53 protein-coding genes (1 of these 53 cut by a window edge) are annotated in these 55,378 nt (G+C 62.4%); 21 read left to right on the top strand and 32 right to left on the bottom strand.

Annotated features, from left to right (window positions below; genetic code table 11):
- A protein-coding gene (gene cyoE, locus MFF34_RS01665; RefSeq protein WP_027591988.1) for a heme o synthase crosses the window boundary here: on the top strand, nucleotides 1-428 show its 3' portion. It extends 466 nt beyond the left edge of the window; the window shows 428 of its 894 coding nt (coding positions 467-894); the start codon falls outside the window, past its left edge; the stop codon is at nucleotides 426-428.
- A complete protein-coding gene (locus MFF34_RS01660; RefSeq protein ID WP_027591987.1) occupies nucleotides 425-1,057 on the top strand; it encodes an SCO family protein in 633 nt (210 codons plus the stop codon). Before cyoE ends, MFF34_RS01660 begins: the two co-directional genes overlap by 4 nt.
- 121 nt (nucleotides 1,058-1,178) lie before the next feature.
- On the opposite strand, the gene MFF34_RS01655 is transcribed toward MFF34_RS01660, so the two are convergent.
- The 3 genes from MFF34_RS01655 to MFF34_RS01645 form a co-directional block, all read right to left on the bottom strand.
- Nucleotides 1,179-1,949, bottom strand: coding sequence for a MetQ/NlpA family ABC transporter substrate-binding protein (locus tag MFF34_RS01655; protein ID WP_238209813.1), 771 nt, complete (start codon nucleotides 1,947-1,949; stop codon nucleotides 1,179-1,181).
- 64 nt (nucleotides 1,950-2,013) lie between these two features.
- Nucleotides 2,014-2,685, bottom strand: coding sequence for a methionine ABC transporter permease (locus tag MFF34_RS01650; RefSeq protein ID WP_027591985.1), 672 nt, complete (start codon nucleotides 2,683-2,685; stop codon nucleotides 2,014-2,016).
- Entirely contained in the window at nucleotides 2,685-3,692 is a 1,008-nt protein-coding gene (locus tag MFF34_RS01645; protein WP_085272112.1) for a methionine ABC transporter ATP-binding protein, read from the bottom strand. The genes MFF34_RS01650 and MFF34_RS01645 overlap by 1 nt, the downstream gene beginning before the upstream one ends.
- A 226-nt stretch (nucleotides 3,693-3,918) precedes the next feature.
- On the opposite strand from MFF34_RS01645, the gene katE reads away from it, so the two are divergent.
- A complete protein-coding gene (gene katE, locus MFF34_RS01640; protein ID WP_099452551.1) occupies nucleotides 3,919-6,063 on the top strand; it encodes a catalase HPII in 2,145 nt (714 codons plus the stop codon).
- A 109-nt stretch (nucleotides 6,064-6,172) separates the two neighbouring features.
- Here katE and MFF34_RS01635 read toward each other — a convergent pair whose 3' ends face one another.
- The 4 genes from MFF34_RS01635 to zur all read right to left on the bottom strand — a co-directional run bounded on the left by MFF34_RS01635 (nucleotide 6,173) and on the right by zur (nucleotide 9,038).
- Entirely contained in the window at nucleotides 6,173-6,880 is a 708-nt protein-coding gene (locus MFF34_RS01635; protein ID WP_085272111.1) for a PA5502 family lipoprotein, read from the bottom strand.
- A 127-nt stretch (nucleotides 6,881-7,007) separates the two neighbouring features.
- Nucleotides 7,008-7,790: a zinc ABC transporter permease subunit ZnuB gene (znuB, locus tag MFF34_RS01630; RefSeq protein ID WP_027591981.1), complete on the bottom strand. Its 783-nt coding sequence runs from the start codon at nucleotides 7,788-7,790 to the stop codon at nucleotides 7,008-7,010.
- Complete coding sequence (gene znuC, locus MFF34_RS01625; RefSeq protein WP_027591980.1) at nucleotides 7,783-8,556, bottom strand: zinc ABC transporter ATP-binding protein ZnuC; 774 nt, start codon at nucleotides 8,554-8,556, stop codon at nucleotides 7,783-7,785. Before znuC ends, znuB begins: the two co-directional genes overlap by 8 nt.
- Entirely contained in the window at nucleotides 8,553-9,038 is a 486-nt protein-coding gene (gene zur / locus MFF34_RS01620) for a zinc uptake transcriptional repressor Zur (RefSeq protein ID WP_027591979.1), read from the bottom strand. The genes znuC and zur overlap by 4 nt, the downstream gene beginning before the upstream one ends.
- An 18-nt stretch (nucleotides 9,039-9,056) precedes the next feature.
- Between zur and MFF34_RS01615 the strand changes: the two genes are divergently transcribed.
- The gene (locus MFF34_RS01615; protein WP_050580704.1) at nucleotides 9,057-10,013 is read left to right on the top strand and encodes a zinc ABC transporter substrate-binding protein; all 957 of its coding nucleotides are present in this window, start codon (nucleotides 9,057-9,059) and stop codon (nucleotides 10,011-10,013) included.
- 169 nt (nucleotides 10,014-10,182) lie between these two features.
- Here MFF34_RS01615 and MFF34_RS01610 read toward each other — a convergent pair whose 3' ends face one another.
- On the bottom strand, nucleotides 10,183-11,133 hold the full coding sequence (locus tag MFF34_RS01610; protein ID WP_099452553.1) for a homoserine kinase: 951 nt from the start codon (nucleotides 11,131-11,133) through the stop codon (nucleotides 10,183-10,185).
- 68 nt (nucleotides 11,134-11,201) lie between these two features.
- Nucleotides 11,202-11,489, bottom strand: a complete 288-nt coding sequence (locus MFF34_RS01605; protein ID WP_010951520.1) for a DUF2782 domain-containing protein — start codon at nucleotides 11,487-11,489, stop codon at nucleotides 11,202-11,204.
- Between the two features lie 74 nt (nucleotides 11,490-11,563).
- On the opposite strand from MFF34_RS01605, the gene polA reads away from it, so the two are divergent.
- Nucleotides 11,564-14,317 carry a DNA polymerase I gene (gene polA / locus MFF34_RS01600; protein ID WP_238209811.1) on the top strand — a complete coding sequence of 918 codons (2,754 nt, stop codon included), beginning with the start codon at nucleotides 11,564-11,566 and terminating at the stop codon, nucleotides 14,315-14,317.
- Between the two features lie 427 nt (nucleotides 14,318-14,744).
- Here the strand turns inward: polA and yihA are convergent, their stop codons facing one another.
- On the bottom strand, nucleotides 14,745-15,377 hold the full coding sequence (gene yihA, locus MFF34_RS01595) for a ribosome biogenesis GTP-binding protein YihA/YsxC (protein WP_238209809.1): 633 nt from the start codon (nucleotides 15,375-15,377) through the stop codon (nucleotides 14,745-14,747).
- A 201-nt stretch (nucleotides 15,378-15,578) separates the two neighbouring features.
- On the opposite strand from yihA, the gene MFF34_RS01590 reads away from it, so the two are divergent.
- The 7 genes from MFF34_RS01590 (at nucleotide 15,579) to MFF34_RS01560 (ending at nucleotide 22,798) form a co-directional block, all read left to right on the top strand.
- Complete coding sequence (locus tag MFF34_RS01590; protein WP_186655332.1) at nucleotides 15,579-15,881, top strand: cytochrome c5 family protein; 303 nt, start codon at nucleotides 15,579-15,581, stop codon at nucleotides 15,879-15,881.
- 31 nt (nucleotides 15,882-15,912) lie between these two features.
- Complete coding sequence (locus MFF34_RS01585) at nucleotides 15,913-16,530, top strand: cytochrome c (RefSeq protein WP_099452557.1); 618 nt, start codon at nucleotides 15,913-15,915, stop codon at nucleotides 16,528-16,530.
- Between the two features lie 203 nt (nucleotides 16,531-16,733).
- Nucleotides 16,734-17,366 (top strand): thiol:disulfide interchange protein DsbA, encoded by a 633-nt coding sequence (dsbA, locus tag MFF34_RS01580; protein WP_085272105.1) that lies wholly within the window; start codon nucleotides 16,734-16,736, stop codon nucleotides 17,364-17,366.
- 11 nt (nucleotides 17,367-17,377) lie between these two features.
- Nucleotides 17,378-18,232, top strand: a complete 855-nt coding sequence (locus MFF34_RS01575; RefSeq protein ID WP_027591971.1) for an endonuclease/exonuclease/phosphatase family protein — start codon at nucleotides 17,378-17,380, stop codon at nucleotides 18,230-18,232.
- Nucleotides 18,233-18,259: 27 nt separating this feature from the next.
- Nucleotides 18,260-20,203 carry a diguanylate cyclase gene (locus MFF34_RS01570; protein ID WP_238209806.1) on the top strand — a complete coding sequence of 648 codons (1,944 nt, stop codon included), beginning with the start codon at nucleotides 18,260-18,262 and terminating at the stop codon, nucleotides 20,201-20,203.
- Nucleotides 20,204-20,282: 79 nt separating this feature from the next.
- Nucleotides 20,283-21,071: an N-acetylmuramoyl-L-alanine amidase gene (locus MFF34_RS01565; protein WP_027591969.1), complete on the top strand. Its 789-nt coding sequence runs from the start codon at nucleotides 20,283-20,285 to the stop codon at nucleotides 21,069-21,071.
- A 107-nt stretch (nucleotides 21,072-21,178) separates the two neighbouring features.
- Nucleotides 21,179-22,798, top strand: a complete 1,620-nt coding sequence (locus MFF34_RS01560) for an EAL domain-containing protein (protein WP_238209799.1) — start codon at nucleotides 21,179-21,181, stop codon at nucleotides 22,796-22,798.
- A gap of 15 nt (nucleotides 22,799-22,813) precedes the next feature.
- Here MFF34_RS01560 and MFF34_RS01555 read toward each other — a convergent pair whose 3' ends face one another.
- Both MFF34_RS01555 and algB read right to left on the bottom strand, forming a co-directional pair.
- Nucleotides 22,814-24,592: a KinB sensor domain-containing domain gene (locus MFF34_RS01555; RefSeq protein WP_238209797.1), complete on the bottom strand. Its 1,779-nt coding sequence runs from the start codon at nucleotides 24,590-24,592 to the stop codon at nucleotides 22,814-22,816.
- Nucleotides 24,589-25,935 carry a sigma-54-dependent response regulator transcription factor AlgB gene (gene algB, locus MFF34_RS01550; RefSeq protein ID WP_027591966.1) on the bottom strand — a complete coding sequence of 449 codons (1,347 nt, stop codon included), beginning with the start codon at nucleotides 25,933-25,935 and terminating at the stop codon, nucleotides 24,589-24,591. Before algB ends, MFF34_RS01555 begins: the two co-directional genes overlap by 4 nt.
- A 209-nt stretch (nucleotides 25,936-26,144) precedes the next feature.
- Between algB and MFF34_RS01545 the strand changes: the two genes are divergently transcribed.
- The 4 genes from MFF34_RS01545 to MFF34_RS01530 all read left to right on the top strand — a co-directional run bounded on the left by MFF34_RS01545 (nucleotide 26,145) and on the right by MFF34_RS01530 (nucleotide 28,121).
- A complete protein-coding gene (locus MFF34_RS01545) occupies nucleotides 26,145-26,966 on the top strand; it encodes a BON domain-containing protein (RefSeq protein ID WP_186679095.1) in 822 nt (273 codons plus the stop codon).
- A gap of 174 nt (nucleotides 26,967-27,140) precedes the next feature.
- Nucleotides 27,141-27,431: a hypothetical protein gene (locus tag MFF34_RS01540; protein WP_085272104.1), complete on the top strand. Its 291-nt coding sequence runs from the start codon at nucleotides 27,141-27,143 to the stop codon at nucleotides 27,429-27,431.
- Between the two features lie 55 nt (nucleotides 27,432-27,486).
- Nucleotides 27,487-27,648, top strand: coding sequence for a DUF1328 domain-containing protein (locus tag MFF34_RS01535; protein WP_003252966.1), 162 nt, complete (start codon nucleotides 27,487-27,489; stop codon nucleotides 27,646-27,648).
- A gap of 2 nt (nucleotides 27,649-27,650) precedes the next feature.
- Entirely contained in the window at nucleotides 27,651-28,121 is a 471-nt protein-coding gene (locus MFF34_RS01530; protein WP_027591963.1) for an inhibitor of vertebrate lysozyme family protein, read from the top strand.
- Between the two features lie 228 nt (nucleotides 28,122-28,349).
- Here the strand turns inward: MFF34_RS01530 and MFF34_RS01525 are convergent, their stop codons facing one another.
- Entirely contained in the window at nucleotides 28,350-28,547 is a 198-nt protein-coding gene (locus MFF34_RS01525; RefSeq protein ID WP_238209795.1) for a hypothetical protein, read from the bottom strand.
- 337 nt (nucleotides 28,548-28,884) lie between these two features.
- Here MFF34_RS01525 and gltP point away from each other — a divergent pair, with 337 nt between their 5' ends.
- Both gltP and MFF34_RS01515 read left to right on the top strand, forming a co-directional pair.
- Nucleotides 28,885-30,213, top strand: coding sequence for a glutamate/aspartate:proton symporter GltP (gene gltP, locus MFF34_RS01520; RefSeq protein ID WP_027591962.1), 1,329 nt, complete (start codon nucleotides 28,885-28,887; stop codon nucleotides 30,211-30,213).
- Between the two features lie 242 nt (nucleotides 30,214-30,455).
- On the top strand, nucleotides 30,456-31,685 hold the full coding sequence (locus tag MFF34_RS01515) for a nucleoside recognition domain-containing protein (protein ID WP_238209792.1): 1,230 nt from the start codon (nucleotides 30,456-30,458) through the stop codon (nucleotides 31,683-31,685).
- Here the strand turns inward: MFF34_RS01515 and MFF34_RS01510 are convergent.
- The 9 genes from MFF34_RS01510 to MFF34_RS01470 form a co-directional block, all read right to left on the bottom strand.
- Nucleotides 31,667-32,290 (bottom strand): ABC-type transport auxiliary lipoprotein family protein, encoded by a 624-nt coding sequence (locus tag MFF34_RS01510; protein ID WP_238209790.1) that lies wholly within the window; start codon nucleotides 32,288-32,290, stop codon nucleotides 31,667-31,669. The genes MFF34_RS01515 and MFF34_RS01510 overlap by 19 nt on opposite strands.
- Entirely contained in the window at nucleotides 32,287-33,225 is a 939-nt protein-coding gene (locus MFF34_RS01505; protein ID WP_027591959.1) for an MlaD family protein, read from the bottom strand. The genes MFF34_RS01510 and MFF34_RS01505 overlap by 4 nt, the downstream gene beginning before the upstream one ends.
- A 3-nt stretch (nucleotides 33,226-33,228) precedes the next feature.
- A complete protein-coding gene (locus MFF34_RS01500) occupies nucleotides 33,229-34,020 on the bottom strand; it encodes an ABC transporter ATP-binding protein (RefSeq protein WP_027591958.1) in 792 nt (263 codons plus the stop codon).
- Entirely contained in the window at nucleotides 34,017-35,150 is a 1,134-nt protein-coding gene (locus MFF34_RS01495) for an ABC transporter permease (protein ID WP_027591957.1), read from the bottom strand. Before MFF34_RS01495 ends, MFF34_RS01500 begins: the two co-directional genes overlap by 4 nt.
- 143 nt (nucleotides 35,151-35,293) lie before the next feature.
- A complete protein-coding gene (locus MFF34_RS01490) occupies nucleotides 35,294-36,316 on the bottom strand; it encodes a DUF5924 family protein (RefSeq protein ID WP_238209788.1) in 1,023 nt (340 codons plus the stop codon).
- A gap of 133 nt (nucleotides 36,317-36,449) precedes the next feature.
- A complete protein-coding gene (locus MFF34_RS01485) occupies nucleotides 36,450-37,856 on the bottom strand; it encodes a pitrilysin family protein (RefSeq protein WP_238209786.1) in 1,407 nt (468 codons plus the stop codon).
- Between the two features lie 30 nt (nucleotides 37,857-37,886).
- Entirely contained in the window at nucleotides 37,887-39,545 is a 1,659-nt protein-coding gene (locus MFF34_RS01480; RefSeq protein WP_099428020.1) for a Na/Pi cotransporter family protein, read from the bottom strand.
- Nucleotides 39,546-39,868: 323 nt separating this feature from the next.
- The gene (locus tag MFF34_RS01475; protein WP_027591953.1) at nucleotides 39,869-40,639 is read right to left on the bottom strand and encodes a TerC family protein; all 771 of its coding nucleotides are present in this window, start codon (nucleotides 40,637-40,639) and stop codon (nucleotides 39,869-39,871) included.
- A gap of 73 nt (nucleotides 40,640-40,712) precedes the next feature.
- Nucleotides 40,713-42,020, bottom strand: a complete 1,308-nt coding sequence (locus MFF34_RS01470; protein ID WP_085272100.1) for a CitMHS family transporter — start codon at nucleotides 42,018-42,020, stop codon at nucleotides 40,713-40,715.
- A 267-nt stretch (nucleotides 42,021-42,287) separates the two neighbouring features.
- Here MFF34_RS01470 and MFF34_RS01465 point away from each other — a divergent pair, with 267 nt between their 5' ends.
- Nucleotides 42,288-42,689 carry a GFA family protein gene (locus MFF34_RS01465; protein ID WP_238209784.1) on the top strand — a complete coding sequence of 134 codons (402 nt, stop codon included), beginning with the start codon at nucleotides 42,288-42,290 and terminating at the stop codon, nucleotides 42,687-42,689.
- A gap of 62 nt (nucleotides 42,690-42,751) precedes the next feature.
- Here MFF34_RS01465 and MFF34_RS01460 read toward each other — a convergent pair whose 3' ends face one another.
- The 10 genes from MFF34_RS01460 to MFF34_RS01415 form a co-directional block, all read right to left on the bottom strand.
- The gene (locus MFF34_RS01460) at nucleotides 42,752-44,707 is read right to left on the bottom strand and encodes a DUF4105 domain-containing protein (RefSeq protein ID WP_238209776.1); all 1,956 of its coding nucleotides are present in this window, start codon (nucleotides 44,705-44,707) and stop codon (nucleotides 42,752-42,754) included.
- A complete protein-coding gene (locus MFF34_RS01455) occupies nucleotides 44,704-45,024 on the bottom strand; it encodes a DUF2388 domain-containing protein (RefSeq protein ID WP_027591949.1) in 321 nt (106 codons plus the stop codon). Before MFF34_RS01455 ends, MFF34_RS01460 begins: the two co-directional genes overlap by 4 nt.
- 36 nt (nucleotides 45,025-45,060) lie before the next feature.
- Nucleotides 45,061-45,366 (bottom strand): DUF2388 domain-containing protein, encoded by a 306-nt coding sequence (locus MFF34_RS01450; protein WP_238209774.1) that lies wholly within the window; start codon nucleotides 45,364-45,366, stop codon nucleotides 45,061-45,063.
- An 85-nt stretch (nucleotides 45,367-45,451) separates the two neighbouring features.
- Entirely contained in the window at nucleotides 45,452-45,769 is a 318-nt protein-coding gene (locus tag MFF34_RS01445) for a DUF2388 domain-containing protein (protein ID WP_027591947.1), read from the bottom strand.
- A gap of 296 nt (nucleotides 45,770-46,065) precedes the next feature.
- Nucleotides 46,066-46,281 (bottom strand): DUF1127 domain-containing protein, encoded by a 216-nt coding sequence (locus tag MFF34_RS01440; protein ID WP_012269957.1) that lies wholly within the window; start codon nucleotides 46,279-46,281, stop codon nucleotides 46,066-46,068.
- 408 nt (nucleotides 46,282-46,689) lie between these two features.
- On the bottom strand, nucleotides 46,690-48,183 hold the full coding sequence (locus MFF34_RS01435) for an acetyl-CoA hydrolase/transferase family protein (protein WP_027591946.1): 1,494 nt from the start codon (nucleotides 48,181-48,183) through the stop codon (nucleotides 46,690-46,692).
- Between the two features lie 187 nt (nucleotides 48,184-48,370).
- A complete protein-coding gene (locus tag MFF34_RS01430; RefSeq protein ID WP_027591945.1) occupies nucleotides 48,371-49,807 on the bottom strand; it encodes an NAD(P)(+) transhydrogenase (Re/Si-specific) subunit beta in 1,437 nt (478 codons plus the stop codon).
- Between the two features lie 2 nt (nucleotides 49,808-49,809).
- The gene (locus MFF34_RS01425; protein WP_027591944.1) at nucleotides 49,810-50,124 is read right to left on the bottom strand and encodes an NAD(P) transhydrogenase subunit alpha; all 315 of its coding nucleotides are present in this window, start codon (nucleotides 50,122-50,124) and stop codon (nucleotides 49,810-49,812) included.
- A gap of 12 nt (nucleotides 50,125-50,136) precedes the next feature.
- The gene (locus tag MFF34_RS01420; RefSeq protein WP_027591943.1) at nucleotides 50,137-51,258 is read right to left on the bottom strand and encodes a Re/Si-specific NAD(P)(+) transhydrogenase subunit alpha; all 1,122 of its coding nucleotides are present in this window, start codon (nucleotides 51,256-51,258) and stop codon (nucleotides 50,137-50,139) included.
- A gap of 428 nt (nucleotides 51,259-51,686) precedes the next feature.
- Nucleotides 51,687-52,589, bottom strand: coding sequence for a LysR family transcriptional regulator (locus MFF34_RS01415; protein ID WP_238209772.1), 903 nt, complete (start codon nucleotides 52,587-52,589; stop codon nucleotides 51,687-51,689).
- Between the two features lie 162 nt (nucleotides 52,590-52,751).
- Between MFF34_RS01415 and MFF34_RS01410 the strand changes: the two genes are divergently transcribed.
- Nucleotides 52,752-53,933 (top strand): acyl-CoA dehydrogenase, encoded by a 1,182-nt coding sequence (locus MFF34_RS01410; protein ID WP_027591941.1) that lies wholly within the window; start codon nucleotides 52,752-52,754, stop codon nucleotides 53,931-53,933.
- 14 nt (nucleotides 53,934-53,947) lie between these two features.
- Nucleotides 53,948-55,168 (top strand): CaiB/BaiF CoA-transferase family protein, encoded by a 1,221-nt coding sequence (locus MFF34_RS01405; RefSeq protein WP_238209770.1) that lies wholly within the window; start codon nucleotides 53,948-53,950, stop codon nucleotides 55,166-55,168.
- The last annotated feature ends 210 nt before the right edge of the window (nucleotides 55,169-55,378 follow it).

The raw sequence follows: 55,378 nt of genomic DNA, 5'->3' as shown, positions 1-55,378 counted from the left end.
CACTGCTTGGCTGGGTGGCGGTCAGCGGCCATGTCAGTGCCGAGCCGCTGTTGCTGGTGCTGATCATCTTCGCCTGGACCCCGCCGCACTTCTGGGCCTTGGCCATCCACCGCAAAGCGGAGTACGCCAAGGCCGATATCCCGATGCTGCCGGTGACCCATGGCGAGCGCTACACCACGCTGCATATCCTGCTCTACACCCTGATTTTGCTGGCGGTGAGCCTGCTGCCCTATGCCATCCACATGAGCGGCCCGTTGTACCTCGCTTGTGCCCTTGCCTTGGGCCTGCGCTTCCTGCAGTGGGCCTGGGTGTTGTACCGTGGCAGCCGGCCGCACGCGGCGATTGGCACCTTCAAGTACTCTATCGGCTACTTGTTCGCGCTGTTCATCGCGTTGCTTATTGACCACTACCTGTTGTTGAACCTATGACCCGAACCCAGAAAACCGTCTTCATCCTCGTCGCCCTGGTCGCGTTGATCCTGGGCCTGACCGTCAACAAGGTGCTCAATGGCCGCGATCAGCCGAACCCCACCGAGCTGATCGACGCCGGCATCATCCTCTTGCCGCAGAGCCGTACGGTGGCGGACGTGACCATGACCAACCAGGATGGCCAGCCCGTGCAGCTGGATGACCTCAAGGGGAAATGGTCGCTGCTGTTCTTCGGCTACACCTACTGCCCAGACATCTGCCCCACCACCCTGGCCCAGTTGCGCCAGGTGAAGAGCGAATTGCCCAAGGAAGCCGTGGACCGGTTGCAGGTGGTGCTGGTGAGCGTGGACCCGAACCGCGACACGCCGAACCAGCTCAAGCAGTACCTGGGCTACTTCGACAAAGATTTTGTCGGGGTGGCGGGGTCGATCGAAGACACCCAGAAGCTGGCGAATGCCTTGAGCATTCCGTTTATTCCGGCTGATACCAGTAAGCCTGGGTATACCGTGGATCACAGCGGCAACCTGGCGATCGTCGGGCCGGATGGGCGTCAGCGCGGGTTCATTCGTGCGCCGTTCAACAACCAGAAGCTGGTGGCGCAGTTGCCGGGGCTGGTCAAGCGGGACTAAACAGGCTTTAAAAGCTTCGCGGGGCAAGCCCGCTCCCACAGCATTATCCCAAAGCCTGAGGCTAGCGATGTACCTGTGGGAGCGGGCTTGCCCCGCGAAGAATCCAGCGTGATCTAGAGGCTTAGAACGCTGGAACTACAGCGCCCTTGTACTTCTCGTTGATGAACTGCTTCACCTCTGGCGAGTGCAGCGCGGCCGCCAGTTTCTTCATGTCTTCGGAGTCTTTGTTGTCCGGGCGGGCAACCAGGATGTTCACGTAAGGCGAGTCGCTGCCTTCGATGGCCAGCGCGTCTTTCTCAGGGTTCAGCTTGGCTTCCAGCGCATAGTTGGTGTTGATCAGGGCCGCATCGACCTGGGTCAGCACGCGCGGGATGGTGGCCGCTTCCAGCTCACGGAACTTCACGTTTTTCGGGTTTTGTGCAACATCCTTAACGGTCGACAGGATGTTCTTGTTGTCCTTGAGCTTGATCACGCCGGCCTTGTCCAGCAGCAGCAGCGCGCGGCCGCCGTTGGTGGCGTCGTTGGGGATGACCACGGTAGCGCCGGAGGGCAGCTCGTCGAGCTTCTTGATCTTGGTCGAGTAAACGCCCAGCGGCTCGATGTGCACGCCGGTCACGCTGACCAGGTCGGTGCCCTTGGCCTTGTTGAACTCATCCAGGTACGGCTGGTGCTGGAAGAAGTTGGCGTCCAGGCGCTTCTCGGCCACCTGCACGTTCGGCTGGATGTAGTCGGTGAATTCCTTGACCTTCAGCTCCACGCCTTCTTTCGCCAGTTGCGGTTTGACGAAGTTGAGGATCTCGGCGTGCGGCACCGGGGTGGCGGCGACGGTGAGGGTATCGGCGTGGGCCGAGAAGGCCGCGACAGCGGCAGCAACAGCAAGCAGCTTCTTCATTGATCACTCCTTGTGAGGGCCGCGACGGCCCCCGAACGGGTCGGCCAGGCCGACCCCATTGGGGTTACTTACGGGAAAAATGCACGACCAGTTTGTCGCCCACGCTCTGCAGTACTTGAACCAGCACCAGCAACAGCACCACGGTCACGACCATGACATCGGTCTGGAAGCGCTGGTAGCCGAAGCGGATGGCCAGGTCGCCCAGGCCGCCCGCGCCGACCACACCGGCCATGGCGGTGTACGACACCAGGGTAATGGCGGTCACGGTGATGGCCGCGAAGATGCCGGGACGGGCTTCGGGCAGCAGCGCGCTGGTGATGATCTGGCGCGTTGTGGCGCCCATCGACTGGGTGGCTTCGATGATGCCGCGGTCCACTTCACGCAGGGCGGTTTCGACCAGGCGCGCGAAGAACGGCGTAGCCCCGACCACCAGTGGCGGAATGGCGCCGGCGACGCCCAGCGAGGTGCCGGTGATCAGCACGGTGATCGGGATCATTACAATCAGCAAAATGATGAACGGCAGCGAACGCAGGATATTGACGACCAGCGACAGCAGCGCGTACACGCCTTTTTGCTCGAACATCTGGCGCGGCCCGCAAAGGAACAGCAGCACGCCCAACGGCAGGCCCAGCAGCACGGTGAAGAACAGCGAGCCGAACAGCATGATCATGGTGTCGATGGTGGCCAGCCAGATTTCGGCCCAGTCGACGTTGGCAAAGAAATTCAGGGCGTCCATCAACGCAGTACCTCCATATGTACGTCAGCTGCCTTGAAGCGGTCGAACGCCGCTTCCATGTCGCCGCCGGTGACGGCCAGGGTCAGCTGCCCATAGGGGACATCCTTGATGCGGTCGATACGCCCGGCCAGGATGCTGTAGTCAACGCCCGTCTCGCGGGCGACGGTGCCCAGCAGCGGTGCGTACGTGGCCTCGCCCTGGAAGGTCAGGCGCACGATGCGGCCGGGTACGTGGGCGAAGTCATCACGCTGCTCGCCTTCATCGACCTGCTCGTCCTCCTGGACGAAACGCTTGGTAGTCGCGTGCTGCGGGTGCAGGAACACATCGGCCACCGGCCCTTGTTCGACGATCTGCCCGGCGTCCATCACGGCCACGCGGTCGCAGACCCGGCGGATCACGTCCATTTCGTGGGTGATCAGGACGATGGTCAGCTTCAGCTCACGGTTGATCTCGGCCAGCAGTTGCAGCACCGACGCAGTGGTCTGCGGGTCAAGCGCGCTGGTGGCTTCGTCGCACAGCAGGATCTTCGGGTTGGTAGACAGGGCGCGGGCGATGCCGACGCGCTGCTTCTGGCCGCCCGACAACTGCGCGGGGTACTTCTTGGCGTGGTCTTGCAAGCCGACGCGGGCCAGCAGCTCGGTGACGCGCTTGTCGATTTCGCTGCGCGACAGCTCGCCGGCCAGGGTCAATGGCAGGGCCACGTTGTCGGCCACGGTCTTGGAGGCCAGCAGGTTGAAGTGTTGGAAAATCATCCCGACCTGCTGGCGGAAGCCGCGCAGTTGGTTGGCGTTGAACGCGGTGACGTCCTCGCCATCGACGATGATCTTGCCGCCCGAAGGCTCTTCGAGGCGGTTGATCAGGCGCAGCAGGGTGCTTTTGCCAGCGCCGGAGTGGCCGATCAGGCCGAACACCTGGCCATCTTCGATGGTCAGGCTGGTCGGGTTGAGGGCGGGGATTTCCCTACCGGCGACGCGGTAGGTCTTGTGCACATGTTGGAACTCGATCACGTAGCGAACCTTGTGGGGCGCATGGAATTTGGGGCAGCGGTTAGCTGGGGTGGCGCATTTTAGCCTTTTCCCATAGCTGTTCTTAGCATTTATTTCGTAATGCACCAACCCGGCGGGCATAACGCGACAACCGGTAAAGCTTATTGAACGTAGCCAATCGGGCTCCAGTCACTAATAGAACAAGCCCTCACGGGCAATGCCTGATGACTGATGAGGAACGCCGACCATGCCCAGCAAGAAAGTTGATGCACCCAAAGAAAGCCAGGCCGCCGGGGTCAACAGCCCTGATCATGCCAATACCAATACCAAGCTGCAGAGCCTTGAAGGCGTGCGCAGCGATGCCACAGGCCAGGCCCTGCGCACCAATCAGGGCGTGAAGATCGCCGACAACCAGAACACCCTCAAGGCCGGGCCACGTGGGCCGTCGCTGCTCGAAGACTTCATCATGCGTGAGAAGATCACCCACTTCGATCATGAGCGCATCCCTGAACGCATCGTCCATGCCCGAGGCACCGGCGCCCATGGTTACTTCCAGAGCTACGGCAACCACGCCGAGCTGACCAAGGCCGGTTTCCTGCAGGACCCAGAGAAGATCACCCCGGTGTTCGTGCGCTTTTCCACCGTGCAGGGCCCACGTGGGTCGGGTGACACCGTGCGCGACGTGCGTGGTTTTGCTGTCAAGTTCTACACCGATGAAGGCAATTTCGACCTGGTTGGCAACAACATGCCGGTGTTCTTCATCCAGGATGCGATCAAGTTCCCCGACTTTGTGCATGCGGTGAAGCCTGAGCCGCACAACGAGATGCCCACCGGCGGTTCGGCCCATGACACGTTCTGGGACTTCGTTTCGCTGGTGCCGGAGTCGGCGCACATGGTCATGTGGGCCATGTCTGACCGCGCCATTCCGCGCAGCCTGCGGATGATGGAGGGCTTTGGCATCCACACCTTCCGCCTGATCAATGCCGAAGGCGTGGCCAGCTTCGTCAAGTTCCACTGGAAGCCGCGCCAAGGCGTGCACTCCGTGCTGTGGGACGAAGCGCAAAAGCTTGCGGGCAAGGACACCGACTTTCACCGTCGCGACCTGAGCGAGGCCATCGAGACCGGTGACTACCCTGAGTGGGAGCTGGGCGTGCAGATCGTGCCGGAAGCCGATGAGCACAAATTCGAATTCGACCTGCTCGACCCCACCAAGATCATCCCCGAAGAACTGGTGCCGGTTACACCGTTGGGCAAGATGGTGCTCAACCGTAACCCCGACAATTTCTTTGCCGAAGTGGAGCAGGTCGCGTTCTGCCCTGGGCATATCGTGCCGGGCATCGACTTTTCCAATGACCCCCTGCTGCAAGGCCGGTTGTTCTCCTATACCGACACGCAACTGAGCCGGCTGGGTGGGCCGAACTTCCATGAAATCCCGATCAACCGCCCGGTCGCGCCGAACCATAACAACCAGCGTGACGCGCTGCACCGGCAGACTATCCACAAGGGCCGTGCGTCCTACGAGCCCAACTCGATTGACGGCGGCTGGCCGAAAGAAACCCCTGCCGCGGCCCAGGATGGCGGCTTTGAGAGCTATCAGGAACGCATCGACGCGGTGAAGATTCGCCAGCGCAGCGAGTCGTTCGGCGATCACTTCTCGCAGGCGCGTCTGTTCTTCCACAGCATGAGCCCCAATGAGCAGCAGCACATCATCAAGGCGTACAGCTTCGAGCTGGGCAAGGTGGAGCGCGAGCATATCCGGGTGCGTGAGGTGAACGAGATTCTGGCCAACATCGACCTGAAGCTGGCAGCAGCGGTGGCGGCCAACCTGGGCTTGCCTGCGCCCAAGGCTGGCACGGTGCAAGTCAAAGGCAGCAAGTTGGCGCAATCACCGGCCTTGAGCCAGATGAATCACCCGGGCAGTGTCGGTATCAAAGGCCGCAAGATCGCCGTGCTGGTGGCCGATGGGGTGGATGGGGCGAGTGTCGATCAGTTGGTCAAGGCGCTGGAGGCGCACAGTGCGCGCATTCTGGTGCTGGGGCCGAGTTCGGCGCCGGTTAAAACCGCCCAAGGCAAGCCGCTGCCGGTGGATGCGTCGATGGAGGGAATGCCTTCGATCATGTTCGACGGCATTCTGGTGCCGGCTGGCAAGGCGTCGCTGGATGCGTTGGGCGCCAGTGGCCTGGCCAAGCACTTCCTGCTGGAAGGCTACAAGCACCTGAAGGCGATCGCGTTGGCCAAGGAAGGCAAGGCATTGCTGGGCAGCTTGGGGCTCAAGGAGGACAAGGGCTTGCTGCTGGGGGATGACCAGAAAACCGTGGATGCCTTTGTGAAAGCGGTAGAGGGGCATCGGGTTTGGGAGCGGGAGGCGGCTGCTGAGGCGGTGCCTGCCTGAGGGGGGCTGCTTTGCAGCCCATCGCGGGGCAAGCCAGCTCCTACAAGTGCACCACAGTTCCCGAAGGTAGTGGTGGCCTTGTGGGAGCGGGCTTGCCCCGCGAAGCTGTTCAGCGCTGATGCGGGACCAGTACCACCTGGGCGGGCAGCTTGCGCTGAATTTCGTGCTTCTGGTTTAGCTTGAACCCGCTGTCAATCTTGTGCACTCGCTTTTCCAGCAGCGTCTTCAACCAAGGTGCATCCTCGGTGCGCGGCACCTGGAACACCACGTCGCACTGGTAACTCACCACATCGGCAGCAATCTCATCGAGCTGACGGCGCATGGCGGCAATGTCCGTGGTCTTCAGCGCAATCACCGTGCTCGGTGCAGTTGGGTCGATCACTCGCGCCTGGGGCTTGGCCTCGGCCGCCTTCAGCGCAGCCTCGGCCTTTTCCAGCTCGGCCTTGCGGGCCTGGCTGACGGCATCGCCACCGGTGACCGCCGGGGCCTGGGGCATCAGCGCGCGGGCACGTGCCAAGGCGGTGGCTGCAGCGTTGACGTCGCCCTTCTGCAGGACGATCTGGCTACGCTGCAGGTACGCTTCGGCCAGCTGCCGCTGGTACTGCTCCAGGCGCGGGTCAACGGGTGACTGGGCCTGCAAGGCAGCCAACTGGTCTTCGGCGGTAGCCAGCTCATTGCTGGCGATGTTCTGTTGCAACTGCTGCCAGGCATCGGCTTGGGCAGGTGCGTCGGCCTGTTCGACCGGGGCACTGGAACAGGCAGCCAGGAACAGGGAAAACGCGGCAACAAGCAGATAACGGGAGGCGAACGGCTTCATTCCTGCGACTCTCTATTTGCGCAAAAAGCGAGCAAGTCTACACCCAGGTGCGCACGCTCGAAAACAAGTCTTACAGACCTTTTACCCGCGAAAAGGTTGCAGGGTGCGCTGTTGCGCACCCCGGTTTTCAGCGTTTTGGCAGGGCCAGGCTCAGCAAGAATAGCACTGCCGCGCAGACCACGATGGAAGGGCCGGCCGGGGTGTCCTTGAACCAGGACATGGCCAAGCCGCCACACACCGCCGTCACCCCCAGCAGGCTGGCGCCCAACGCCATCTGCTCGGGCGAGCGGGCGTGGCGTTGCGCGGCGGCGGCGGGGATGATCAGCAGCGAAGTGATCAACAGCACGCCGACGATCTTCATCGCCACGGCGATCACCACGGCAATCAACAGCATCAAGGCCAGGCGCAGGCCCGCCACTGGCAGGCCCTCGACCATGGCCAATTCTTCATGCACGGTCACGGCCAGCAACGGCCGCCATAGCGCGGCGAGCAGCAGCAATACCAGCACGCTGCCGCCGAGGATCCAGGCAAGGTCAGTGGTGCTGATGGCCAGCAGGTCGCCGAACAGGTAGGCCATCAGGTCGATGCGTACATCGTGCATGAAGCTCAGGACCACCAGGCCCAGGGACAGCGTGCTGGGGGCGAGGATGCCAAGCAGGGTGTCGGAGGCCAGCGGTTGGCGTTGCTGCAAGGTCACCAGCAGCAACGCCAGCAGCAGGCAGCCCACGGTTACCGCCAGTGCTGGGCTCACGTCCAGGGCAAAACCCAGGGCTACCCCGAGCAGGGCGGCGTGGGACAGGGTATCGCCGAAATAGGCCATGCGCCGCCACACCACGAACGACCCCAGAGGGCCGGCCACCAACGCCAGGGACAGACCGGCAAGCAGGGCATAAAGAAGAAAATCAGCCATGCTTGCAGTGCTCTCCGTGAACATGGGTGCCAGGGGCGACCACCGAGCCGTGCAGGTCGTGGCTGTGGTCGTGATGGTGGTGATAGATCGCCAGGCTTGGCGCGTTCTGGCCGAACAGCTCGACGAAGGCCGGGTCGTTGCTGACCTGCTCGGGGTGGCCGGAGCAGCACACATGCCGGTTGAGGCAGACCACCTGGTCGGTGGCGCTCATCACCAGGTGCAGGTCGTGGGAAACCATCAGCACGCCGCAACCGTGGCGGTCGCGCAGGCGGGTGATGAGGTTGTACAGCTCGGTCTGGCCGACCACGTCGACCCCTTGCACCGGCTCATCGAGCACCAGCAGTTGCGGCTCGCGCAGCAGCGCCCGGGCCAGCAGCACGCGCTGCATCTCGCCGCCGGAAATGGTCTGGATCGGGTTGTCGATGACCTGCTCGGCCCCCACTTCCTGCAGCGCCGACAAGGCAGCTGCGCGGTCTACGCCGGGTACCAGGCGCAAAAAGCGCAGCACCGACAGCGGGAGCGTGGCATCCACCTGGATTTTTTGCGGCATGTAGCCAATGCGCAGCTTCGGCTTGCGCCAGACTTTGCCCCGGTGCGGCTTGAGCAGCCCCAGCACGGCGCGTACCAAGGTGGTCTTGCCTGCCCCGTTGGGGCCGATCAGGGTCACGATCTGGCCCGGTGCCACTGACAGGTCGATGCTGTCGAGCACCGCCTCGCCGGCGAAGGTGACACCGACCTGCTCCAGGCGGATCAGTGCGTCGCTCATGCCGCGCTCCGGCAGTTGCTGCACAGGCCGACCACTTCCACGGTCTGGGTTTCGACGCTGAAGCCGACGCCCTTGGCGCTGCTGATGATGGCGTCGCTGATGCTGTCCTGCTCCAACTCGATGGCAACATGGCAGGCGCGGCAGATCAGGAACTGGCCCTGGTGCACATGCTCTGGGTGGCTGCAGCCGATGAACGCGTTGAGCGAGGCGATGCGGTGCACCAGGCCGTTGTCGAGGAGAAAATCCAGAGCGCGGTACACGGTCGGCGGCGCGGCGCGGCGGCCGTCCTGCTCGCTGAGCACGGCGAGGATGTCGTAGGCCCCCAGCGGCTTGTGGCTTTGCCAGACCAGCTCCAGCACACGGCGGCGCAGTGCGGTCAGGCGCAACCCCTGGCGGGTGCACAAGGCATCGGCTTCGGCCAGTGCGCTGTGTACGCAATGGGAGTGATCGTGGGGGCGGTTGGCCAGCGGCGTGATGGACATGGGCAGCGACGGTTCTGGATGGAGACGTTATTATGTTACCTGTTTCTGTCGAGCCGAGTATTCACCGTGTCCCGATTCCTAGCCCTTTTTGTCGCTTTCATCGCATTTTCAGCCCAGGCCGACGTGCGTGTGCTGACCAGTATCAAACCGCTGCAGCAGATTGCCGCCGCCGTTCAGGACGGGGTTGGCAGCCCGGATGTGCTGTTGCCGCCTGGCGCTTCACCGCACCATTACGCCCTGCGCCCCTCCGACGTACGGCGCGTCGCGGATGCCGACCTGCTGTACTGGATCGGGCCGGACATGGAGAACTTTCTGCCGCGCGTGCTGAAAGGGCGGGACAAGGCCACCGTTGCGGTTCAGTCGCTGACTGGCATGCAGTTGCGCCATTTTGGCGAAGACAGCCACTCGCATGATGAAGACGACCACGACGACCATGACCACGATCACCGCCCTGGCAGCCTCGACGCGCACTTGTGGCTGTCGTCGGTCAATGCCCGGGTGATCGCAGCGAAGATGGCGGCGGACCTGGCCGAGGTCGACCCGGCCAATGCCCCGCGTTACCAGGCCAACCTGAAGGCCTTCGTCGAGCGTCTGGATGCCCTGGATGGGCGTATCAAGGCGCGGGTGGCGGGTATCGCCGACAAGCCGTACTTCGTGTTTCACGAGGCGTTCGATTACTTCGAGGCCAATTATGGTCTGAAGCACACCGGGGTATTCAGTGTGGCTTCCGAGGTGCAGCCGGGCGCGCAGCATGTGGCCGCCATGCGCAAGCGCCTGCAGGAAGTGGGCAAGACCTGCGTGTTCAGCGAGCCGCCGCTGCGGCCGCGCCTGGCGGAGACGCTGACGGCGGGGTTGCCGGTGCGGTTGGCCGAGCTGGATGCTTTGGGTGGCACGGACCCGGTAGATGCCAAGGGCTATGAGCGCCTGCTGGAGAAGCTGGGTAGCGACCTGGCGGGGTGCCTGGAACAGCTCTAAGGCGCGCGGCTTTTTGGCGGGGTTGCGCCCGGCCTGCGGCCATGCGCGCTTCTGGTAGGAGCAGCCTTGTGCTGCGAAGAGGCCGGTAAAAACAGCAAAGATCCTCTGTGTGTTTACCGGCCTCTTCGCAGCGCAAGGCTGCTCAGGTTCATCATCGCCCTTGGTGGGTTCAGAGGGCGAACGGCAGGTGTAATGCCACCTGCTGGCGCTGCGCCAGGCGCACCTCGAACTCGCTCGGGTCATGGATCATCACATCCATCCCGGCAAACGATTCCGCCGCAATCAGGCGCGACAGCCAGAAACGCACACACCCGACCCGCAACATCTCGGGCCACAGCTCGGCCTCGGCAGCGGTGAACGGGCGCAGCGCCGCGTAGGCCGCCAGCAGCGCCTGGGCGCGTGGCACATCGAGGGCCCCGTGCTCATCGATACACCAGTCGTTCACGGTGATGGCGATGTCATACAGCATCGGCCCCGAGCAGGCGTTGTAGAAGTCGATCACACCGGTCAGGTGGGTGCCTTCGAACATCACGTTGTCGCGGAACAGGTCGGCGTGCAGGTTGGCCCGTGGCAAGGCCAGGATCTGCGCCTTGTGTGCATTGATTTCGTCCAGCGCCGGCTGCAGCAGCGCAACCTGTTCGGCACTCAGGCGCGGCATCAGCTCGGCGCCAGACGCCAGCATCCAGTCCAGGCCACGGTCGGTCTTGCGCTCGATGACGTGGTTGCGGGTGGCCAGGTGGATGTGCGCGAGCAACTCGCCAACCTGGGCGCAGTGCTGGTTGTTGGGTACCTTGATGTGCTTGCCCGACAGCCGCGGCTGCAGCAACGCAGGCTTGCCACACAGTTCGCGCAGGCCATTGCCATCACGGTCACGCAGGGCGTACGGCACGGGCATGTCGGCGTCATGCAGCACGTCGAGCAGCTCGATGAAGAACGGCATGTCTTCGCTCGGGCCGCGCTCGATCAGCGTCAGGACGAACTCACCCTGTTCCAGGCTGACGAAGAAGTTGCTGTTTTCGGTACCGGCGGCGATGCCCTGGAAGTCGAGCAGACGGCCCAGCTGGTACGGCGCCAGAAAGGTTTCCAGCTCAGGCCGGGTCACGGGGGTGAAAACTGACATGATGAAAAATGCCCATACGGGCACTTCCGCCGGGAAGTGCCAGGTTAATGTGAACGATACGCGTCAGCTTACCACTCGAAGATCTTCCAGGACGGAATCAGCATGTCCGGCTGGTCGGAACGAATGAAATTGGCATCAGTGCCGTCGGCGCGTACCAGGAAATAAGGCTTGCCGTTTTTTGGCGTGATCTTGATCGCATACAGGAAGCCGTTCTGACGGTATTCCTGGATGGTTTTATCGCCTTCCGTGCGAATGGTCACCTCGGGATCGGCCGAGGGGGCGTCGTCCGCCGCCAGGGTGACGACTGGCATGGTTGCCAACAGACCGAGCAGTAACAGGCGATTGAGTGTACGCATGATAACCTTGTCCCTTTGTCGTCATTGATCCGGCTATTCTAGCTCCGGACCCGCCGAAAAGGTTGATTCTGCTCATGAGCCAAGCGCCCCTCGTCCTGGTGGACGGTTCCTCCTACCTCTACCGCGCTTTCCACGCATTGCCGCCGCTGACCACCTCCAAAGGCATGCCTACCGGCGCGGTCAAGGGTGTGCTGAACATGCTCAAGAGCCTGCGCAAGCAATACCCTGACAGCCTGTTTGCAGTGGTGTTCGACGCCAAGGGCGGTACCTTCCGCGATGCGATGTTCGCCGAGTACAAGGCCAACCGCCCAAGCATGCCCGATGACCTGCGGGTGCAGATCGAACCCCTGCATGCCAGCGTCAAGGCCTTGGGCTACCCCTTGCTGTGCGTCGAAGGCGTGGAGGCCGACGATGTGATCGGCACCCTGGCGCGCAGCAGCGCGGCGCAAGGCCGGCCGGTGATCATTTCGACGGGTGACAAGGACATGGCGCAGTTGGTGGACGGCCATGTCACCCTGGTTAACACCATGACCGGTAGCGTGATGGATGTTGCCGGCGTGCACGAAAAGTTCGGCGTCGGCCCCGAGCACATCATCGATTTCCTGGCCCTGATGGGCGACAAGGTCGACAACATCCCGGGCGTGCCGGGTGTGGGCGAGAAGACCGCTGCCGGCCTGCTGACCGGTATCGGTGGCGGCCTGCGTGATGTCTACGACAACCTCGACAAGGTTCCGAGCCTGAGCATCCGTGGCGCCAAGACCTTGCCGGCCAAGCTTGAGGAACACCGTGAGGCGGCGTTCCTGTCCTATGAGCTGGCCACCATCAAGATCGATGTACCGCTGGATATCGAAGTCGAGGCGCTGGTCTGCGGCGAGCCAGACCGCGATGCGCTGCTGGCGTTGTACACCGAGATGGAGTTCAAGAGCTGGGTCGCCGACGTTCAGCGTGAAGCTGCCAGGGCCGGGGCAACCGTGGCCGTGCCTGAAGAATCGGCACCGGCGGCCAAGGTCGAACCGAAGTACGAGACGGTCCTCGACCAGGCCCGTTTCGACGCCTGGCTGGACAAACTGCGCCAGGCCCCGCTGTTTGCGTTCGACACCGAAACCACCGGCCTGGACGCGCAGCAGGCGCAACTGGTCGGCCTGTCGTTCGCGGTCGAGCCGTTCGAAGCCGCCTATGTGCCGCTGACCCATGACTACGAAGGCGCGCCGGTTCAGCTGGACCGCGAGGCTGTGCTGCTGGCGCTCAAGCCCCTGCTCGAAGACGCAGCCAAAGCCAAGGTCGGGCAAAACGCCAAGTACGATATCAACATCCTGGCCAATGGCGCCCCGGCTATCCACATGCGCGGCGTGGCCTACGACACCATGCTCGAGTCCTATGTGCTGGACTCCACGGCCACCCGCCACGACATGGACAGCCTGGCGCAGAAGTACCTCGACCACACCACCATCACCTTCGAGCAGATTGCCGGCAAGGGCGCGAAACAGCTGACCTTCAACCAGATCCCGCTGGACAAGGCCGGCCCGTACGCCGCCGAGGACGCCGACATCACCCTGCGCCTGCACCAGGCGCTGCAGGCGCGCCTGGCCAAAACCCCAAGCGTGCAGCCGGTGCTGATGGACATCGAGATGCCGCTGGTGCCGGTGCTGGCCAAGATCGAGCGCCAGGGTGCGCTGGTGGATGCCGAGCTGCTGCACGTGCAAAGCGGCGAACTGGGCGTGAAGATGGCCGAACTGGAGCGCCGCGCCTACGAACTGGCTGGCGAGACCTTCAACCTGGGTTCGCCCAAGCAGCTGGGTGCGATCCTCTACGACAAACTGGGCATGCCGGTGCTGAGCAAGACCGCCAAGGGCCAGCCGTCTACTGCCGAGGCGGTACTCGACGAACTGGCCGAGCAAGGCTACCCGCTGCCTGAGGTACTGATGCAGTACCGCAGCCTGAGCAAGCTCAAGAGCACCTACACCGACAAACTGCCAGGGCAGATCAACCCACGCACCGGGCGCATTCACACCTCTTACCAACAGGCGGTGGCGGCCACCGGGCGCCTGTCGTCGAGCGACCCGAACCTGCAGAACATCCCGATCCGCACCGCCGAAGGGCGGCGTATCCGCCAGGCCTTCGTGGCCAGCCCTGGCTACAAGCTGCTGGCGGCGGACTATTCGCAGATCGAGCTGCGCATCATGGCTCACCTGGCCAAGGACGAAGGTTTGCTGCATGCCTTCCGCAACAACCTCGACGTGCACCGCGCCACTGCGGCTGAAGTGTTCGGCGTGCCGCTTGAGGCTGTTACCACCGACCAGCGCCGCAGCGCCAAGGCCATCAACTTCGGCCTGATCTACGGCATGAGCGCCTTTGGCCTGGCCAAGCAGATCGGCGTCGACCGCAAGCAGTCCCAGGACTACATCGACCGCTACTTCGCCCGCTACCCGGGCGTGCTGGCCTACATGGAGCGCACCCGCGCCCAGGCCGCCGAGCAAGGCTTCGTCGAAACGCTCTTTGGCCGTCGCCTGTACCTGCCAGACATCAACGCCAAGAACCCGGCCCTGCGCAAAGGCGCTGAGCGGACGGCGATCAACGCACCGATGCAGGGTACGGCTGCCGATATCATCAAGCGGGCGATGGTCAATGTGGACAACTGGCTGACCGAGAGCGGCCTCGATGCCCGCGTGATCCTGCAGGTGCACGATGAATTGGTGCTGGAGGTGCGTGAGGAGCTGGTCGAGCAGGTAAAAGATGAAATTCGTCTGCACATGAGCCGCGCCGCGCAACTGGATGTACCGTTGCTGGTGGAGGCAGGAATTGGCGCGAATTGGGACGAAGCTCACTGATTGAGCCGGCAAAGCTGTGTAGGATCTGCGACGTGGTGATGCGGATCCTGGCATGGCTAGATGCCATTAGTGCTGGAGTTTCATGAAACTATCGCAAATAGTTTTCAGGGCTTCGGAACTAAACCGGTGAAGCGGAACTCAGAGTAACTGAATGGCTGGTGAAGCCCTTCGATGCTCCTATGTTGTGTTAAGTGTTGGCAGATATCTGGACCCCGCCCTAGCGGTCCGGACTTGGACCCCGAACTTCCCCCTCCCCATACGAAGTCCGGGGTTTTTTTTGCCTGCGATTTGCCTGACAGGCGCTGCTGCTCCCCACTGTAGGAGCAGCCTTGTGCTGCGAAAGGGCCAATATGGGCAACAGATATCTACAGCCTGACATGGCCTCTTCGCAGCACAAGGCTGCTCCTACTGGAGCCTATGCAGGCTTTCAGGCCACGGGCTTGTCTTCCAGCTCCATCCAGTCCGCCAGTACGCGGTAGGCCTCTTCCAGCCCCAGGCGCTTCGGTGCCGAGAACAGTTGGATGGTCACTGCGTCGCCCCAGCCCTTGCGGATCTCCGACTGCACCTTGAGCAAGGTGTTCTTGCCGGCGCCGTGGGTGAGTTTGTCGGCCTTGGTCAGCAGGATGTGCATCGGCATGCCGCTGGCCTTGGCCCAGTCGAGCATCATCTTGTCGAAGTCGGTCATCGGATGGCGCACGTCCATCATCAGGATCACACCACGCAGGCACTCACGGCTGCCCAGGTAGGCTTCCAGGTGGCGCTGCCAGTGCTGCTTGAGTGGAATCGGTACTTTTGCATAACCGTAGCCCGGCAGGTCGACCAAACGCCGTTCATCGTCCAGACTGAAGAAATTCAACAGCTGGGTGCGCCCCGGGGTTTTCGAGGTACGCGCCAGGCTGGCATGAGTCAGGGTATTGAGGGCGCTGGATTTGCCGGCGTTGGAACGGCCGGCGAAAGCCACCTCGTAACCCTGGTCGTCCGGGCATTGTTCGACCTTGGCTGCGCTGAGGGCGAATGTGGCTTTCTGGCAGAGGCCGAGGATGGGGTTCTTGACTTGCATGGGATATCCGATGTGGGTGTTGCCTGACTCTGAAGGCTCGAGCCTGGCAAGCGGTGTCGTTTCCGTTTGGATGGCGGAAGTATATAATGCCCCAGTTTTTGTGTGCTCATTCTCCCAGCGAAGGAGAGCGAGCATGGGGTGTCGAACAATAGCTCGCGCATCAGAACGCAGCGCGGCCCCCAACCCTGAAGGTCGTTCCGCATGGCGAAATGGCTGCTTGCTGTCGGTATGTTCCTGCCGTTTTTCAGCGCACAGGCTACACAGGATCCCGAGGTGTTGTACAACCGCACGTGTGCGGCCTGTCACGCCGGTCAGTTGCCACAGGCCCCCCAGCGGGGTGACCGGGCAGCATGGGAGCCAAGGCTGGCGCAAGGTGTGGATGTACTCGTGAGGCATGTGACCCAGGGTTTCAAGGCTATGCCGCCGCGTGGATTGTGCATGGACTGCAGTGCCGAGGACTACCGTTTGGTCATCCTTTGGATGAGCGGCAGTCCCGATACATAACATTTCACCCTTAGCCGTGTTGGATTAGCTGATGAACAAACTAGTCGTGAGTCTGCTGTTGACCATGGGTGTCGCAGGTGCGGCCATTGCTGCGGAACCTATCAAAGGCGATGCCGCCGCCGGCCAGGCCAAGACGGCCGTCTGTGGTGCCTGCCACAACCCCGACGGCAATAGCCTGGCACCGAACTTCCCGAAACTGGCAGGCCAGGGCCAGCGTTACCTCGAAAAACAACTGCACGATATCAAGTCCGGCAAGCGCACCGTGCTGGAGATGACCGGCATGCTGGCTGCCTTCAGTGACCAGGACCTGGCCGATATCGCGGCGTACTTCGCCAGCCAAAAAGGCAGCGTCGGGGCGGCCGACCCCAAGCTCGTCGAACGCGGCCGCGCCTTGTTCAATGGCGGCGACCTTGAAAAAGGCATGCCCGCCTGTACCGGCTGCCACTCACCGAACGGCGCAGGTATCGCCCTGGCCGGCTTCCCGCACCTGGGCGGGCAGCACTCGCAGTACGTGACCAAGCAACTGACCGAGTTCCGTGAAGGCGTGCGTACCAACGATGGCGATGCCATGACCATGCGTACCATCGCGGGCAAGCTGAGCAACCACGATATCGAAGCGTTGGCCAGCTACATCCAGGGCCTGCACTGAGGTAAATGGCGAGTTCTTCGCGGGCAAACCCGCGAAGAAGCTGGCGTATTAACATTCGGTTAATGTTGTAAGCCAAAGATGAAAGGGCGGCCGGACCGCCCTTTTTTACGTCCGCAGCCGTTACACTACAGAACTCGGGCCTGGCCCGGCCTGTCTTAACACAGGTCGCGTCGAGGCGACCCATGAATGCTCAGGAGTAAAGCATGCGTAAACTGATTCTCAGCGCTGCGCTGGTCGCCGCCAGCGTATTCGGTATGACCGCCGTACAGGCCGCCGAGCCTGTTGCCGGTAAGGAATATCTCGAGCTGAGCAACCCTGTTCCGGTTTCCGTGCCTGGCAAGATCGAAGTGGTCGAGCTGTTCTGGTACGGCTGCCCTCACTGCTACCACTTCGAGCCGGTAATCAACCCGTGGGCTGAAAAACTGCCGAAAGACGTTAACTTCAAGCGCGTACCGGCCATGTTCGGTGGCCCGTGGGACGCTCACGGCCAGATGTTCCTGACCCTCGAAGCCATGGGCGTCGAGCACAAGGTGCATGCCGCTGTCTTCGACGCCATCCAGAACCAGAAAAAGCGCCTGACCGACCCTCAGGACATGGCCGACTTCCTCGCCACTCAAGGCGTGGACAAGGACAAATTCCTCGCCACCTTCAACTCCTTCGCCATCAAAGGCCAGGTCAACCAGGCCAAGGAACTGGCGAAGAAGTACGAAATCACCGGCGTACCGAGCATGGTCGTCAACGGCAAGTACCGCTTCGACCTGGGCACCGCAGGCGGGCCAGAGGGCGTGCTGAATGTTGCCGACCAGCTGATCGCCAAGGAGCGCGCCGCTAAGTAAGCGGCGTACCCATGCCCCGCTTCCGAAGCACGCGTGGCATTGGCCTGCACCAGCCGCAGGTCAACGAACATCACCTGCAGGCGCCCGGCCTGCCAGAGGATGGGCGCCTGCGGCTGCTCAGTTTCAATATTCAGGTCGGCATCAGCACTGAGCGCTACCGGCATTACCTGACCCGCAGCTGGCAGCACCTGCTGCCGCACACCGGGCGTGCCAGCAACCTGCAAAAAATCGGCAAGCTGCTCAGTGACTTCGACCTGGTGGCCTTGCAGGAAGCCGATGGCGGCAGCCTGCGTTCGGGCTACATCAACCAGGTCGAACACCTGGCCCAACTGGGTGCCTTCCCTTACTGGTACCAGCAGCTCAACCGTAACCTCGGGCGCTTCGCCCAGCACAGCAACGGCGTGCTCAGCCGCCTCAAGCCGCAACACCTCGAAGACCACCCCTTGCCCGGCCCGGCCGGTCGCGGTGCCATTCTGGTGCGCTTCGGCGAGGGTGAAGATGCGCTGATCGTGGTGATGATGCACCTGGCGCTCGGCGCCAAAACCCGGGCCCTGCAGCTTGGCTACATTCGCGAGCTGATTGGCGGCTACCGCCATCAGGTGTTGATGGGTGACATGAACACCCATGCCACCGACCTGCTGGAGCATTCCCCCCTGCGCGACCTGGGCCTGGTCGCCCCGCAAGTCGAGGCCACCTTCCCCAGTTGGCGACCGCAGCGTTGCCTGGACCATATCCTGCTCAGCCCAAGCCTCACCCTTGAGCGCGTTGAGGTGCTGGCGCAGCCAATTTCCGATCACCTTCCCGTTGCCGTCGAGATTCGATTGCCTGATGCATTGACTGTGGATACGCTGCCGGTTTTGAGCTAATTGCCATCACCGTTTGCGGGCCCGGGCATGACTGACGACGCTGAGCGCTGGAAAGAGAAATACCTTAAGAGCATCGAGCAGCAAGAGAAGCTTGAACGCCGTTGGGACGCACGTCTCGACCTGTTGCGTCGTGGGCTGGTGCGCAGCACTCTGGCTGCCGAAGGCAGTGACAAGGTGGTGGACCAGTGCATGAAGGAAATGCGTGAGGTCATCCGCAGCGACAACATGGACGCAGGCCTTGCCGGGCTGATTCCGCGCCTGGAAAAAGCCGTGCTGGATTCCGAGCAACGCCGGGAAACCCGCATGAACCAGGTCAGCGATGCGCTGACGGCGCTAGTCACTCAGCTGCAAGGCTTGCCGCTGCCAAGCGACATTTCGCGGCCGCTGAAAAAACTGGCGAAGAAACTCGACGGCGGGGTTGCCCAGTCGCGTGAGTTGCCCCCGTTGCTGGGCGAGCTGAGCGGCCTGCAAGGTCGCGCGCTGGATGCGTTGGGCAAGCCTGAAGAAGAGCGGCCAGGCTTTTTGCAGCGCTTGTTTGGTGGTCGTGACAGCGAGCAGCCCGACGAAGCAGAGGTTGCACTGGCGGCAGCGCCTGTTGTGGCAATGGCTGAGGCCGTGGCGCCGCCCGTTGCCGCCCCCGTTCAGCACGTTGCCGAAGACCCGCAGCCCGAGGATGTAGACGCACTGCTGCCCTTGGCACCCCCAGCACTGGCTGAGCCAGCCTTGGTAGCGGAGCTGGAAGGGCCGGCGCTGATCGAAACCGCAGACGTGCCGAGCGCGCCACAACCCGAACCTGTGCCGGATGAGCCCCCAGCGCCGGAGCCAGTCCTCAGCCAAACCGCGGCAGAGGCCGCACCGCCGCAGACGCTGGAAGAAACCTTCGGTGAAGATGGCCCTTATGCCCTGCCCTACGCGGTAGAGCCGCCCTACAGCCAAGTGGCCGCCCATATCGAGCAGACCCTGATCGGCCTGCTCGACGACCTCAGCCTGCCCGAGCGGCACAAGGCCCAGGCCCTGGAAATGCGCGAGCGGGTGGCGCGGGGGCTGAACTGGTACGAACTGATCCCGGTGCTCGACGACTTGGCGGTGCTGATGCTGGCGATCACCGACAGCGGCCAGCACGAATTCGAGACCTACCTGCAACAGCTCAACGAGCGCCTGGAAAGCTTCCAGAGCCACCTGCACGAAGCCAGTGCCGGGCATGCCGACAACAGCACCGCCGCCGAGGCGCTGGACACCCAGCTGCGCCAGCAGGTCGATGGGCTGCAGAGCAGTGTGAAAGGCGCCGCCGACGTGGACAGCCTCAAGCACATCCTGGAAAACCGGCTCGAAGGCTTGCTGGTGACCATGGACGAGCACAAGCACGAGCGTGATCGCCGCGAGCAGGAACTTGCCGGTCGCCTGCAGGGCCTGTCCGAGCGCGTGGCGAACATGGAGCACGAGGCGCTTGGCTATCGCGAGCACCTTGAAGAGCAGCGGCAAAAGGCCTTGCTCGACCCGCTGACCGGCCTGCCCAATCGCGCGGCCTGGAGCGAGCACCTGGAACGCGAGATGCTCGACTGGCATGAAAACGGCGGCCACTTGGCCATGGCGATTCTCGACCTGGACCACTTCAAGCGCATCAACGACAACTATGGGCACCTGGCAGGTGACAAGGTGCTGAAGATCGTCGCCGACCAGCTGCGCAAGCGCCTGCGCGGGCGCGACTTCATCGCCCGCTTCGGCGGTGAGGAGTTCGTGCTGTTGTTCCCGCAGACTTCACCCGCTGCGGCCGCGCAGATGGCTGAGCTACTGCGTGCGACCATCGAAGCCTGCCCGTTCCATTTCAAAGGCGAGCGCGTGGTGATCACCGCGTCCATTGGCTTGGGTGCATTCCGCTCCGGCGAGCGCGGTGACCAGGTGCTCAAGCGCGCCGACACCGCGCTGTACCGTGCCAAGGACTTGGGGCGCAACCGTGTCGAGCAGGGGTAAGGGGCGGCGCTGACTCACGGCGAGCACAGGCCATTCAGAGCACGTTATACTGTAGCGCTTACACGCTGAGGCCGCCGACGTGCTTTCCACCGTTAAAAAAACACTGCTCACCTGCTTGCTGGTTGCTGTTGCGGGTTGCTCGACGGGCCTGCGCATCGACCGCAGCCACCCGTCGGCCAACCAGGACGAGCGTATCCAGTTTGTCGTCCTGCACTACACCAATGCCTCGCTCGAGCGCTCATTGGCGCTACTGACCCATGGCGAGGTCAGCAGCCACTACCTGATCGGCGATGGCCCGGCCACGGTGTATCAGTTGGTGGATGAAAGCCGCCGCGCCTGGCACGCCGGTGACAGCCAATGGCAAGGGCGCACCTGGTTGAATTCGACCTCGATCGGGATCGAAATCGTCAACCCAGGGTTCACCGATACGCCGAATGGCCGAGTCTGGCACCCCTACAGCGAAGCCCAGGTTCAGGCCTTGATCGCGCTGCTCAAGGACATCGTCAAACGCAACAACATCGACCCTCGGCATATCGTTGGCCACAGCGATATCGCGCCGTTGCGCAAGCTCGACCCAGGCCCGTTGTTCCCGTGGAAGCGCCTGGCCGACGCGGGTATCGGTATCTGGCCGGAGCCTAACGCAGTGGCGCGGCAACAAGCCTTCTTCAGCGTCAACCCGCCGAGCGTGAGCTGGTACCAGCAGGAGTTGGCACGGTTCGGCTATGCCATCGCGCAAACTGGCGAACTGGACGTTGCCACCCGGCATGTGATCGCGGCGTTCCAGATGCGCTTCCGCCCACAGCGCTTCGATGGCATGCCCGATGCCCAGACGGCCGCGATGCTGCAAGTGCTCAACCGCATGCGTTGATGCAGGAAGAATGGGCTGCGCAGCAGCCCTTGACCCGTTAATCGCCCAACGGCGAGGATGATTCTCGATTCAGTTGCTATACCTTGGTAATCAACTGGATGCCCTTGATGTCAGCCCTCATTACGACGCTGCGCCAAATTTTTTACCGTCCCTGGATGCTGGCCTCATTGGCAGCACTGGCCAGCGCCGCACTGTTGCTCAGCGCCAGCATCGGTATTGCCCTGCAGCAGATGAAACAAAGCGAGAGCGAACAGATGAATGCGCAGGGCGAGCGCTTTCTCGATCGCCTCGAGCAGGTATTTGGCCAGCTTCGTGAAGGGGTCGACACCCTGCAGGCGCAGCCTTTGCGCGGCTGCAGCCCAGAGATGCTGGCGGCATTGCAGCAGGTGGGCCTGAGTTCGCGCTTCATTTATGAAGCCGCGTACGTCGATGCCCATGTCGCCTGCTCCAACCGGGGGGATGAACGGGCCTTCGAGCCACTGCGCGCGCCCGACATCAAGGGGCCGACCTACAGCTACTGGTTGAACACCACGATCGAGCCCGACGAAAATCTGGCGGCCCTGATGCTGGGGCGTGGCAATTTCGTGGTGTCCACGTCGCGCGGGCACCTGACCGATGTTGTCGACCTGCCGCCCGGTGGCAGCCTGGTGGTGGTGCTGGACAACGGTACCCGGGCCATCCCGGTACTAGGCCCGCCGCAGGTGTGGCCACCGCCCTCAGCCTGGTCGGCCAGCCACAAGTCGCTGCTCGAATTGAGCGACCGCCTCATCTACCGCATGCCGACCAAATCGCCGGATTACCAACTGGTGCTGATTGCGCCACGCGCCAGCCTGCCCTTGCGCATGAACGGCATGCTCTGGCTGCTGTTCCCTGGCAGCGTGCTGGCCGCCTGCTGCATTGGCTGGCTGGTGTTGCAGCTGATTCTGCAGCGCCGCTCGATGAGCTCGGAGCTGCAGAACGCACTGCGCCGGGGCGAACTGCAGGTGCTTTACCAGCCGATCATCGAGCTCGACACACGGCGTTGTGTCGGTGCCGAGGCCCTGGTGCGCTGGCGCCGCCCGGACGGCACTTTGACCAGCCCGGACTTGTTCATTCCGTTGGCCGAAAATACCGGGCAGATCCGCCAGATCACTGACTTTGTCTTGCAGCGGGTGCTTGAGCAGTTGGGCCAGTTGCTGCGGTCGCACCGCAACCTGTACATCTCGGTAAACCTTGCGGCGTGTGATGTGATGGTCCCGCGTATTGGCCGGGTGGCGGCGCGGCTGCTGGCCTTGCACCGGGTGGCGGCCAGCCAGATCGCCTTCGAGGTGACCGAACGCGGCCTGATCGACGTGGTGGTAGCGCGCGACAACCTGCAGGCCCTGCGTGCGGTGGGCCACCAAGTGTTGATCGACGATTTTGGCACGGGTTACTGCAGCCTCGCCTACCTGCAGACGCTGCCCGTGGACTGCCTGAAGATCGACAAGGCCTTCATTGACGCCTTGGGGCACGACGCCGCCAGCAGCGGTGTGGCCCCGCACATCATCCGCATGGCCCACGACCTGCACCTGCGGGTGATTGCCGAAGGCATCGAATGCGAAGACCAGGCGGTGTTGCTCAACAGTGAAGGGGTCAATTACGGCCAGGGCTGGTTGTTCGCCCGGCCGTTGAACGCCCGTCAATTTGCCGAGCTGGTGACCCGCGGGTGGCGGGCGGTGCCGGCGCGGCGGGGTACCGATGAGTCTTGAGGGCAAACCCAGTCGTCAGACCGGCAGTGCCATGTAGAACTGAGTACCCTGCCCCGGCCGGGAAAACACGCCCATTCTGCCGCCGTGCAGTTGCACGATTTCTTTGCACAACGCCAGGCCAAGCCCCGCGCCACCTTTTTTGCGCCCTACCTGCACAAAGGGCTCGAAGATGCGCCCTTGCTGCCCATAGGCGATGCCTTCGCCGTTGTCTTCGACACTGATGATCACCCGCTCCGCATGCCGCCTGGCGTGAAGCCGTATACGGCCACCACTGGGGGTATGGCGGACGGCGTTGTGCAGCAGGTTGTCCAGCACCCGGTCGAGCTGGGCGATGTCGGCCTGAATACGTGGCAGCGGCAGTTCCAGCTCCTTGATCAACTCGATCTGTTTGTGCGCGGCCTGCTCGGTAAAACGCAGCTGCGCGCGCTCCAGCAGTTCATCGATGGCGCATGGGGCGAGGTCGAGCTTCTGCAGGCCGCTCTGGTAGCGGGAGAAATTGAGCAGGTCGTTGATCAGTTGGGTCAGCCGCTGCATTTCCTCGCCGATGGTCTCGAGCAGGTCGTACTCGCGCGCCTCGGGCGGGAACTTCACCCGCTCACGCAGCAGGCCGAACGCCATGTGCATGCCCGTGACCGGGGTGCGCAGCTCGTGCGAGGCACGCAGCACGAACTCGCTGCGTACGCGCTCGAAGGCCCGTTGCTCGGTGACATCGTGCAGCACCATCACCGCACCCAGGATCGGCCCCTGGGGGTGGCTGACCGGTGTCAGGCTGTAGGTCAGCAGGCGGGTTTCTTCATCGACGTCAATATTCAGGTCGTCGGGTGGGCGCTCTAGGCTGCCACCGCGCAGCACCTGGCGTAGCTGTTGCTCCAGCTCCGGGCGTTGCAAGGCTTCGGCCAGGGTGTTGCCCAGGCGGCTGTCGCTCCAGCCCAGCTGGCGCTGCGCCACAGGGTTGAGGTGTTCCAGGCGGCCTTGGCGGTCAATGATCAGCAGGCCATCGTCGATGCTGTCTAGCACCGCTTGCAGGCGTTGCTGGCCGGCCAGCAGTTCATCGACGTTGGTTGCCTGGTGCTTGCGCAAGGCGTCGGCCATGAGCCCGAAGCGTCGGGTCAGTTGGTTCAGCTCGATGGCTTGGGTGACTGGCAGCGTCACATCGAAGTCGCCCTTGCCGAGTTGGTCGGCCGCCTTGGCCAAGGCTTCGATCGGTTGGCCGAAGCGTCGCGCGATGTTGTGCGCCGTGATGAAACCCAGCACCAGGATCACCAAGCCCATCAGGCCAAGGACGCCGCTGACCATCAAGGCGCGATCGCGGGTATGTTCCTCGCTGCGGGTAATGTGATCCAGCGCTTGCTTGTGGGCGTCGATGAGGTCGGTGCGCACTTGGTTGAAGGCAGCCCCCAGGGGCTGGTCCATACCCATGCTGCGCGCCGGTGCGGGGCTGTCGCGGTAGGCCTCGAGGAAGGTCTGGTAGTTGCTGCTGGCCTTGCTGAAGCCGGTGCGTTCGCCGCCTTGTTCAAGCCCTTGGTTGAGCAGGGACTGGAAGTTGTCTTGCAGCACTTGCAGGCTTTGCGGCGCGGTGTCTTCGTCGAGGATCAGGGTCAGCTGTTCGCCGAGGTTCTGCCGCAATTTAAGCCCCACTTCCAAGACGTGGGTGGTGTCTCGCACGAGCTGCTGTTGCACCGAGGCCATCTGCAGCACGCTCACCAGGCCCAGCATCAGGCCGAGCAAGGCCACCGTGACCAGCGCCGAAATGCTGAGGAAAAGCCGCGTGCGCAGCTTCATCTGCCACTTCATAGGTTGTACTGCTTACGTTTGCGATACAGGGTCGAGGCATCGATGCCCAGGGTTTTGGCGGCCTGGTCAAGGGTATCGCTGGCAGCCAGCACCGCGCCGATGTGGGCGCGCTCCAGTTCATCCAGGCTCAAGGCTGCGCCAACCCGTGGTGCGTTGCCGGCGGGTTGTTCGCCCATGCCCAGGTGGCTGATCTCGACGCGCTCCTGCGGGCAGATGATGCTGGCGCGTTCGACCACGTTGCGCAGTTCACGGATGTTGCCAGGCCAGCGGTAGTTGAGCAGGGCTGCACGGGCTTCGTCGCTGAAGCCGCGGGCGGGCCGGGAGTATTCCTTGACGAAGCGGGCCAGAAAACGATCGGCCAGGGTCAGGATGTCTTCGCTGCGCTCGCGCAGGGGCGGCAGGTGCAAGGTGATCACGTTCAGGCGGTACAGCAGGTCTTCGCGGAAGCGGCTTTCGCGCACCATCTCCTCGAGGTTGAGGTTGGTGGCGGCCAGAATGCGCACATCGGCGCGTCGGGTGACCGGGTCACCCACGCGCTCGTACTCCTTGTCCTGGATAAAGCGCAGCAGCTTAGGCTGCAAGGTCAGTGGGAAATCGCCGATTTCATCCAGGAACAACGTGCCTCCGTCGGCCTGGCTGACCCGGCCAAGGGTACTCTCGCTGGCACCGGTGAAGGCGCCGCGGGTATGGCCGAACAGCTCGCTTTCCATGAGCTCGGCATTCAGCGAGGGGCAGTTGATGGTGACGCAGGCTTTGCGCGCACGCTTGCTCCAGCCATGAATGGCGCGGGCCAGCTCGCCCTTACCGGTGCCGGACTCGCCCAGGATGAGGATGTTGGCATCGGTGGTTGCGACCTGACGCGCCGTTTCCAGCACCACCATCATGGCCGGGCTGTGCGAGTCGAGGCCGTCCTTGGGTTTGCGCACCTCGCCTTCGAGGGCTTCGAGGCGTGCCGACAGTTGGCGCACTTCCAGCTGTTTGGCGGTGGCCAGGCGCAGCTGGTCTGGGCTGCAGGGCTTGACCAGGTAATCGGCCGCCCCTGCCTGGATGGCATCCACCGCGGTGTCGATCGCCGAATGCGCGGTCACGATCACCACCCGCATCCAGGGGGCCTGGATGCGCATCTGCGCCAGCACGTCGAGGCCGTTGTCCTCGCCCAGGCGCAGGTCGAGGAAGCACAGGTCGAACACCTGGCGTTGCAACAAGGTTTCGGCCTGGGCGGCACTGTTGGCGGTGGCCACGCTATAGCCTTCGTCTTCGAGGCAGTAGCGGAAGGTGCGCAGGATCGCGGACTCGTCATCCACCAGCAGAATGCGGCCTTGGTTGTCCTGGGCTGATTCCATTTCCTGCGCTCCTTAGGATAGATCTTCAATTAGTGTGGGAAAAATCGGGCAAGTTGCATGGTCAATTCTGAAGGATTCTGTCCTTTGCATGCTAGCCAATGGCCAAAGTAAGCCCGAAAACCGCGATATCTCGATGATTTGCTTAGAGCTACGCGCTGGCACATTGGTTGCGACTATTTTCTGTTTTTGCCAACAAAGGAGGCACAGCCATGCCCTTTTCCCCACGACTGGCCGTGTTGGCGGCCACCTTGCTGCCGGTATTGACCCCGGCATTCGCTGACCCTGTGCAGGACGCCCGCCTGGAGGGCTCGCTGCAAACCGCGTTATCGCTCAACAGGATGCTCAACCCGTTTCGCATCGATGTCGAGGTGGACGGCCAGCAGGCGCGGCTGACCGGTGAGGTCGAGAACGATGTCGAGCGCCAGTTGGCCGAGCATGTTGCCCTGGCTACCCGCGGGATCGAACAGGTCGACAACCAGTTGAAGGTCAATGCCCAGCTGGTGGAGCGCCCGCTGGAACTGCGGGCTTATGCACAGCGGCTGGAAGATGCAACGTTGGCTGCCGTGATCAGGGCACGGCTGCTGTGGAGCCGCACGACCGAGAAAGCGCCTATCGAGGTGCAAAGCAGCGATGGCGTGGTGACGCTTCGCGGCAGGGTCGACAGCGCAGAGGCCAAGGAGCTGGCCGGGGTGGTGGCGCGAACCACCGACGGCGTGCACCTGGTCAACAACCTGGTCAGCCTGGATACCGCCGCCATGGCCAAGGCTCGCGAGAACCCGGTGGGTGCCCCGACCGGGCCGCAACCCAGCGATAGCTGGATCGTCGACAAGATCCAGAACAGCTTCCGTTTCAGCCGCAACCTCGATGGCCTGAACCTCAAGGTGGCCAGCCAAGAGGGCCTGGTGCGGCTGTCGGGAGAGGTGGTCAGCAGCGAGCAGAAAACCATCGCCGTGGAGATCGCCCGGCAGATTATCGGCGTGCGCGGTGTGGACGCCGACCTGCTCAAGGTCGCGACCAAGGTCGAGGGCTGATCGTGCAATTCGCACGACGCCAAGGACGGCATCGTGCAGGATACGTCCTTCGGTGCCATGGGTTATTATCTTAAGTATCTGATTTTAAAGGAGTTTTATTGAATTCAAAGGCTGGCATGCAGGCTGCAATTACCTGTTCAGGTTTGAACAACAATTACAGCAGGAGGAGCCGGCATGAACCGCCAATCCGTCAACCGCTCGCAGAACGCCGCACTGCCTTTGCGCCAGTTCCTGTTTCTCGGCATGGCGCTGCTGATGACTTTGGCCGCCGGCCTCTTCTACTACAGCTGGCAGACCGCGCGTCTGGCGGATCAAGTGGCGGCGCAGACCGCGCTGTTGACGCAGATTCAGGCAACCCGTGCCAGCACCCTGGTCAGGGCGGCTGACCCGCTGCCTTCGCCTAAGGCCAATGCCTCGCCGGCCACCGTAGAAACTGTCGTACCCCAGGATCGCTGGGTGTTCTGAGCCTGTCCTGGACGCCTAGGGCCGGATTGATTTCAAAAAAGAAAGGAGAACCACCATGCTGAGTTGGGCTATCACTTTCCTCATCATCGCCATTGTCGCCGCCGTACTGGGCTTCGGTGGTATCGCTGGCGCCGCCACGGGTATCGCGAAGATCCTGTTCATCGTCTTCCTGGTCCTGTTCGTAGCCTCCTTCTTCTTTGGACGTGGTCGAGGTTGACGATGAGCAGGAAGCTTTGCACTGCCCTGGCTGCCGCCTTGTTGCTGGGCGGCAGTGCAGGGGCGATGGCGGCCAATGACGGCCAGGTCCGGGTCGATCAGTTGCTCGGCTCGGACCCTGAATACCGGGAAGCCTGGGAGGACACGATCAAGGGCGAGGAACGGCTGCCCGATTGGGTAGTCAACCTCACCGGCAGTGCCCAGGAGCAGATGTCGGCAGTCACCGAGGACGGCGACCAGTACCTGGTCGGCCCCCTGTGCGAAACGGCGGACAACTGCACCTACAAACGCCTGATCGTGGCGTTCAGTTGGGACAAGGACGATGCCTACGGGATGCTCGTGGAGGTACCCGAAGGCTTGCCGAGCGACAAGTCGCCTACCCGTCATGCGCAGTACCGCTGGCTTGGCAAGCCGGATGACGGCATGAAGGCGATGTTGCGCGAGCAACTCAAGCGTGACCCGAAATGGTACTGAGCTTTTTGCCAGCGCTGATGAACGGTAACGCACTGTCACGTAATAGAAGCTGAACCTTTTTATAGTTCAGGCTTCTATGATGCGCCGCCCCGAGGAGGGGCAGCACATGACCATGGGGCCGGGCTGTTCTGATTGTTGCAAGATCGGAGTGGCCTAGGGGTACAGGGAGTGCCTCCAGTATTGGGCCGGGTCAGGAAAGGCGGAATCGGAAGCCTCAGGTCGGGGGTGTCATCGGGGACACCGCACCGACCTGACTTCCGAGGAGCCATCAGCCATTTCATCAATGCCATCGTCCAATGGCCCCTCTTGCGTGTTTTTCGCTTCGGGACACATTTTGTCTCGACCGTACATCACATTTTTTTTGCGTTCGATGCCGCCGCCGCAAGTGTCATTTCGGCCATTCGGATTGTCGAACAAGCCATTCATCCCCCTCCATACGCACTGCCATATCGGCCCAAAAATGGCGCTTTGGTCTTGTTCGGGTTTCCGAACGTTATAAATCAAGCACTTGCGACATGCCATTTTCAGCGCAAACCGTTATGCAGTATCGGCATGGGTTATGCGTTTCCGGCATTAGATTTCCCCCTTCCCCATCGCAATAGTTGCCGCCTTTTCGCTGGCCCGAGCGCCCTGTCGCTCGCTCGCGGTGTCCTTACATGAGGTCGCCGGACGGAAGCTTTTTCGCTCACCGTGACGTTGCCAACGGCTCTGTTACGCGCGTTTTCGTTCGACGCCCATGACCACTAGAACAAAGGGTAAAGACATGAAGAAGGCAAAACTGAGCCTCGCCTGGCAGATCGTTATCGGTCTGGTCCTGGGCGTTGCAATCGGCGCGCTACTGAATCATTTCAGTGCGGAAAAGGCATGGTGGATCAGCAACGTCCTCCAGCCCGCTGGTGACATCTTCATTCGCCTGATCAAGATGATCGTCGTCCCGATCGTGATTTCGTCGCTGATCGTGGGCATCGCCGGAGTTGGCGACGCGAAGAAACTGGGCAGCATCGGCCTCAAGACCATCATCTACTTCGAAGTGGTGACCACCATCGCCATCGTCGTCGGTCTGGTGTTGGCCAACCTGTTCCACCCGGGCGCTGGCATCGACATGAGCACCCTGGGTACCGTGGACATCTCCAAGTACCAGGCCACCGCGGCCGAAGTGCAGCATGAGCACGCGTTCATCGAAACCCTGCTGAACCTGATCCCGTCGAACATCTTCGCAGCGCTGATGCGTGGCGAAATGCTGCCGATCATCTTCTTCTCGGTAATGTTCGGCCTGGGCCTGTCGAGCCTGCAGGCAGAACTGCGCGACCCACTGGTGCGTACCTTCCAGGCTGTGTCGGAGACCATGTTCAAGGTCACCCACATGATCATGAACTACGCCCCGATCGGCGTATTCGCCCTGATCGCCGTGACCGTCGCCAACTTCGGCTTCAGCTCGCTGCTGCCGCTGGCCAAGCTGGTGTTGCTGGTGTACTTCGCCATCGCCTTCTTCGCCTTCATGGTGCTGGGCCTGGTGGCGCGCGTGTTCGGCTTCTCGGTGATCAAGATCATGCGCATCATGAAAGATGAGCTGATCCTGGCCTACTCCACCTCCAGCTCCGAAACCGTGCTGCCACGGGTGATCGAGAAGATGGAGAAGTACGGTGCGCCGAAGTCGATCTGCTCGTTCGTGGTGCCGACTGGCTACTCGTTCAACCTCGATGGTTCGACCCTGTACCAGAGCATCGCGGCAATCTTCATTGCCCAGCTGTACGGCATCGACCTGTCGTGGAGCCAGCAGCTGCTGCTGGTCCTGACCCTGATGGTCACTTCCAAAGGCATTGCCGGTGTACCGGGCGTATCCTTCGTGGTACTGCTGGCGACCCTGGGCAGCGTGGGCATCCCGCTGGAAGGCCTGGCCTTCATCGCTGGTGTCGACCGCATCATGGACATGGCCCGTACCGCACTGAACGTGGTAGGCAACGCCCTGGCCGCGCTGGTTATCGCACGCTGGGAAGGCATGTACGACGCTGCCAAGGGCGAGCAGTACTACGCCTCGCTGATGGCCGACAAGCAGGAAGCTGCAGTGGTTGGCCAGACCGCCAAACGCTGAAGCTAAAGCGTTGAACAAAAAGCCCCGACTTGTCGGGGCTTTTTGCTATCTGTTGTAAAGCACACCGGCCTGTGGGAGCAGCCTTGTGCTGCGAAGAGGCCGGGGCAGGCGCTGAGAACAGAACAGTTGTCACCGGCCTCTTCGCAGCACAAGGCTGCTCCTACAGGGGGGTGGGCTACGTTTGGCGCTAATGAACAGCTCGATACGCTATCATTCGGGCATTTTTCAGGGGGAATACACGGATGCTCAACGGCCTTTGGCTCGGCTTTTTCCTGGTGGCGGCCGTGTCCGCCCTGGCCCAATGGCTGATCGGCGGTAACGCCGGCATCTTCGCGGCGATGGTCGAGAGCATCTTTGCCATGGCCAAGCTGTCGGTGGAGGTGATGGTCCTGCTGTTCGGCACCCTGACCCTGTGGCTGGGCTTTCTGAAAATCGCCGAGAAGGCCGGTATCGTCGAGTGGTTGGCCAAGGTGCTTGGCCCGCTGTTCGCCAGGCTGATGCCAGAGGTACCCAAGGGCCACCCTGCGCTGGGCCTGATCACCATGAACTTCGCCGCCAACGGCCTGGGCCTGGACAACGCGGCCACGCCGATCGGCCTGAAGGCCATGCGGGCGCTGCAGGAGTTGAACCCCAGCAGCACCACCGCGAGCAACGCGCAGATTCTGTTCCTGGTACTCAACGCCTCGTCGCTGACCCTGTTGCCGGTGACCATCTTCATGTACCGCGCGCAACAAGGCGCGGCCGACCCGACGATGGTGTTCCTGCCGATCCTGCTGGCCACCAGCGTGTCAACCGTGGTCGGCCTGCTGTCGGTGGCCGTCATGCAGCGCCTGCGTTTGTGGGACCCGGTGGTACTGGCGTATCTGATCCCCGGCGCGCTGCTGTTGGGCTGCTTCATGGCCTTTCTCGGCACCTTGTCGGCGGCCGCGCTGTCGAGCCTGTCGTCGCTCCTGGGCAACCTCACGCTGTTTGGCGTGATCATGCTGTTTCTAGTGATCGGCGCGCTGAAGCGGGTCAAGGTATACGAAGCCTTTGTCGAAGGGGCCAAGGAAGGCTTCGACGTGGCCAAGAACCTGCTGCCTTACCTTGTGGCCATGCTGGTGGCGGTGGGTGTGCTGCGCGCTTCGGGCGCCCTGGAGCTGGCGCTGGATGGCATTCGCCATGCGGTGAACTGGATGGGCCTGGATACACGCTTCGTCGAAGGCCTGCCCACCGCGCTGGTCAAGCCGTTCTCCGGCAGTGCCGCGCGGGCGATGTTGATCGAGACCATGCAGACGCAAGGCGTGGACAGCTTCCCGGCGCTGGTCGCAGCGACCATCCAGGGCAGCACCGAGACCACGTTCTATGTGCTGGCGGTGTATTTCGGTGCAGTGGGCATCCAGCGGGTGCGCCACGCGGTCGGTTGCGCACTGCTGGCGGAGTTCTCCGGGGTGGTTGCGGCGATCTTCGTCTGCTACTGGTTCTTCGGCTGAGCCTGCGCGGCCTGGGCGACTGTCCAGGCCACCACCTGCCCTGCCAGCTGGTCGCTGGCCGCGCCGAAGCCTGCGACGACAGCCGCGACCTGCTTGTCGGCCAACGGCCGGCGGATTTCGAACCGTTTGCTGGCCAGAATGCGCTGGCTACGGCCCTGGACCAGCCGCGCATCGTAACGAATCACCACCTCCACTGCCCCGTCCGGGCGGTACTCGCTTTGAAACGCCTGCAGCTCGCCGGCCAGCTCGTAGTCAGCCTGCAGGTTGCTGTCGTCGGCGCTCAGGCGCTGCACCTGGCCGTCACGCTGGAACCCGTCGAGCAGGCGGTTGCGCAGCAGTACCGGCACAGCGTCGCTCCAGCGCGCGCCCTTGTAGCTGCTGACCACGTCGCCGTGTGGAATCACCGTGATCCGGGGGCCGGCCAGCACTTCGCTGGCCAGCGGTTTGTTCAGCCGCAGCGACCAGTCCAGCGGCGTGGCAACGCGGCTTGGCTGGTTCACGGGCAGGCGATAGAGGTCCACAGGTTCGCTTGGCGGCAGGATCGAGCAGGCACTGGCCAGGCTCATCGCGGCCGCCAGGGCCAACAGGCGCAGCGAAGGTTTCATGGCTGGAACTCCTTGTTGTTGTCGCGGCCGAGCAGGTAGCCGCTCGGGTCGGCCTCCAGTTGCCGGGAAATGCCCTTCAGTGCGTTGAGGGTCTCGCGCAGCTCGCGGATTGCGGGGGTTAGCTGGTTCAGGCCTTGGGCACCGTCGCCAATGGCCTCACTGTTGTTCTTGAGCAGCTGGTTGATGGTTGCCGTGCTGTCGGCCAGCGACTGCATGGCCTGCCCGGCATTGCCGATGGCTTGCTTGCCTTCGCTGCCGAGCAGGCCGTTGGCGTTGCGCATCAGTGCCTGGGTTTCGGCCAGGGTGGCGCTGGCCTGTTTGCCAACCTGCACCAGTTGCTCGATGGCCTGGGCAATGCCGCCGTTCTGGCCGGCGAAGGCACTGGTGGTCTTGTCGAGGTTGGCCAGGGTGCTGCTGAGGTGGCCAATGTTGTCGTCAGAGAACATCTGGTTGGCGTTGTGCAGCAGCAGGTTGATGTTGGTGACCAGGTCGCTGCTGTCGTTGAGCAGGCGTGAGATTGGCGAAGGCGAAGCGATGATCACGGGCAACTTGCCGTCCTTGCCCTTGAGCTCCGGGCTGTGGGGCGTGCCACCGCTGAGCTGGATGAACGAGTTGCCGGTGACCCCGGCCAGGGTCAGCTTGGCCTGGGTGTCTTCCTTGACCGGTGTGTCGCCGCTCAGCCGTACGCGGGCGAGCACGCGGCGCGGGTCTTTGGGGTCCAGGCGCAGGGTCGACACGTCGCCGACCTTGATGCCGTTGTACTGCACCGGGCTACCCCGGGACAGGCCCGAGACGGCTTCGTTGAACACCACTTCGTAATCCTTGAAGGCATCGTCGACACTGGACTTGGTCAGCCACAGGCCGAACAGCATGGCACCGGCCACCACCAGGACGGTGACCAGGCCAATGAGGACATGATGTGCTCGGGTTTCCATCGTTCAGCGCTCCTGCCTCGGGCGGGCGGCGGCCTGTTCGGCTGCACGCCCGCGGGGGCCGTGAAAGTATTCTTGAATCCAGGGGTCGTTGGCTTGCTCGACCTCGGCCAGGGGGCCGGCCACCAGCACCTTCTTCTGCGACAGCACCGCGATGCGGTCGGTGATGGTGTAGAGGGTGTCCAGGTCGTGGGTGATGAGGAACACCGAGAGGCCCAGTGCGTCGCGCAGGGTCAGGATCAACTGGTCGAACGCGGCCGCGCCGATCGGGTCGAGGCCCGCGGTGGGTTCATCGAGGAACAGGATGTCCGGGTCCAGGGCCAAGGCGCGTGCCAGCGCCGCGCGCTTGATCATGCCGCCGGACAGCGAGGCCGGGTATTTGTCGGCGGCCGAAATCGGCAGCCCGGCCAGGGCCAGCTTGACCCCGGCCAGGTGTTCGGCATCCGCGCGGGACAAACCAGCATGCTCGATCAGCGGCAAGGCGACGTTTTCGGTGATGGTCAGCGACGAGAACAGCGCACCCTTCTGGAACAGCACGCCGAAGCGCCGCTCGACCAACGAACGCTGCTCTTCGCGCAGCTCGGCCAGGTCTTGGCCGAATACCTTGATCTGCCCTTCGTTGGGCCGGCGCAGGCCAATGATGCTGCGCAGCAGCACCGATTTGCCGCTACCCGAGCCGCCGACCACGGCCAGGATCTCGCCCCGGTACAGGTCCAGGTCGAGGTTTTCATGCACGCTCTGGCTGCCGAAGCGGTTACAGATGCCCCGGGCCTCGATGACTGTTTCCCGCCCGCTCACCAGCCCATCTCCATGAAGAACAGTGCCGCCACCGCGTCCAGCACGATGACCACGAAAATCGACTGCACCACTGCCGAGGTGGTGTGTGCCCCAACGGATTCTGCGCTGCCACTGACCTTGAAGCCTTCAAGGCAGCCGATGGCCGCGATCAGGAAGGCGAAAAACGGCGCCTTGGCCAGGCCGACGAGGAAGTGCTGCACACCGATGTCGGTCTGCAGCAGCGACAGGAACATGGCCGGTGAGATATCCAGCGACAGCGCGCAGACCACCGCGCCGCCGACAATGCCGCAGATCATCGCGAGGAAGGTCAGCAGCGGCAACGAGATCAGCAGGGCCAACACCCGGGGCACGACCAGCAGCTCCATCGGGTTCAGGCCCAGGGTGCGGATGGCGTCGATTTCTTCGTTGGCCTTCATCGAGCCGATCTGCGCGGTGAAGGCACTGGCCGTGCGGCCGGCCATGAGGATGGCGGTCAGCAGCACGGCGAATTCACGCAGGAACGAGAACGCCACCAGGTCGACGGTAAAGATGGTCGCGCCGAAGGCAGCCAGCACCGTGGCGCCGAGAAACGCCACCACCGCGCCTACCAGGAAGGTCAGCAAGGCCACGATGGGGGCGGCGTCCAGGCCAGTCTGCTCGATGTGAGCGACCACCGGGGTAAGCCGCCAGCGGTGCGGCTGGAAGGCCCTTCGCAGCAGGGTTTCCAGAATCAGGCCGACGAAGCCGAGCAATTGCCGGGTGTCTTGCCAAAGGGTATTGACGGCACGGCCGATGCGCTCCAGCAGCAACAGCAGCACCGGGCGTTCTGCCTCCTTGACCGGGATGCAATAGTCCTGGACGGAGCAGTAGACGTTCTTGAGCAGGGCGCGGCTGGCGTCGGGCAGGCTGTCGGTGCAATGGGACAGGCGCTCGGAACCGAGCAGTTCGGCCAGCAGCGAGGCGCCGGCGGTGTCGAGGCGGCCCAGTTGGCTGAGGTCGGCAACGGTGTCGCTGCTGCATTGCGTGCGCAACTGGTCGCTTTCGCGCTTGAGGCTGGCGTAGTGGGCCAGGGTCCAATCACCGGTAATGCGCAGGCAGGCGGGGTGTTGATTGGTGTCCAGGGTGGCACTGGGGGGGGTCATAGGCTCCATGCAACTGACTCGGCGCTAAGGCTTAGGGGCTGATCATAGCGCAGAGGGCATGGGCTGGTTTGTTGATTATGTGCTGAGTGTGGGAGCTGGGGGCCGCATTGCGGCCCATCGCAGCGGTTCGGCGCCCCGGCAAGCCCCAACCATCACTTCGTCGCAGTGTCGTCGACCACCTTGAAGCGCAGCACACCAATCACCTGCCCGTCTTCGGTCAGCACCCTCACCTGCCATTTGCCCACCGGGTTAGGCGGGAAGTTCTGCTTGTGGGTCCAGGCGCGGTAGCCTTCCTTGCGCCCACCGTGGATGTCCAGGGCAATACGGTCGACTTCCGTGCCGTCCTTTTGCCACACGTGATAGATCCGCTCGTTCAGGCCTCGTGGTGCGTTGATCGAGGTGTACGCATACAACCCGCTGCTCTTGATGCGGCTGGCAGCGATCTCGTCCAGCGACTCGCCGGGCTGGCGGTTGAGTACTTCGGTACTGACGGCCACTTCGGTCATCCACAGCGTCGCCGGTGGTACCCAGGAGCGTAGCAACCAGCCTCCGGCCCCGACCGACAGCGTCACCAGCACCAGGGCCACGCCGCGCCGCCAGGTATTCACCGGGAAGCTGCTGGCCAGGCTTGGGAACGACAGGGCCATGGCGATGATCAACGCCAGCTTGAAGCTCTGGGCGGTGGTCAGGTGCAAAATGATGGGCAGCGCGGTCAGCAATGCTGCGAACAAAGTCAGGGTGTGCAGCGCGAGGAACAGCCAGCGCCGTGGGGCCAGCCACTTGTAGTACAGCGGGTCGACGATCGAAATCAGCCCGGCAGCGCCCAGCAAGCCGGTGAACACCAGCTGGCCGCTGTTCCAGGTGGTGGTGATGAAGAAGAACGGCAGGACGAAGAACAGGGTCTCCTGGTGGATCATCTGCGTTGCGTAGCGCAGCAAGGGCTGCGGGATTTCGCGGTTGAAGGTGCGGGCGAACAGGCCGGTAAGGGTGTTTTCCAGCATCAGCCAGACCCAACTGACCAGCATCAGGACGGCTACCCAGCTGGCAAGGCCGGCCTGGCGGTCGACCAGGATGAAGCTGCCGATGCCAGAGAGGAAACCCCCAAGCGCAATGATGCCGGGGTAGCGTTTAAGCAGTTCGATGACGCGCTGGACGAAGCGGGGAATTGGGGGCATGGGTCTACAACAGGAGAGATAGGGTGGCTGTGCCGGCCGCTTCGCGGACAAGCCCGCGCCCACAGGGGCAATGTCTACCGTTGTGGGAGCGGGGCCGCGAACAGGCCGGTACTGGCTAAAGGATACCGCCGAATCACTTCTGCCGTGTAGCACCGCTCGGTGGTTGCGGGGTGTGCCGGCGCCAGCGCAGCAACCCTGCCGCCAGGATCAGCCCCAGCAGCAGGGCGAGCAGCCCGTACAGCTCGTCGTAACCCAGCAGCGGTTTCTCGATGCGCAGGTAACCCGGGTCCTTGAGCAATTCCTTCAGTGCCTCATTGGCCTGTGCCAGGCTGACCTGGCGCAACTTGCGCGCAGGGTTGGCAAAGCGGCCGTCGGTGTAGTCGTTCAACGCGCCCCAGTAATAGTCGGCCAAGGCACTGTTGCCTTGGGTACTCCAGCTTTCCCGGGCAACGCTGGCGTCCTTGATACGGGCGAAGGTGTCCGGGTCGAGGCCTTCCTTGCGCAGGTGATCGAACAAGCCCTGCATCACCTTGACCGCCTTGTCGATGTCGTCGCGTTCCAGGTCGGCGTTAAGACTGAGCATGCCACTGTCGCCGAAGCTTTCGCGCTGCACCGATGGGCCGTAGGACAGCCCATTGCGCAGGCGCAACTGGTCGTACAGTGCCCAGTCCAGGTAGCGTGACAGCAGGTCGAGGGTCGGCTGGTGGTCGTTGTCCAGCACCGGCTCGATGAACAGCCAGTGCAACTTGACGCTGTCGCCCAGCCAGCCGCGGGTCAGGTCGCGGCGTTGTTCGGCCTGCTGGCTGATGCTCTCGAGGTTGCGGCGCTCTTCCGGTTCGGTGGCAGGCAGCTCGCCAAAAGTCCGCTCCAGGTAGGCCGGCAGCAGGCGGTCGAGGCCACCGACCAGGATCAGGGTCATGTTGTTGGCCGCGTACCAGCGGTCGCGCAGGGCCTGCACCTGTTCCAGGGTCATGTCGTCGATGTTCGAGCGCTCGGCGCACTTGAGGCCCAGCTCGGTGGCCAACTGGTCACTGGCGGGGTGGCCGATGTCCTGGCGGTCGAGCCAGCGCTGCAGGTGGCCATAGTGGCCGCCATCTTCGCGCTCGATGATCCTTTTCGCCGTGGCCAGGGCCTTGGCGTCGATCGGGGTGTCGCGGATTATCGCCAGCAGCAGGTCGAGGACTTTACGCTGGTTGCGCGCCGGCGCTTCGATCACGAAGGTGGTATCGGCGCTGCTGGTGTAGGCATTCCACTCGCCGCCCAGGGCTTGCAGGCGCTCTTCCAGGCCGCCCTCGCCCGTTTCGTCGATGCCGCTGAACAGCAAGTGCTCGAGCAAGTGCGGCAGCTCTTTCTGCTCGCAACTGAAGTCATCCAGGCCGACCCCCACCACCAGGCGGATGGCCACGTGGTCACGTTCATAGCCGTTCTTGAGGATGACCTGCAGGCCGTTGGGCAGCAGGTAGCCTTCAACCCGCGAGCGGTCGAGGGCGAGCGTGGGCAGGCTGCAGATCAGTAGGCAAACGAACATCAGGCAACGCATGGGCGAGCTTGAATCTCCTGGTTGGCGAAATCACGGCAAGCGGGCTTCGTCCGGCACGCTGTCGAGCATTAGCCCGCCCGTGTCCGAGCCACCGAGTACCACATAGGCACTGCTGCAGAACAAAGAGTTCAACCGCTTCATGTCTGCGATCAGCTCCAAGTGTAGCGAACTGGTCTCGATACTTTGCACCACCTTGCGTTGCAGGCGGCTGACATGGGCGTGGGCAAGGCGCCGTTCCTGCGCACGAAACCGGCGTTTTTCACGCAGCAACAGCTGCGCACTTTCGGGGTCGGCGCTGAGGAATACGGACAGGCCTAGGCGCAGATTCGACAGCAACTGCTCCTGCAGGCCGGTCAGCTCTTCCAGGCCGACCTGGGAAAACTCGCGGCGCTGGCTGGTTTTCTGCTGCTGGACTTTGCGCAGCATGCGTTCGACCAGGTCGCAGGCCAGCTTGAGGTTGATCGCCAACTCGATGATTTCGGCCCAGCGCCGGTTATCGCGCTCGCTGAGGTCCTCCCGCGTCATCTGCGCCAGGTACAGTTTGATGGCGCTGTACAGGGCCTCGGCGTCCTCGGCCAAGGCGCGCACCTGCTGCGGCAGGGCGGCTTGCGTGCCGCGCAGGGCCCCGAGCATGGCTTCGAGCAGGCTGTCGACGATGTCGCCCAGGCGCAGGGTTTCGCGGGCCGCGTTGGCCAGTGCCAGGCTGGGCGTTTCCAGCGCTGAGGCATCAAGGTGGCGCGGGCGTACTTGGCCATTGCCGTTTTCGCGCTCGGGCAGCAAGAAGTTGCACAGCCGGCCCATGGGTTTGACGGTTGGCAGCATGAGCAGGCAGCGCAGGGTGTTGTAGAGCAGGTGGAACCCGATCACTAGCTCCTGAGGGCTGAAGCTCAAGGTGTCCATCCACTCCACCAGTGGGTGCAGCACCGGAATGATCAGCAACAGGCCGAACAGCTTGTACAGCAAGCTGCCCAGCGCGACGCGCCGCCCGGCGGCGTTCTGCATGCTGGTGCTGATGAAGGCCAGCAAGCCGCTGCCGATGTTGGCACCCACCACCAGGCCGATGGCCACCGGCAGGCTGATCACTTCAGCGCCGGCCAGGGTCGCGGTGAGCAAGACCGCCGCCAGGCTGGAATAGGAGATCATGGCGAACAGCGCGCCGACCAAGGCGTCGAGCAAGATGTCGCCGGTCAACGACGCGAACAGGACTTTCACGCCCTGGGCATGGGTGATGGGCGCAGCGGCCTGCACGATCAGCTCCAGGGCCAGGATGATCAAGCCAAGGCCAATCCCTACCCGCCCCAGCTGGCCGACGCGGGTTTGTTTGCGCGAGAGGAAGAAGATCACACCCAGGAAGATCAGCAGGGGCGACAGCCACGACAGGTCGAAAGTCAGTACCCGGGCCATGAGCGCGGTACCGACATCGGCGCCAAGCATGATCGCCAAGGCCGGTGTCATGGCCATCAGGCCTTGGCCGACGAAGGATGTGACCAGCATCGCGGTGGCGTTGCTGCTCTGCACCATGGCGGTTACCAGAATCCCGGCGATGAACGCCAGGGGGCGTTTGTTCATGTTCTGGCTGATGATGCGGCGCAGGTCAGAGCCGAAAACCCGGAGGATGCCGGTACGCACGATGTGTGTGCCCCAGACCAATAGCGTCACGGCCGAGAGCAGGTTGAGCAGGGTCAGCATGGCGAAGCCCCCTGTTGCCAATGGCCCATGTGGGCCAATAAGTGGAGCGTGGGCGTTTTGGAAAATTTCAGTGCCCACTCAAAGCTTTAGTTGTTTTGTGCAGCGCTTGCCAGCTTCGCATGGCTGTCGGCGATTTGAAACAACCGGTCATGAATGATTGCCCTGCTGGCCTCTTCGGGGGTAAACCCGCTCCCACAGGGATCGTTGGCGGCCTGTGGGAGCGGGTTTACCCGCGAAGAGGCCGGCACAAAAAACTGCATACCTGCCGTGCAGACACGAAAAAGGGCCCCGAAGGGCCCTTGCTTAAAACGCGCTTCCTGGGTTTATTGACCCGGAATGTCCTTGCGCAGTTTCACCGGATCATGCTCTTTGCCATCTTTGCGCGACAGGGCGGTGCGCATACGGATGTTGATCGCTTCGACCGCCAGCGAGAACGCCATGGCGAAGTAGACGTAGCCTTTCGGCACATGCACGTCGAACGATTCAGCGATCAGCACGGTACCGACCACGATCAGGAACGACAGCGCGAGCATCTTCAGCGAAGGGTGTTTGTCGATGAAGTTACTGATGGCACCGGCGCACAGCATCATCACCAGCACGGCGACGACAATGGCGGCGATCATTACCGGCACATGGGAGACCATGCCCACAGCGGTGATCACAGAGTCCAGCGAGAACACGATGTCGATGATGGCGATTTGGATGATGGTGTAGAAGAACTTGCCGCCCGCGCCTTTCGGTTCGTCCGAGCTTTCGTCTTCGCCTTCCAGGCCGTGGTAGATCTCCTGGGAGCTCTTCCACAACAGGAACAGGCCGCCGAAGAACAGGATCAGGTCGCGGCCGGAGATGCCTTGGCCGAAGACCACGAACAGATCGGCGGTCAGGCGCATGACCCAGGTGATCGACAGCAACAGCATGATACGGGTGACCATGGCCAGGGCCAGGCCGAAGATCCGGGTACGTGGCTGCATGTGCTTGGGCATGCGGCTGACCAGGATCGAGATCATGATGATGTTGTCGATCCCGAGAACGATCTCAAGCGCGGTGAGGGTGAAAAAGGCAACCCAGATTTCCGGGCTGGTCAGCCATTCCATGTGTATTCCTTCGAACGGTAAAGGCGACGCGCCCCATTTTGGGGCGCATCGCGGGAGGGGTAATACGTGTTTATTAAAGACTACTGAACAGCGGGAAAATCCCCATTAGCAGCGCGGCGAGCATTATGCACAGGCACACCAGAACTGCCCACTTCAGGGTGAAGCGCTGGTGGTCACCGAACTCGATGCCGGCCAGGGCCACCAGCAGGTAGGTGGAGGGTACCAAGGGGCTGAGCAGATGTACCGGCTGGCCGACGATCGACGCGCGGGCCATCTCGACCGGGCTGATGCCGTAGTGGCTGGCTGCCTCGGCGAGTACAGGCAACACGCCGTAGTAGAAGGCGTCGTTGGACATGAAGAACGTGAACGGCATGCTCACGATCGCGGTGATCACCGCCAGGTACGGGCCCAAGGCCTCGGGGATGACCGCCAGCAGGCTCTTGGACATGGCATCGACCATGCCGGTGCCGGACAGGATGCCGGTGAAGATACCGGCGGCGAAGATCAGCCCGGTTACCGCCAGAACGCTGCCGGCGTGGGCGGCAATGCGGTCTTTTTGCTGCTGCAGGCAGGGGTAGTTGACGATCATGGCGATGCTGAAGGCGATCATGAACAGCACCGGCAGTGGCAGCACGCCTGCGATCAGGGCAACCATCAGGGCTGCCGTCAGGGCACCGTTGAAGTACAGCAGTTTTGGCCGGCGTGCCTCCGGGAACTGCGACACGGTGATTTCGCTGTGGTCGATGTCGTCGGTCGGCAGGTGCAGTTCGCCCAGGCGGGCACGTTCACGCTTGCCGTACATATAGGCAATGGCCAGGATCGCCAGTACGCCGAACAGCATGGCTGGGATCATGGGCACGAAAATGTCCGACGGGTCCACGTGCAGTGCGCTGGCGGCGCGTGCGGTCGGGCCACCCCAGGGGGTCATGTTCATCACCCCGCCGGCCAGGATGATCAGGCCGGCCATGATCCGCGGGCTCATGCCCAAGCGGCTGTACATGGGCAGCATGGCGGCGCAGCAGATCATGTAGGTGGTGGCGCCGTCACCGTCGAGCGAGACCACCAGGGCCAGCACGGCGGTGCCGACCGAGACTTTCAGCGGGTCGCCTTTGACCAGCTTGAGGATCTTGCGCACGGCCGGGTCGAACAGGCCGGAGTCGATCATCAGGGCAAAGTAGAGGATGGCGAACATCAGCATCACGCCGGTTGGCGCGAGTTTGCTGATGCCCTCGAGCATCATGGGGCCGATCTTGGCGGAGAAACCGCCGAACAGGGCGAACAGGATCGGTACCAGGATCAGCGCGATCAAGGCCGACAGGCGCTTGGTCATGATCAGGTACATGAAGGTGATGACCATGGCAAAGCCGAGGAAGGTCAGCATGGCAATACTCCAGGCGTGGCGCGGCGAAAGGACAGTCGATTCGGGCGGATCAGCGCGTCAGGCGCTGTGCAGGGAGCATGCGGAGGGGGACGACATGAAGGCGGGCACAGGAATACATCAGAATCACCATTGTTGTTGTTGATTGGGCCGGGCGCGGAAGATTCCGGGTGCCCTGGCTGACCGGTCTTGTGCCGGTAGTGGGCGCTATCCTAAGAGGGCAAGCTTTCAGCCAGCTTTCGCTGTGACAAAGGCGACGGGAGGTAGGTGATGCAGAATGTGACCGAAGGTGGCTGCCACTGTGGTGGCTTGCGGTATCGGCTGGAGGGTGCGCTTACGGATGTCGCCCACTGCCATTGTTCGATCTGTCGGCGCGTCAGTGGCGGGCTGGTGGTGACTTGGCTGACGGTGCCGCGTTCCGCATTCCAGTGGTTGGCGGGCGAGCCGCGCTGCTATGTGGCGCCGGCCAGTTGCAGCCGGTATTTTTGCGGGCAGTGTGGGGCGCATGTGGCATTGGTCACTTCGCACAGCTCGGACAGCATCGATGTGACGGTGGCGACGCTGGACCACCCGGAGCGGGTGCGGGCCAACCGGCATATCTGGACGGGTAGCCGGTTGCCCTGGTTGCACCTGGATGAGGATCTGCCTGGGGAGGTTGGGGAAAGCCTGTAGGTCATCTGTTTGGTCACATGGCCTTCGCGGGCTTGCCCGCGATGAGGCCGGTGTTGTGATGACTACAACTGCAACCCGCCTGCGGCCTTGTGCAGCGTTCGCAGATGCTCACCCACCTGCTTCACGTTGGTCTCGATCGCGGCAATCTCCTTGGCCCGCGAGGGGTCCAGCAGCGCCCTCACCTCTTTGTCCAGGTCGGTGCTCAGGCGCAGCAACTGGGCCTGCCGCTCGCTGCTGACTTTCTCCAGGTGCTTGCGCTCATCGGGCTGCGGTAGACCATAGCCTTTGGCGTCCAGCAGTTCTGCCGGGCGGCTGAGGAAGCCGCTGTTGGCGAGCATCTGCTGCAGCGTCTGGTTGGCCTTGTCGATGCTGCCATCCTTCAGCGCAGCCGCGTTCAGGTAGCGCTGCTTGACCTCGTCCTGGGCCAGCAACAGCTGGCGGCGCAGGCTGGCCTGCTCGAGCAGCAGCAAGGCAGCGCTGGTGCGCAGGTCGGCCTGGGCGAACCAGCCGCGGCGCTGTTCGGCATCCAGGGCCAGCCAGTCCTCGACCTTGTCCTGCTTGATCGGCAGCTGCTTTTTCAGCACGTCGAACATGGCCTGGTAGCGGTCACGGTAGGAGTCGAAGCGGTAACCCAGGCGCAGGGCTTCGCGGGGGTCATCGAGCACACTGGTATCGGCAATGCCGCGCCCTTTGAGCACTTCCAGCAGGCCGTTGGGCATGATGCTGTCGAGGTCGTTCAGGCGCGGGTTGGCGGTGCCACTGCGCAGCAGTTTCAGCGATTCGACCGCGCAATTGTTGGACAGGAAGTAGTAATTGCCGTCGTAGCTCCAGTGCATTTCCGCCGCTTGGCGCACCAGGTTCTCGACTTCCTGGCGGTCGAGCTTGAGGGGGATCGACGCCAGGCTGCGCAGCTCGGTCTTGGTGTACTCGTCGATGACCTGGCCCAACGGCAACACGAACAGCCGCGATGGATAAGCGCCGACCAGGCCGTCCCAGCTGGACAACTGCACATCGTTGACGAAGGCGCGGTACGACAGCACCAGGTGTTGGTCGAGGTCCAGGCGGCAATCCGGGCCGCGCGGTCGCCCAGGTTTGCAGATGACCAGGCGCAGCATGCTGTGGCCCCAGCGGCTGACCCAGTTCTGATTGGCCTCGGCCAGCAGGTAGTCGACTTCATAAACGCGTTTGGGGTCGATTTCGCCCAGTGGCTGGCGAGCGAAGTCGCTGCCCGCGTTGAGGAATGGCAAGCCCTTGGCGCAGCTCTCTTGCGTGGGTGCCCAGGCGAAGTGGTCGCGCAGGTACTGGTTCAAGGCGGGGCGCCGGCAGGCATAGCTCGGGTCGAGGAGGAAGTACTCCATGTTGACCGCGATGAATTCCTTGGGGCTGCTCAGCTCATAGGTGTCTGGGCTGCGCACGAACTGGCCGTTGTGCTGCTCGCGCTCACCGCGGCGGCCGACATATTGCTGCCAGCCCGCAAGGTCGAGCAGGCGTGGGTCATCGCTCAAGGTGAAGCGCCGTTCGGCCTGGCCGCGGCACGCCTCTGGCAGGCCAATTTTGCCCACGGTGCCCTGCTGGCGCTTGCAACGGGCGATCAGCGAGCGCTCGGTGGCCGGCCACAACCGGGCCCGGTCGTAAATGTGAGTCAGTTCATGCAGGACAGTCGCCAACAGCTCTTCGCGCACGGTGCCGTGTGGGCGGTGGGTGCGTTCGCGGGCGGCGCTGCCATCGACCAGCCCTGGTAGCAGGCGGCTGTTGAGCTCCAGGGTAGAAACCAGCGACGCCTGGCCATAGGCGTCGGCGGGCATGCGCGCAGTCCAGCTGACCTGCACACGCCGGTCCAGTTGCTGCTTGAAGCGCGGCGGCAGCTTGCCCAGAGCTTCGTCGAGCAGTGCCTGGCTGGCTTGGCGTTGTTGAGGGTCGAGGCCGGAAGCCTGCAGCTCAAGCTGCAGGTCGGCCAGGGCGGGTGTGCCGAGCAGCGTCAGGGCGCAGCCGAGCAGCCAGGCACGCACCTGGTTCACAGCGCGAGAATGGCTTCAGCCAGCACTTGGTCGCTGGCGCCTCGCGCTTCAGGCAGGCGCTCGCGCAGGGTATTGAACGCAGCTTCAAGCTGGGCGCCACGAATATCACCGTTGCTGGCGACGAAGCTGGCGGCATCGTCGTGCGCTTCACGCACGACTTTGGAGTCACGGATCGAGGTGGTGGTGTCGGACGTGAAATCGATCGAACGGCCAAAGGCACGCACGATGATGTTGCTGGTGGCCACCAGCGTCTGTGCCTGGGCCAGGTCGGCCAGCAGCAGCATGCCGAGGGTAGCGGCAATCAGCGGTTTACGCATGGAGCATCTCCGAAAAATACAGGGAGTCAGGTGTAGTCATTGGACGAGAATTGCCTGCGCCAGTTCCAGGTCGCCGACAGCCTGTGCGGCACTATGCTGGCGCAGCGAGGCGAACGCCGCTTCTAGGCGCGCACCGCGGATCAGACCATCGCTGGCGACGAATGCTGCAGCATCGTCACGGGCCTGGCTGACCAGCTTGCGGTCGAACGGTGCGGTGGTGACTTGGCTGGTGACATAGCCTGTGATGACCAGGCTTTGCGTGGTGGTGTCCAACGCATGGGCAGGTGCCATGCTCAGGGGGATGCCAACGGCGACTAACAACAACGGCAACAGATAACGCATGGGCTTCTGACGGCTGGGAACGAGGGGGTGAAGACACTGCGGCTGTTTGGGCGAGCACCCGTACAGCCGCAGGGCTCAGTGCAGGTCAGATGGCCAGGATGGCCTGTGCCAGCTGTGCGTCGCTAGCCTGCAGGGTCGGCATTTGCGCGCGAATGTGCAGGAAGGCGCTTTCCAGCTTGGCGCCGCGAATGTCGCCTTGGCTGCCAACGAAGCTGGCGGCATCGTCACGGGCGGCTTGGACGATCTTGTCGTCGCGGAACGACGACGATACGTCGGAGGTGGCGTCGGTGGATGCAGCGACAGCGCCCACGACTGCGTCAGTGGTGACGACGAAGCTGGTGGCGCTGGCGGTGCCGGCCAGACTCAGCATCAGGGCGGCGCCAATCAGGTGTTTAAGGGACATGATCGTGGACTCCTAGGGAATTCTGCTAATCGGACGCTCGCACTGTGCGCCTCGGTACTTTTCAACATCTGGTTTCTACCAGACTGTTAAGCGAAGCGTATCACGCGTCGATGTTTCTGGATGTTAATGAACAGCCCTTCCTAGTACTGTACTGGTGTGTTTTCACTTTATAGAAAACTGTACCTGTATTGCTGATAGCCGCTCTGGCACGTGGCTTACAAACAAAAAAACCCGCTGCAGTCACCTGCAACGGGTTTGAGAATTCTCGGTGCCGGGCGTAGCCGGCAAGCCGGAGCTTAGCGCCAGAAAGGCTTGCTCAGCTCTTCGTAACGCTGCGACTCGCTGATACCGGCGTCGGCCAGCAGGCGGGAGTCCAGGCGAGCCAGTTGACGGCGGCTGGCCATGCGACGCTGCCACAACAGCAGGGTGGACAGGGCGCGCAGAGGCATCGAAGCGTTGGATTGTTGGGCGTTGCTTTCAAAAACCAGACCGGAACTGAGTGTACGTTCCATGATGTTTCATCCTTCCGCTTATGGCGGGATTAGGTAGTGATTTAACTGATGCCAATGATCCTCCTCTCTTGTCCATAACAGTAGATACAGTTCTGCGGCATTACGATGGTTCAGTTAACTGTGTAACCCTACTGTTGCACTCGAAATAGGCGCAACTGTACTGGTCTGCACTTATATGGTGCAAAATGCTCGGGGGTGAGAGGTGGTCAGCAGAAGGTAAGCTAAGAATACCAGTACAGTAGTACAGTTTCTGTAGATTGATTGGCGGTCGTTTCGAGCGAGGGGTTTGACTGTACCGGCCCTATAGTCGGCAAGCCGCCTTTAACCGATACGGCGCTGACGACGAATCGCGCGTGTACCGGTTGAAGGCGGCTTGTTTGGAGCGGTGTAACGACAAGCGTGTGGGAATCAGCTGGCGAGCATGCGCCCGGTCTCTTCCAGGTTTTCGTGCCAGCTCAACGCTTCGCGCAGAATGTGCGGCGTATGGCCACCGCGCTGGCAGGCGCGATCGAAGTAGTCGTTCAGCGCTGCGCGGTAATCCGGGTGCACACAGTTATCGATGATTGCCCGGGCACGCTCGCGTGGCGCCAGGCCGCGCAAGTCGGCAAGCCCCTGCTCGGTGACCAGGATATCGACGTCGTGCTCGGTGTGGTCGACGTGGCTGACCATCGGCACCACGCTGGAAATCGCGCCACCCTTGGCAATCGACTTGGTGACGAACACGGCCAGGTGCGCGTTACGGGCGAAATCGCCAGAACCACCGATGCCGTTCATCATCCGCGTGCCGCACACGTGGGTGGAGTTGACGTTGCCGTAGATGTCGAACTCCAGCGCGGTGTTGATACCAATGATGCCCAGGCGACGGACCACCTCTGGGTGGTTGGAGATCTCCTGTGGGCGCAGCACCAGCTTGTCCTTGTAGCGCTCCAAGTTGCCGAACACATCGGCATTGCGACGGGTCGACAGGGTGATCGAGCTGCCCGAGGCGAAGCTCAGCTTGCCGGCGTCGATCAGGTCGAAGGTCGAATCCTGCAGTACTTCGGAGTACATGGTCAGGTCTTCGAACGGCGAATCGATCAAGCCGCACATCACCGCGTTGGCGATGCTGCCGATACCGGCCTGCAGTGGGCCGAGCTTGTTGGTCATGCGGCCAGCGTCGACTTCCTTCTTGAGGAAGTTGATCAGGTGGTCGGCGATGCCCTGGGTTTCGTCGTCCGGCGGCAATACAGTGGATGGCGAGTCGGGCTGGTCGCTGATGACGATACCGACGATCTTGGCCGGGTCGATCGGGATGGCGGTGCTGCCGATGCGATCATCGACCTTGACCAGCGGGATCGGTGTGCGGGTTGGGCGGTAGGTCGGGATATAGATGTCGTGCAAGCCTTCGAGGTTGGCGTTGTGCGACAGGTTGATCTCGACGATCACTTGCTTGGCGAAGATCGCGAAGCTGGCCGAGTTGCCTACCGAGGTGGTCGGCACGATATGGCCTTGTTCGGTGATGGCCACGGCTTCGATGACGGCGATGTCCGGCAGCTTGAGCTGCTGGTTGCGCAATTGCTCGACGGTTTCCGACAGGTGCTGGTCGATGAACATCACCTGGCCGTCGTTGATGGCCTTGCGCAGGGTGCTGTCGACCTGGAAGGGCATGCGGCGAGCCAGCACGCCGGCCTCGGTCAGCTGCTTGTCCAGGTCATTGCCCAGGCTGGCGCCGGTCATCAGGCTGATTTTCAGCGGCGACTGCTTGGCACGTTCGGCCAGGGCATGGGGTACGGCCTTGGCTTCGCCGGCGCGGGTGAAGCCGCTCATGCCGACGGTCATGCCGTCCTCGATCAGACCAGCGGCATCAGCCGCACTCATTACCTTGCTGTGCAGGGAGGACAAGCGGATACGATCACGGTACATGGATTGTTATCTCAGGCTACTGAAGCTACTGGAGCGCAGTCTAGAGATTTCGCCGGTTGCCGTCCCACGACCATGGTCGTATGAGGAGCCCGGAAGTAGAGCCGTTGATCTGGATCAGGCAAATGTAAAAGCCCCGCAGATTTCTCGGCGGGGCTTCTTATATAGCGCACGGTTTGCAGCCAGTGGGTTACTCCACGGCTTTGACCATATCCTCGATTACCTTCTTGGCATCACCGAATACCATCATGGTCTTGTCCAGGTAGAACAGTTCGTTGTCCAGGCCTGCATAGCCGCTGGCCATGGAGCGCTTGTTGACGATGATGGTCTTGGCCTTGAACGCCTCCAGGATCGGCATGCCGGCAATCGGCGACTTGGGATCGTTTTTCGCTGCCGGGTTGACCACATCGTTGGCGCCCAACACCAGTACCACGTCGGCCTGGCCGAACTCGGCGTTGATGTCGTCCATCTCGAACACTTGGTCGTACGGCACTTCGGCTTCGGCCAGCAACACGTTCATGTGCCCCGGCATGCGGCCTGCCACCGGGTGGATCGCGTACTTCACGGTCACACCGTTGTGGGTCAGCTTCTCGGTCAGCTCCTTCAGCGCGTGCTGGGCACGGGCGACTGCCAGGCCGTAACCCGGCACGATGATTACCGTGTCGGCATTGCTGAGCAGGAAGGTAGCGTCGTCGGCCGAACCCGATTTTACCGGGCGAGCTTCCTGGGTGCCTGCGGGGCCACCGGCATCGGTCGCGCCGCCGAAGCCGCCGAGGATGACATTGAAGAACGAACGGTTCATCGCCTTGCACATGATGTACGAGAGGATGGCACCGCTGGAGCCGACCAGCGAGCCTGCGATGATCAGCATCGAGTTGTTCAGCGAGAAGCCGATACCCGCCGCTGCCCAGCCCGAATAGCTGTTGAGCATCGACACCACCACCGGCATGTCCGCGCCACCGATCGGAATAATGATCAGCACGCCCATGATGAAGGCCAGAACCAGCATCAGGGTAAAGGCACTGTAGTGGCCGGTGAAGGTGAACAGCAGGCCCAGGGCGATGGTGGTCAGGCCCAGGATCAGGTTCAGCTTGTGCTGGCCGGCGAACTGTACCGGTGCGCCTTGGAACAGGCGGAACTTGTACTTGCCCGACAGCTTGCCGAAGGCGATCACGGAGCCGGAGAAGGTGATGGCACCAATTGCCGCGCCGAGGAACAGCTCCAGGCGGTTACCCGTCGGGATCGGGTCGCTGATGCTGGCGACGATACCCATCGACTGCGGCTCCAACACGGCGGCAATGGCGATGAAGACCGCGGCCAGGCCGATCATGCTGTGCATGAAAGCGACCAGTTCCGGCATCTTGGTCATCTCGACCCGCTTGGCCATGATCGAACCCGCGGTACCACCGACCAGCAGGCCGACGATCACGTAGCCGATACCGGCCGTTGCCAGTTCTGCACCCAGCTTATAAATGAGGCCAACCGTGGTGACGATTGCCAAACCCATGCCGATCATGCCGAACAGGTTGCCGCGGCGTGACGTGGTCGGGTGCGAAAGGCCCTTGAGCGCCTGGATGAAGCAGATCGAGGCGACCAGGTAGAGAAGCGTTACCAGATTCATGCTCATGCTTACTTCTTCGCCTCGTTCTTGGCTTTCTTCTTGAACATCTCAAGCATGCGACGGGTGACCAGGAAGCCACCGAACACGTTGACCGCAGCCAAGGCTACGGCCAGCGTGCCCATCAGTTTGCCGGCGGGCGTCACGGTCAGCGCCGCCGCCAGCATGGCACCGACGATGACGATGGCCGAGATGGCGTTGGTGACCGCCATCAGCGGCGTGTGCAGCGCTGGGGTGACGTTCCACACCACGTGGTAGCCCACATAGATGGCCAGCACGAAAATGATCAGGTTGTAGATGCCATGGGAAATCAGCATGTCTTCCATTTGTCGTGCTCCTTAGCCGTTCTTGCGGACGACTTGCCCATCGCGGCACATGAGGCAGGCCGCGACGATATCGTCTTCGAGGTTGATGACCAGCGCATTGTCCTTGTCGAACAACAGCTTCATGAAGTCCAGCAGGTTGCGTGCGTACAGTGCCGATGCATCGGCCCCCACCTGGGCAGGCAGGTTGGTCGGGCCGACGATGGTCACGCCGTTTTCCTGCACCACCTGGTCGGCGACGGTCAGCGGGCAGTTACCGCCTTGGGCGGCCGCCAGGTCGATGACCACCGACCCAGGCTTCATCTGCGCGACGGTTTCGGCGCTGAGCAGGGTCGGCGCCTTGCGGCCAGGGATCAGTGCGGTGGTGATGACGATGTCGGCCTGCTTGGCGCGTTCGTGTACGGCCTGGGCCTGGCGCTGCATCCAGCTGGCCGGCATCGGCCGCGCATAGCCACCAACGCCCTCGGCGCACTCACGTTCCTCATCGGTTTCGTAAGGCACGTCGATGAACTTGGCGCCCAGCGATTCGATCTGCTCTTTGACGGCGGGGCGTACATCCGACGCCTCGATCACGGCCCCCATGCGCTTGGCGGTAGCAATGGCCTGCAGGCCTGCAACGCCTGCACCGAGGATCAGCACGCGGGCAGCCTTCACGGTACCGGCAGCCGTCATCAGCATGGGCATGAAGCGAGGGTAGTAGTGCGCTGCCAGCAGTACCGCCTTGTAACCGGCGATGTTGGCCTGGGACGACAGCACATCGAGGCTTTGTGCCCGCGAGGTACGCGGCGCTGCTTCGAGGGCGAAGGCGGTGATACCGCGCTCGGCCATCTTGCCGATCAGTTCACTGTTGAACGGGTTGAGCATGCCTACCAGCAGGCTGCCGCTGTTGATCAGCGCCATCTCCTGGTCGTTGGGCGCAACTACTTTAAGTACCAGTTGCGCGCCGTAGGCATCGGCGGCGGTACCCAGGGAGGCACCCACAGCCTCATAGGCACTGTCCGGAATGCTGGCGTTTAGCCCTGCCCCCCGTTGGACGGTGACCTGATGGCCCTGGGCAACCAGTTTTTTGATGGTTTCAGGGGTCGCGGCGACCCTTGTCTCACCCGTCTGCGTCTCGAGAGGAACACCAATGTGCACGACTATGTCTCCTGCGGTGACCTTTTGTCTTTGTTGAAGCCAGCGTACTTCGGCTGGTGCGCTGGTGCGGTCCAACCCGCCGAATCCTAGGCGGGCCAGGCATTTTGCAGATGAACCCAAGGGGCTTCAACCGGTTCTGGAGCGAAACGAAGTTAAAACTACAAGTCACCCTGTGACCGTATGTCGCAAGTCTTCGATTGCAGCCCGTCAAACATGGGCCATTGGGAGATTAGGAGATAAAACTAAAAAAAATTGCGGTATTTCGCTTACGGTTCGCTCAATGTCGCAATTTAAGCCTGAAAGCCGCGCAGTCAGCAGGGTTAAACGGGATTTTCAGGCTTGCGTAACAGTTTTCGAATATGCGACAAATACATATATCTGTAGGTGTTTAAAATAATTGACTACGAAGTCAGATTGTTTGGCTGCGACTAGGCAGAGCCGGTGGTGTAAGCCTGCGCTTGTGCTACCAGCCAGTCGCGGAAAGCCCGTAGCGAGGCAGACTCCACTTTGCGTTCGGGAATCATCAGATAGTAGGCCTTGTCACTGCTCAGGGCATGCCTGTTAGCGACCACCAACCTACCCTCCTGCAACTCCCGCTGGATCAGAAAGGGCGGGATCAGCGCGACCCCCATTTGGTGCATCGCCGCCTGCGCGAGCATCGAGAATAGTTCATAACGCGGGCCTGTCATGTCGCGCTCCACGTTCATGCCCAGGCCACCGAACCATTGCCGCCAGGCATAGGGGCGCGTGGTCTGCTGTAGCAAGGGGAGTTGCGCAATGCGGCGGGCGTCGAGCATGCCCTGCCCGTCCAGCAACGCCGGGCTGCAGACGGGGACAGGGTTCTCGCCCATCAGCCTATGTGACTGGGTGCCGGACCAGTCGGCATCGCCGAAATAGATGGCTGCATCAAAGGCTGTGTCGGCAAACAGAAATGGCCGGGTGCGGTTGGTCAGGTTGACGGTGACGTCGGGGTGGCACTGCTGGAAGTCCTTGAGCCTGGGGAGCAGCCATTGGGTGCCGAAGGTGGGTACCACGGCCAGTTCGATCACATTGGCGCCCTGCTGGCGCATGACCGACAAGGTATCGCGCTCTACCGCATCTAGCTGCGCGGCAACTTGGCGGCTGTAGGAAAGGCCAGCCTCGGTCAGCTTCACCCCGCGCCTTGAGCGGCGAAACAGTTCCACATTAAGGAAGGCCTCCAGGCCGCCGATCTGCCGACAAACGGCGCCCTGGGTCAGCGCGAGTTCTTGCGCGGCCTTGGTGAAGCTCTCGTTACGCGCCGCCGCCTCGAAACAGACCAGGGCGGCAGTGCTGGGGATCTTGCGGCGCATGTACGTCAACCTCACTTGTAAGGCTGTCAATGTGGCATTTTGCTGATTTACGAAGTGACAAATTATCACTAATCCGTGCGCAATCCTCGTTTGTCCCGACGGCCGATCAGGCCTAGGCTCAAGGGCACAAGAATTTGCTCTCTCTTTTCGAGGATTTCGCTCATGGCCGGTAAAGCAAGCTTCAACTGGATCGATCCGCTGCTGCTCGATCAGCAGCTCACTGAAGAAGAGCGCATGGTGCGTGACAGCGCTTATCAGTTCGCCCAGGACAAGCTGGCGCCGCGCGTGCTCGAAGCCTTCCGCCATGAGCAGACCGACCCGGCGATCTTCCGCGAGATGGGTGAAATCGGTTTGCTGGGTGCCACCATCCCCGAGCAGTACGGCGGTAGCGGCCTTAATTATGTGTGTTACGGGCTGATCGCTCGTGAGGTCGAGCGGATCGACTCTGGCTATCGCTCGATGATGAGTGTGCAGTCTTCCCTGGTAATGGTACCGATCAACGAATTCGGCACCGAGGCGCAGAAGCAGAAGTACCTGCCCAAGCTCGCCACGGGTGAGTGGATCGGCTGCTTCGGCCTGACCGAGCCTAACCACGGCTCCGACCCAGGCTCGATGATCACCCGGGCCAGAAAGGTGGACGGCGGCTACCGCCTGACCGGCAGCAAGATGTGGATCACCAACAGCCCGATTGCCGATGTGTTCGTGGTGTGGGGCAAGGATGACGCTGGCGATATCCGCGGCTTCGTGCTGGAAAAGGGCTGGGAAGGCCTCAGCGCCCCGGCGATCCACGGCAAGGTGGGCCTGCGTGCTTCGATCACAGGCGAGATCGTGATGGACAACGTGTTCGTGCCTGAGGAGAACATCTTCCCAGACGTGCGCGGCCTCAAGGGCCCGTTCACCTGCCTGAACTCGGCGCGCTATGGCATCTCCTGGGGGGCGTTGGGCGCCGCCGAGGCCTGCTGGCATACCGCGCGCCAATACACCCTGGACCGTCAGCAGTTCGGCCGCCCGCTGGCAGCCAATCAGCTGATCCAGAAAAAGCTGGCCGACATGCAGACCGAGATCACCCTGGCACTGCAGGGCTGCCTGCGCTTGGGGCGCATGAAGGATGAAGGCACGGCGGCTGTCGAGATCACCTCGATCATGAAGCGTAACTCTTGCGGTAAAGCCTTGGATATCGCCCGCATGGCACGTGACATGCTGGGGGGTAACGGCATTTCCGATGAGTTCGGCGTGGCTCGCCATCTGGTGAACCTTGAGGTGGTCAACACCTATGAAGGTACCCATGACGTGCATGCGTTGATCCTGGGGCGTGCTCAGACCGGCATCCAGGCCTTCTATTAATAAGGAGCCAGCCCATGGGCGCGCTATCACATCTGCGGGTGCTGGACCTTTCGCGCGTGTTGGCCGGCCCATGGTCTGGCCAGATTCTCGCTGACCTTGGGGCTGACGTGATCAAGGTCGAGCGCCCTGGTAATGGCGATGATACCCGCTCGTGGGGGCCGCCTTTCCTCAGAGATGTCCGGGGTGAGAACACCAGTGAGGCCGCCTATTACCTCTCGGCCAATCGTAACAAGCGTTCGGTGACGATCGACTTCACACAGCCTGAAGGGCAACGCTTGGTGCGTGAGCTGGCGGCGAAGTCAGATATCGTCATCGAGAACTTCAAGGTGGGTGGCCTCGCAGCCTATGGGCTGGATTACCAAAGCCTGAAAGCGCTCAACCCGAAGCTTATCTATTGCTCCATTACCGGTTTTGGCCAGACGGGGCCCTATGCCAAGCGCGCGGGCTATGACTTCATGATCCAAGGGCTGGGTGGCCTGATGAGCCTGACCGGTCGGCCTGAGGGGGAAGAAGGTGCTGGGCCGGTAAAGGTTGGCGTGGCGCTGACTGACATTCTTACTGGGTTGTACTCGACTGTGGCGATTTTGGCTGCCCTCGCCCATCGGGACCAGACCGGCATCGGCCAGCATGTCGACATGGCACTGCTCGATGTCCAGGTGGCCTGCCTGGCGAACCAGGCCATGAACTACCTGACCACGGGCACCCCGCCCCGGCGCCTGGGTAATGCGCATCCCAATATCGTGCCTTACCAGGACTTCCCAACAGCGGACGGCGATTTCATTCTTACCGTGGGTAATGATGGTCAGTTTCGCAAGTTTGCCGAGGTGGCTGGGCAGCCGCAGTGGGCGGATGATCCGCGCTTCGCTACTAATAAGCTGCGTGTGGCCAACCGTGGTGAGCTGATTCCGTTGATTCGTCAGGCTACGGTGTTCAAGACCACGGCGGAGTGGGTGAGCCAGTTGGAGAAGGCTGGGGTGCCGTGTGGGCCAATCAATGACCTGGCGCAGATGTTCCAGGATCCGCAGGTGGTGGCTCGAGGGTTGGCGGTGACTATCCCGCATCCACTGGCGGGGAGTGTGCCGCAGGTAGCCAGCCCTATTCGCCTGTCGGAGACGCCGGTGGAGTACCGGCGGGCGCCGCCGCTGTTGGGTGAGCACACCGAGGCGGTATTGAGTGAGGTGTTGGGGCTGGATACCGATGCGGTGCACCGCTTGCGCAGTGCTGGGGTGCTATGAGGCTATATAGAGAAGTGGAATGACGGGGAGGCCGAAGGCCTCCCCGCTTTGCTTTTTAGCGATATTAAGGTTTCGTGAAATTAAAGGTTGACGGGGTTTAGAATCCCCTTATAATGCGCCCCACTTCCAGCGTAGTCGGAACGAAAAACTCCTTGAGATTCAACGAGTTAAATAGTGAAGATGTAGTTTGAAGGGCTTCGATCGAAAGAT

Source organism: Pseudomonas sp. PAGU 2196 (genome assembly GCF_022179005.1).
Lineage (GTDB): Bacteria > Pseudomonadota > Gammaproteobacteria > Pseudomonadales > Pseudomonadaceae > Aquipseudomonas > Aquipseudomonas kermanshahensis.
Note: the sequence above shows the minus strand (reverse complement) of the source record. Positions and strands in the feature narration are given on the sequence as shown.

Excerpts from the sequence above, each read along its gene's own strand:
- polA (WP_238209811.1), top strand. The coding sequence starts at position 11,564 with ATGAGCCAAGCGCCCCTCGTCCTGGTGGACGGTTCCTCCTACCTCTAC.
- MFF34_RS01450 (WP_238209774.1), bottom strand. The coding sequence starts at position 45,366 with ATGCGTTATCTGTTGCCGTTGTTGTTAGTCGCCGTTGGCATCCCCCTG.
- MFF34_RS01590 (WP_186655332.1), top strand. The coding sequence starts at position 15,579 with ATGGCGAAATGGCTGCTTGCTGTCGGTATGTTCCTGCCGTTTTTCAGC.
- MFF34_RS01545 (WP_186679095.1), top strand. The coding sequence starts at position 26,145 with ATGCCCTTTTCCCCACGACTGGCCGTGTTGGCGGCCACCTTGCTGCCG.
- znuB (WP_027591981.1), bottom strand. The coding sequence starts at position 7,790 with ATGGCTGATTTTCTTCTTTATGCCCTGCTTGCCGGTCTGTCCCTGGCG.
- zur (WP_027591979.1), bottom strand. The coding sequence starts at position 9,038 with ATGTCCATCACGCCGCTGGCCAACCGCCCCCACGATCACTCCCATTGC.
- dsbA (WP_085272105.1), top strand. The coding sequence starts at position 16,734 with ATGCGTAAACTGATTCTCAGCGCTGCGCTGGTCGCCGCCAGCGTATTC.
- MFF34_RS01425 (WP_027591944.1), bottom strand. The coding sequence starts at position 50,124 with ATGGAAGACATGCTGATTTCCCATGGCATCTACAACCTGATCATTTTC.
- MFF34_RS01410 (WP_027591941.1), top strand. The coding sequence starts at position 52,752 with ATGGCCGGTAAAGCAAGCTTCAACTGGATCGATCCGCTGCTGCTCGAT.
- MFF34_RS01530 (WP_027591963.1), top strand. The coding sequence starts at position 27,651 with ATGAGCAGGAAGCTTTGCACTGCCCTGGCTGCCGCCTTGTTGCTGGGC.
- MFF34_RS01495 (WP_027591957.1), bottom strand. The coding sequence starts at position 35,150 with ATGGAGCCTATGACCCCCCCCAGTGCCACCCTGGACACCAATCAACAC.
- MFF34_RS01560 (WP_238209799.1), top strand. The coding sequence starts at position 21,179 with ATGTCAGCCCTCATTACGACGCTGCGCCAAATTTTTTACCGTCCCTGG.
- MFF34_RS01440 (WP_012269957.1), bottom strand. The coding sequence starts at position 46,281 with ATGGAACGTACACTCAGTTCCGGTCTGGTTTTTGAAAGCAACGCCCAA.
- MFF34_RS01525 (WP_238209795.1), bottom strand. The coding sequence starts at position 28,547 with ATGAATGGCTTGTTCGACAATCCGAATGGCCGAAATGACACTTGCGGC.
- MFF34_RS01435 (WP_027591946.1), bottom strand. The coding sequence starts at position 48,183 with ATGTACCGTGATCGTATCCGCTTGTCCTCCCTGCACAGCAAGGTAATG.
- MFF34_RS01540 (WP_085272104.1), top strand. The coding sequence starts at position 27,141 with ATGAACCGCCAATCCGTCAACCGCTCGCAGAACGCCGCACTGCCTTTG.
- MFF34_RS01650 (WP_027591985.1), bottom strand. The coding sequence starts at position 2,685 with ATGGACGCCCTGAATTTCTTTGCCAACGTCGACTGGGCCGAAATCTGG.
- MFF34_RS01465 (WP_238209784.1), top strand. The coding sequence starts at position 42,288 with ATGCAGAATGTGACCGAAGGTGGCTGCCACTGTGGTGGCTTGCGGTAT.
- MFF34_RS01660 (WP_027591987.1), top strand. The coding sequence starts at position 425 with ATGACCCGAACCCAGAAAACCGTCTTCATCCTCGTCGCCCTGGTCGCG.
- MFF34_RS01470 (WP_085272100.1), bottom strand. The coding sequence starts at position 42,020 with ATGCTGACCTTCCTCGGCTTTGCCATGGTCATCACCTTCATGTACCTG.
- MFF34_RS01515 (WP_238209792.1), top strand. The coding sequence starts at position 30,456 with ATGCTCAACGGCCTTTGGCTCGGCTTTTTCCTGGTGGCGGCCGTGTCC.
- MFF34_RS01615 (WP_050580704.1), top strand. The coding sequence starts at position 9,057 with ATGGAGACGTTATTATGTTACCTGTTTCTGTCGAGCCGAGTATTCACC.
- MFF34_RS01655 (WP_238209813.1), bottom strand. The coding sequence starts at position 1,949 with ATGAAGAAGCTGCTTGCTGTTGCTGCCGCTGTCGCGGCCTTCTCGGCC.
- katE (WP_099452551.1), top strand. The coding sequence starts at position 3,919 with ATGCCCAGCAAGAAAGTTGATGCACCCAAAGAAAGCCAGGCCGCCGGG.
- MFF34_RS01485 (WP_238209786.1), bottom strand. The coding sequence starts at position 37,856 with ATGCGTTGCCTGATGTTCGTTTGCCTACTGATCTGCAGCCTGCCCACG.
- MFF34_RS01480 (WP_099428020.1), bottom strand. The coding sequence starts at position 39,545 with ATGCTGACCCTGCTCAACCTGCTCTCGGCCGTGACGCTATTGGTCTGG.
- MFF34_RS01415 (WP_238209772.1), bottom strand. The coding sequence starts at position 52,589 with ATGCGCCGCAAGATCCCCAGCACTGCCGCCCTGGTCTGTTTCGAGGCG.
- MFF34_RS01575 (WP_027591971.1), top strand. The coding sequence starts at position 17,378 with ATGCCCCGCTTCCGAAGCACGCGTGGCATTGGCCTGCACCAGCCGCAG.
- MFF34_RS01430 (WP_027591945.1), bottom strand. The coding sequence starts at position 49,807 with ATGAGCATGAATCTGGTAACGCTTCTCTACCTGGTCGCCTCGATCTGC.
- MFF34_RS01405 (WP_238209770.1), top strand. The coding sequence starts at position 53,948 with ATGGGCGCGCTATCACATCTGCGGGTGCTGGACCTTTCGCGCGTGTTG.
- MFF34_RS01475 (WP_027591953.1), bottom strand. The coding sequence starts at position 40,639 with ATGGAATGGCTGACCAGCCCGGAAATCTGGGTTGCCTTTTTCACCCTC.
- yihA (WP_238209809.1), bottom strand. The coding sequence starts at position 15,377 with ATGCAAGTCAAGAACCCCATCCTCGGCCTCTGCCAGAAAGCCACATTC.
- MFF34_RS01605 (WP_010951520.1), bottom strand. The coding sequence starts at position 11,489 with ATGCGTACACTCAATCGCCTGTTACTGCTCGGTCTGTTGGCAACCATG.
- algB (WP_027591966.1), bottom strand. The coding sequence starts at position 25,935 with ATGGAATCAGCCCAGGACAACCAAGGCCGCATTCTGCTGGTGGATGAC.
- MFF34_RS01610 (WP_099452553.1), bottom strand. The coding sequence starts at position 11,133 with ATGTCAGTTTTCACCCCCGTGACCCGGCCTGAGCTGGAAACCTTTCTG.
- MFF34_RS01570 (WP_238209806.1), top strand. The coding sequence starts at position 18,260 with ATGACTGACGACGCTGAGCGCTGGAAAGAGAAATACCTTAAGAGCATC.
- znuC (WP_027591980.1), bottom strand. The coding sequence starts at position 8,556 with ATGAGCGACGCACTGATCCGCCTGGAGCAGGTCGGTGTCACCTTCGCC.
- MFF34_RS01510 (WP_238209790.1), bottom strand. The coding sequence starts at position 32,290 with ATGAAACCTTCGCTGCGCCTGTTGGCCCTGGCGGCCGCGATGAGCCTG.
- MFF34_RS01490 (WP_238209788.1), bottom strand. The coding sequence starts at position 36,316 with ATGCCCCCAATTCCCCGCTTCGTCCAGCGCGTCATCGAACTGCTTAAA.
- MFF34_RS01535 (WP_003252966.1), top strand. The coding sequence starts at position 27,487 with ATGCTGAGTTGGGCTATCACTTTCCTCATCATCGCCATTGTCGCCGCC.
- MFF34_RS01455 (WP_027591949.1), bottom strand. The coding sequence starts at position 45,024 with ATGCGTAAACCGCTGATTGCCGCTACCCTCGGCATGCTGCTGCTGGCC.
- MFF34_RS01505 (WP_027591959.1), bottom strand. The coding sequence starts at position 33,225 with ATGGAAACCCGAGCACATCATGTCCTCATTGGCCTGGTCACCGTCCTG.
- gltP (WP_027591962.1), top strand. The coding sequence starts at position 28,885 with ATGAAGAAGGCAAAACTGAGCCTCGCCTGGCAGATCGTTATCGGTCTG.
- MFF34_RS01585 (WP_099452557.1), top strand. The coding sequence starts at position 15,913 with ATGAACAAACTAGTCGTGAGTCTGCTGTTGACCATGGGTGTCGCAGGT.
- MFF34_RS01635 (WP_085272111.1), bottom strand. The coding sequence starts at position 6,880 with ATGAAGCCGTTCGCCTCCCGTTATCTGCTTGTTGCCGCGTTTTCCCTG.
- MFF34_RS01445 (WP_027591947.1), bottom strand. The coding sequence starts at position 45,769 with ATGTCCCTTAAACACCTGATTGGCGCCGCCCTGATGCTGAGTCTGGCC.
- MFF34_RS01555 (WP_238209797.1), bottom strand. The coding sequence starts at position 24,592 with ATGAAGTGGCAGATGAAGCTGCGCACGCGGCTTTTCCTCAGCATTTCG.